Raw genomic sequence first — 44,473 nt, 5'->3', positions numbered from 1 at the left:
ATTTCCAGCCGCCGTTTTCTATCCAGCCGCGCTGAGGTCCGTTTCCTGGTTCGCCGGGGTGCGGGTCCGGTCTAGGGCACGGATCGCCTTGATGTCGCGCATCGGCGGCGCCCCGAACAATCGGCGGTATTCCCGGTTGAACTGGGTTGGGCTTTCGTACCCCACCCGCAAAGCCGCCGTCGCCGCATCCAGATTATTGCTCAGCATCAGGATCCGCGCCTCATTGAGCCGAAGATGCTTTTGATATTGCAGCGGGCTCATGGCGGTCATGGCGCGGAAATGGTGATGCAGGGTCGACACGCCCATGCTGGCAATATCGGCCAAATCCTCTACCCGCAGCGGCTGGGTGAAGTTCTGCTTCAGCCATTCCACGGCTTTCGCCACCCGATTGGACTGGGTACCCACCAGAGCAATCCGGCGTAGATGCATGCCCTGCTCGCCGGTCAGCAGACGATAGAGAATCTCGTTCTCGATCTGCGTGGCCAGGAAAGGGATATGCCGGGGGGTATCGGTCAGCGCGACAAGGCGCCGAAGCGCATCGAAAAGATCGACCGTCGCCGTCCCCAGCGCCATCCCCAGGTCAACCTGCGGCATCTCGGTCGGCTGAATATCGATATCGGCGATGATCTGCCGGACTCGCTTCAGGTCCAGCTTTATGACCATGCAGAAGTAAGGCTCTTCCTCGCTGGCGGCCTGGATCTGCGCAACCGTCGGCAGCCCGACGGAGGTGATCAGAAAACGGGAGGCATCATAAAGGATGGTCTGATCGCCGATATAGATCCGCTTGCTGCCCTGGATGATGAAGGACAGGCTGGGCTCATAGACACCGCACAAAGGGCCCGACGGCTGGGTCACCCGATAGACGGACAGGCCCGCAACACCGGTTTCCTTATGGGTTTCGCCCCCCATGAAGCCGGTTAACCGCTCCAGAATTTCGGCGCGGATCGCAGCCGTATCTTCCTGTGGCGCTGGTTCAGCGATATCCATATTTGCCAAAAATCATGCTCCCCATAACAACGGACATCCTATGTAGGCGACCGGGAGCGTGACTTCACGGGGCCATAGGGGCAGTCGACAGGATCAGGCAATAATTCGGAAGGATCCGGCTAACAGGATACCCCACCTTCCCCGTATGACCTATAGGAACGATCCGCGATAACGGCGCCCGAACGCCGCCCCGCACAAAACCTCCGGAGGGGTTGATGAACAGATATATGCAAGCCGTTGCAGCGGTGGTGCTTGGCGTGGCTACCTTTGCAGGATCCGCGCAGGCCGAGGGCGATGCCGCCCGCGGCAAATCGATTTTCACCCGTTGTAGTTCCTGCCATGCGGTGACCGCCCAGAACAAAGTCGGCCCGTCCTTGTTGGGTATTTTCGGGCGCACCGCCGGAACGCTTCCGGGCGCTAAATATTCCAAGGGCATGGTCGCGTCGGGCATCGTCTGGAGCGATGAGACGTTAGGAACGTTCCTCACGGCACCCGCCAAATCCGTGCCGGGCACGACCATGCCGCTCGGTGTCCCTAACGCTCAGGATCGCGACGATCTTATTGCCTACCTCAAAAGCGTGACGCCATGAGGCTGTTTAGCTGAGCCCCTCCTCCGTAAAAGCCTGAGCCACGGAAGGCCGGCCGCGTAGGCGCTCGAAGGCTCGGCGGAGGTTCTCCGGCAATTCGACACCGCTCTTTGGGGCAACCATCAACACCCAGAAGAGATAACAATCGGCAATCGTCATCTCTTCGCCGACCAGGAAGGGCTTATCCTCCATCTGGTCGGCAAGGATGGCAAAGGCCTTCGCGAGTTTCTCCCTGGCGCGCACCTTCTCCGGCTCCGGGTAATCCTTGAAGAAGGGCATATAGCCTCCGTGGATTTCGGAGGACATGAAGGCCAGCGCCTCGAAGACCCGCCAGCGGGCAAAACCTTCCTTGGGCAGCAGCTTACCGCTCGCTTCGGCAATGTAGCTCAGGATGACCTGATTTTCGGTCAGGACCGTGCCGTCCTCCAATTCGAGGGCCGGAATATAGCCCTTGGGATTGATCGACAGGAAATCGCGACCGTCTTCGGTCTTTTTCTCGCGCGTGATGCTCAGGATCTTATGGGGCAGCCCCGCCTCGATCAGCGCAATGTGATCGGCCAGGCTGCAGGCGCCGGGATAATAGATGAGGTTCATGGTGGTCTCCAGGAGATGGACCTCTCTGAACGAGAAGGTCTACAATGTTGACCACAGCCATTTATGTGACTGCCCCGAACCCGTCAAAAGCATATCTTTAGGAGTTGGTCAGATGGATATGACCGCCAAACCGGCCGCCGCCTGCCGGGGCGTCAGCGAAATCCTCAGTCGTGTGGGCGACAAATGGACCATCTTGGTTGTGGTCGCGATCCAGTCCGGCTCCCTGCGTTTCAACGGGATAAAGCGGCAGGTCCACGGCATCTCACAGCAGATGCTGACGCGGACCCTCAAGGCGTTGGAGCGGGACGGCATGGTGGAGCGCACGGTTCACCCCAGCACACCCCCGCAGGTCGAATATACGCTGACGCCCCTCGGACACTCGCTGTCGGACACCGTGCGCAAGCTTGCAGATTGGGCGGCAGGGCATCACGGCGTAATCGAGGATAACCGCCACCGCTATGATGCCCAGCAGGCGAGATGATCAGGCCATGGCGCGTCTGCCGCCCCGCTGGAACAGCAGCATATCGATCAGCACGATCACGATCAGGGATGCCCCCACCAGCGGATAGAGGATGCCGCCAACGGCCAGGATCGCCAGCACGCCCCACAGCAGGCGCTTCTCGCGCGGCATCGGCGGCACGCCAAGCGAGCCTGCGGGCCGCCGCTTCCACCACATGACGCCCGCCGACACCGACAGCAGCACCATCCCGAGGCAGGCGACAGCCAGGACGATCTGGTTTGTGAGGCCATATTCCTGGCCCATGTGGACGCTGATCCCCCACTCCATCGCCTTGGCACCAACACCATAATCGGCATAGCTCATGTCGATCAGCGGTTCGCCGGTATATTGATCGAGGTGGACGATGCGCTGTCCGGTGACATCGTCAGGATAGACGGTGGCGCTATAAACACCTTCCGAGCCTTTCGGCAGGGCAAGTGCATAGCCCGGTGCGATCTTCAGCGTCGCCAGCTGGGCAACGATGGTGTCGACCCCGACCTTGCCGCCATCACCGGTCGACAGCGGCATCCTGGCCTGCTCGGTCGACCAGGTGGAGGTGCCGGTGACATGCGCCGCATGTTCATCCGAGATCGGCACACCGACATAGACGCCCTCCGGGTAACCGAAGTTGGCGCTATTAGCCCATTCATTGACCCTATCGCCCCAAACGATGGACCAGGGCATGCCGGTGATCGCCAGGAACAGGATAAACACGCCGACGAAGGCACCCGTCACCGCATGGATGTCACGCCAGAAAGTGCGGCGAGCTGCCTTGGTGCGCACAGTGACCACGCCGCCCGACTGGCCACGTGGCCACCAGAGATAGATACCGGTCAACACCAGCAGGATAGACCAGCCGCCGGCGATCTCGATGGCGCCATTGGCAATCGGGCCGAAGAAATCCAGGCTATGCAGCCGCCGGATCGTCCACATGATGGTTCCCCGGTCCGGCAGGCTGCCTAATACCTTGGCATCGTAAGGATCGACATAGACGGCGATCTTTCCAGCATCCGTACCGACGGTCACTTCAGCCGAGGCCGTCGGTGTTGCAGGCATCGTGATCTTGAGTGCCGTACCAGCCTGCGCAGCCATGGCTGCTTCGATCAGTCGGCTGGCGGGCATCGGTGCCGACGCACGCTGCTCGACCTGTTTCAGGTCGCGGTAGACGGTGTTCTCAATCTCGTCCTTGAAGAGATAGAGCCCACCTGTAATGGCCAAAACCATTAGAAAAGGCAGGACCAGCAGTCCGGCGTAGAAATGCCAGCGCCAGACCGCGCGATAGAGGCTGCTCATGGTCGGCGATCCGGTCGCCGTAGCGGATACGGGTGTCATAGGTATGGTGTCCTTGGGCGAGCGGTCAGTGAGCGTGATGCGCCCCAGCGTCCATCGCGCCGGGTTTTTCGATATGAATGATCACGTCGACCGTGCCTGCCTTCTCGAACCGCAGAGTCATCGGGAATTTCTCCCCTACCTTCAGTGGCTGTTTCAGATCCATCAACATCAGGTGGAGGGGCGCCCGGGGGTTGAGCTCGACGGTCTGCCCGGCGGGGACATCGATGGCGTCGAGATGCTGCATCGTGATGACCTCGCCCTTCTTGACGTTGATATGGGCGTCGACGGATTTGGCAACCGGCGTCGAGGCCTCGACCAGCCGGTCGGCGGCGCCCTCATTCTTGAGGGTCATATAGACCGATGCCGTCTTCTGGGCGGATGTCACCGCCCGGGCAAAGGGATGATCCACCAGGATCGCGCCAGCCTTGTATTCGTGGGCGAAAACCGGGGTGGCAAGAAGCGTCGCGGCCAGCAGGCCGGTCAGGATGCGCATGGAAAAGCTCCAGAACCCCGATCAGGACGGGGCTATGTGGGGAAATATCAAATGAAAGTGAAACAGCCGGGCCAAAGGGCGCGCTGCCTCTGGACCGCAAAATGCGGCCGTCAGCCGATGGCTGGTGGATCTCTTGGTTTATGGGGGCGCGACGCGACCTCACCCATCGGGGCAGAAGTGTCACCGTCGGACCAGACCTGAGCTTCCTGCGTGACCACCGTGAAAGCGATCAGAACCGCTTCGGGTGTGGGGGCATCGACCCGCTGCACGGTGCAGAGTACGCAGTGATTGATGTGGGCAACAGCCTCTGGGTTGCCGTCATCGGTCGGCTCGCAAAGCGCGTTGCTGCCGAACATCGCGATGACGGCTGCGCGGTCGGCATCCATCGGTTTAGCGACAGCCACGGGGCCTGCGAAAGCCGATAAAACAACGGCGAGCAAAGCAAAAACTGCAGCGATCCGACGACCCAGGGTCGAACGGTTGCGCAGCGTCTTCCGCATCTGCCGATGGCGTGTCATGGGCTGAGAAATCGCTGAAAACAGCGATTGGGTCAAGAATAAGCCTGACCGTGTGCGATCTGCCGCAGGAGGGGCGAGCGAAACAAAAATGCCATATTTCGTCTGGTAAGTGGCCGCGACCCCGCTAATGTCACTCGGTGACAAACGACACCGCCCTTACGACGGGACGCCGGTTCGGCATCGTCACTGCCCTTGGGCTGGTGACGATCCTGACGTTCGGATCGTCCTATTACCTGTCGGCCATCGTGGCGAAGGATATTGCCGCCGAAATGGCCTGGCCCCTGGCCTGGGTGGTCGGCGGCATGGCGGTCGGATCCCTGACCGCCGGTCTCGTTTCGCCCCGCACGGGAAAACTGATCGCGGTTCATGGTGGCCGGAAAACCATGGCGGGCGGTTGTTTCGTCCTCGGACTCGGCCTTGCCCTTCTGGGGATGAGCGTCAATCTGCCCAGCTTCATCGCCGCCTGGATGGTCATCGGAGTGGGGATGAGCGGATCGCTCTATAACGCCGCCTTCTCCGCCCTGGGCCGGATCTTTGGCGACAAGGCGCGCCCCGCGATCTCGACCGTGACGCTTTATGGCGGTTTCGCCTCGACCGTCTGCTGGCCACTTTCGACCCTGCTGCTCGAAACCTATGGCTGGCGTTCGGTCTGTTTCACTTATGCCGCCATCCATGTCGCGATCTCAGTCCCCCTGATCCTGTTCGGCCTGCCAGCCGAAGCCTCTGCCCCGGTCCGGCCCCAGACGACCGGGGAAACAGTCGAACCCGAAGTCCGACCTGTTCACGCCTGGGCCTTCCCGATCCTGGCGATCATATCGGTCGGTTGCGAGATCCTCGCGGCGGCGATGGCCGTGCATCTGATCAGTCTGCTCACTGAACGGGGCTATAGCCTCGCCTTTGCCGTCTCCATGGGGATGCTCCTCGGCCCAGCCCAGGTGGGCGCCCGCCTGATCGAGATGGTGGTCGGCCGTAAATTCCATCCCATCTGGACGCTTCTTGCGTCGGTCGGCCTGACCGCCTCGGGACTGACGTTACTGCTGGTGGACCTCCCGATCCCAGGCGCCGCTCTGATCGTCTATGGCGCCGGGAACGGCATCTGGTCGATTGCTCGCGGGACATTGCCGCTGGCCCTGTTCGGGAAGGATCGGTATCCCATCGTCATGGGCAGACTGGCGAGGCCCGGCCTGCTCGCCCAGGCTGCCGCGCCGACGATCATCGCCGTCATTCTGGCCAATACAGGCGCGGTGCCCACATTGGCTTTGCTGACCGTGATCGGCGCCCTGAATGTCCTCCTGGCGGTAGGGCTCGCAAAGCTGACAAAAACCGCCACCTGACGGCATCGGCTTTACCGGAACCATTCGTCAGGCGGGGCTTTTGCTTCATATCGTCCCCTTCTGCGAGCCCGATATGTCGCCTGAACCAGAGAACGCCGCCCAGATCCTCGACAAGCTGACAGGCCTTGCCGACCAGGAGGAACAGATCACACTGAACGATGTGATCGAGGCTTTTGGCAATCGCAGCTACGGCCCGATGCTGCTGATCCCGGCGTGCATCGAGTTAACGCCCATCGGCTCTATCCCCGGCGTCCCAACCGTCATCGCCCTCTTGATCATTTTTACGGCCCTGCAGATGGCGCTGGGGCGCAAGCACCTTTGGCTGCCCGGTTTTCTGCTGGAGCGCTCGGTCACAGCAGAGACCCTGCGCAAGGCCGTCGACAAGATGAGGCGCCCGGCTAAATGGGCCGACCGCTGGTTCCATGGCCGCCTGAAGCAGCTGACCAAAGGCCGCTATCTACGCATCGCCGCCGTTGCTTGCATCCTGATGGCCTGCACGGTTCCGCCGCTCGAACTCTTGCCCCTGGCGACGACGATACCGATGGCGGCCATTGCCGTCTTCGCCCTGGGTGTCACCTTGCGCGATGGCGTGATCGTCCTGGCCGCGATCCTGCTGGCCATTGGTCTCACCATCCTGGGGGTATCGCTGGTCACGGGGTGATCAGCTTTTGATTTAGACAGGATATAAGTGAGCTTAAGTCACCTGATCTGGCCTCATCCATCGCCTTAAGAAGCTGATTTTGTTGATCTGAATTCACGACGATCCGCGTCGCCATAGTGAGTTTTTCTGACAATTCTTCCCAGGACATCAGCGGTTCGCCCTTAGGAGGCGTCGGATCGGATACATATTGTATCCCTCCGCATGTAAGCGTAACGCGGGCACGGATATCCTGCGGGTAAATCGCGTCGAGTTCCGCGTCGAGGGAAAGCTGGACCTTCTCCGCCAATTCCCTCACGCCGTCGAGCTTCAACGTATCAAGCGTGGCCGGTACCAGCACTTCCGGACCGTGGAGAGCTACCAGCGCCAGACAATAGGGAATGCTGTATTGAACATCGGTCAGGTTCTGCGGACTGGCTCTGTTCGAGATGCGCAGCCCTGCGGCATGAATATCGACCTTCATCCCGTCGATGGCCTTGCCGTCGATCCCATGCTTTTCCATCAGATCCAGCAAGGCAGCCAGCGGCGCATGGATATGGCGGCAGCAGGCATAAGGCTTGAAATAGGTTTTGCAGATATGAGGATCTGCCCCTAGAGCCAGATCCTCGGGGAATTCATAATGCCGCCTGCTGTCCAGAATGTTGCGCGGCCCGGTATGCCCGGCTTCGGCCAGATGCAGCGCGGTGAGGCCGGTCACGACCGACCAGGGAATCCCCTCCTTGACCGCTGCGCCTTCCGGGGCCGGGATGCGCGGTGACGGGGCGCTGGCGAAGGCTTGGTTCGGCGCGCTTTCCCCGGCAATCGCCAATGCATGCTCGACGATGGCACGCGGCGTCCGGCGCAGCGCCGCTGCCGCCGCAACCACGCCATAGGGCGTCCAGGTGCCGGAATTGCCATAGGTCGTGCGGGCCGCTCCCACGGCCACACCTACCTCATATCCAATCATGATGGCGGCCAAGATCTCATCGAGCGACGCGCCGACGTCCTGAGCCACGGCAAAGACTGCGGGAATGATCGCCGCCCCTGGATGTCCCCGCGCGAACCGGTTGCCGTCGTCAAGGTCCAGCGCGGCGGCGGCCGAACTATTGGCCCAGGCCGCGCCGATGAGGGATGCCGTCTCTCCGGTAAACCAGATCGGAGAATTTCCGCCGCCGAAAATTATCGGGACCGTCTTGCGGATAGCGACCGGCCCCAGATCATCGACACCGACCAGGATCGCACTCAAGAGGTCCAAGATGCATTTAAGCGCTGCCTCTCGCGCCGCTACAGGGGCAGGCCATCCTTGGGCAGCCTCGATATAAGCGGCCATCTGCGCCACATAGAGATAAGGAACGGGAGCAGTCATCACTTTCCTCGCCGGTTCATTCAGCAGCCATCTTTTCACGGAGGGGTGAAGCCACCCGCGACCGGCCGATTTTGAAATGCTCGATCTTGGTCGACAGCATGCCGACCCGTTTGCGCAGGCCATGGATTTCCGCGTTATTCTCCTCAACCATGCTGGCGTTGCGTTGAGTGATGAGTTCGACCTCCTGAACCGCGCGCGACACATCCTGGATGCCAGTCGATTGTTCGTCAGTGGCGTCAGAGATCTGCCCGACCAGGGTCCGTACATCACTGACATGGGTGAGGATCTGGGCCAAAGCACCGCCCGCCTGCTCGACGAACTGCACGCCATTGACGACCTGGGTGGAACTGGCCGAGATCAGCCCCCGGATCTGCTGGGCCGCCCCAGCACACCGCCGCGCCAGATCCCGCACCTCCTGCGCGACAACAGCAAAACCCTTGCCAGCCTCCCCTGCCCGCGCAGCTTCAATGCTGGCATTCAAGGCCAATAGATTCGTCTGAAAAACGATCTGATCGATCACGCCGATGATGGTCGATATTTCGTCCGACGACCGCCGGATCTCGCTCATAGCGCTGACGGCACGGGCTACGATCTCGCCCGAGCGCACGGCAAACTCCTCTGCCTCATTGACCGACGCGGAGGTCTGCTTGGCCCGTTCAGCTGTTGAACGGACAATCTCGCCCAGATGGCGTAGCGCATGGGAGCTTTCGCCCAGCGCGGCCACCTGTTGTTCAGTCCGCCGCGCAAGATCATCCGCCGATGCCGCCAGATTTCCTGTGCCGTCGTCGATCTCATCGGCCGTGGAGCGGACATCGGCGAGCGTGCCCCGCAAGGCTTCGACAGCCTGATTATAGGTATGAGCCATGCCGATGAAATTCTCGGCCAGATTGATGTCCATGCCACGCTCCAGATTGCCTTTGGCAAGGCCACCCAGCACGTCGGAAAGAGCGGTCAGGGCCTGTCCTTGTTCACTGGCAATCCGAGTGCGCTCGGTTGCGGCATCCTGTTCCAGGCGGATATTGGCCAGTGCCGCATCCCGGAACACGGTCACCGAGCGCACCATGTCGCCGATCTCATCGCCACGCTCCCGCCCTTCGATCTTCACAGTCAGGTCGCCAGCGGCAAGGCGCTTCATCACCTCGGTCACCCCCCGGAGCGGACCGCGCAGTACCTCGACCAGCATCAGGCCGCCGACAATGGCAAGCAGCGTTCCGACCACCATCGCCACCACCGAGGCTTGAGCCGAAAACTCACTATCCTTCTTGCCCGCTTCCTGCGCCTGGGTGACGAAATCCTTCAGGGCCGTTATCCCTGCCGTCAGCGTCTCCGTCGCGGCACTTCTAGCCGTGCGCCATTCCTGGGAAATTGTCACCCTCGCCTGGGAGGCCGCACTGAGCCCATCGAGCAGCGGGGCGAGTTTAGGGCCGAAGTCGCGCGTCGAAAGGCTGACCTCCGAAACCCGTTTGCTGGAGGCCCGCAAATTCTTGATTTCCGCTGCGATAGCATCCCGGCCCGCCTCAGTCGGCTGAATCAGGAAACGTTCGGTGCGCAGTCGCAAAGCATCGATGGATTGCAGCGCCGTTCCCACCTGCGCCAGGCCGCTGCGCAGGGTGGAGATTTCAACCTCCAGCTCGACGAACACCCCTGCGGCATCGCTGGCCTTGGTCATGGTGTCCGCTTGCAGGCTTTCCTGGAACGTCGCGAACCGATTGGAAATCGCCCGGATGGCTCGCGCTTTTTCCCCTGTATCGGCCGTTCCGGTATAGGTCGCGGCAAGCTCTTCGCTGAGCGCCTGGATCGGCTTCATCTTCTCCAGACTGTTTGCACTGGAAATCATGTTGGAGACTTTAGCGAACTCCTGCCTCAGAAGCCCCGCAAAGACCGTCGCCGCGTTAACCACCCCTTCGTCGTCATCGCCTGCCTCCTGGATCGCTTCGCGCAGGGTCTGCACCCGGCGGGCAATCGAGCGGAAGGCATAGGCGTCCAGCAGCGCACTCTTGGCGAACCGTTCCTTGCCCTCATAGGCTTTCTGCAGATTGTCGATCTGCTTGCTGGCGCCTGTCGCCTGACTGACGATCCCGTCGAGCGCCCCGGTTATCTCGCCCGCATTGGCCACCTGCGCCTGATAAATGCGCCAAAGGTCATCCGTCTTTACGGTCAGGTCGGCGGCCAAATTCTTGACCTGTCCGATCTGCCGCTTTTCCCCCTCGCCGCTCAGCAGGCTTTCCAGCGTCCCGACGCCGACCGATTGACGGGCGATGCTGGCGCGCAAAGCCTCCAGGGCGCCAGCATCCGGCTCGGCCGTGAAATCCCGCAGGACGGCATTCAGATCGTCGAAATCGCCGATATTCTCTATGGTTGCCCGGGTAACGGTCATATGACCGTTCAGAACCTTCGCCGTGTAGTAACCCGCAAAACCGACACCTGCCACCAGCAGCACCAGCGGCACGATGAAGAGAAAGACCTTGGTGACGATCCTGCGGTTCTGAAGCAATCCATCGATGGTGTACATGGGTCCCCCGACATTATCTTGAGAGGGAGCTGTGCAATGGCTCCGTTGGCTATGCACCCGTGATCGCCGAGGCCTTTAAGCGCTGGCGGAACCTATCGGATAGCCATCGGCCGCCAGGCGCTTCAGCACGGCGGTATCCGTGATACTCAGTTCAGGCAGCAGGTCGTTGTCGCTCGCGAAATCCCGGCCGTAGCAGGCATTCAGGATCAGAATCCCGCTTTCGTGCAGCGGCACGGCAACACCGGCGATCCGGGCGAGATACACCGTCGGCACCAGTCCAAACGGCGTGTCCTCCAGCACATAGCGGGTGTTGATATCCTTGGGGCCATTTGGATCTTTTCCCTGAGCCGCCAGGATCTGAGCCATCTCCGCCACGCTGCCCCCCGATACGCCAAAGGACATCTGCTGATGTTCGAAGACCGTGCGGACGCTCTTGCCCAGGGCAGTGGCAACCGCCAGCCTTTCCGTGTCCAAAGCCTCAAGCAGCCTGCCGACGGCCGGCGTGATGTGCGTGCGTTGCCCCCAGGTCTCGCCCCGCTCGATCCGGGTCAGATTGCAGAGCGCGATGCCGAGGTGGCTTTGCGGGTTGAGATTGCTAAGGGTGATGGTGAGCAGATCGTCTCTCAGGACAAAACGATCACCGAACAGGGCGGTACAGACTTCATGGGTACGCGGTGCGTCACTTGCCGGAAGGGTCGCCATATCGACCTTGCCTCTGAGCGCGCCAATCTTGATCTCGCTCTCGCTTTGAGCCTTGGAGGTCAGAACGGTGGTGTTCCAGACCGCAATCGGCAATTGGAGGCCGCGCTCCGCCAGCTTCTTGGCAAGGTATAGCGCCGCGAAAGACAGATGGCCGCTGATGATGATCGTATGATGCGCAGCGAGATGCGGTAGCAGCGCATCGAACACCGGGCGATGGCCGTTCGCAGGTAGCGCCAGCACGATCACTTCGTTCGCCGCCAGTTCCTTGGCATCGGCGCAGGCGGCGAAGCGGAAGTCCCCCTCGATGGCGCCCGTTATCTTGCGCGCCTCTCCCTGCCACCGTCCCGATGGAGACCAGAGGCTCACCTGATGGCTGTTGTTGGTCAGCAGTGCGGCATAGCCGAAGGCAATAGCCCCCGCGCCGGCAATCCCTACTTTCATGATTACCTTCCAAGATCGGCTGAATGGATGAATGGCCCGGCGGGGTTATTCCGTCAGGACGAGATGTCCTGGCGAAACCTCGCGATAGCTGCGCTGGGGCGGCACGAAGTTGGTCGGGCGGATGGGGCTTTTCAGCTCGTCCGCCTGCATGTTGCGCTTGATCGAACGGCGCGACGGATCTGGCACCGGCACCGCCGCCATCAGCTTCTTGGTGTAGGGATGCTGTGGGTTGTCGAACAGGGTCGCGCGCGGGCCGATCTCGACAATCTCACCCAGATACATCACCGCCACCCGATGGCTGACCCGCTCCACCACCGCCATGTCATGGCTGATGAACAGGAACGCGAGATTCAGGCTCTGCTGCAGATCGAGCAGCAGGTTACACACCTGCGCCTTGATGGATACGTCGAGGGCCGAGACCGCCTCGTCGGCAATGATGAGCTTTGGATCCAGCATCAGCGCACGCGCAATCGCGATACGCTGACGCTGACCGCCGGAAAACTCGTGCGGATAGCGCGTCATCATATCGGGTAGCAACCCGACCTTCTCCATCAGCGCCGCAGCCTTGTCGCGGGCCTGCTGGCGGCTACCGAAAGCGTGCTGAATGAATGGTTCAGTTAAAGCCGATCCGATGCTCAAACGCGGATTGAGCGAGGCATAGGGGTCCTGAAAAATCATCTGGACCGAACATCGCATCTTGCGAAGCGCGGCACTGCCCAGTGTCATCATGTCCTGACCATCGACCATCACCGTGCCGCTGTTCGGATCGATCAGGCGGATGATCGAACGGCCCGTGGTCGATTTCCCGCATCCCGATTCGCCGACCAGCGACAATGTTTCCCCCCGCCGCAGATCGAAGGAGACTTTTTCGACCGCATGCACCGCGCCGACCTTGCGTCCAAAGGGGCCGGAGCGGATGTCGAAGCGGGTCGTGAGGTCGCGTACCTCCAGGATCGGGGCTTTCTCCCTGGCGACCGTATCGACGGCGTCGGCCAGCGGCTTCTGATCGCCCGTCTCGATGTCGATCACCGGGAAGGGCAGCGGCAGCCTGCTGCTTGCCATGGATCCAAGCCGGGGAACGGCCGACAGCAGTGCGCGCGTATAGGGATGTTTGCCGCGATGGAAGATATCGTCGGTGTCTCCCATCTCCACGGCATCGCCGCGATACATGACGATGGTGCGATCGGCAACCTCGGCCACCACACCCATGTCATGGGTGATGAAGAGGACCGACATCCCCTCCTCTTCCTGCAAACTCTTGATAAGGTCGAGGATCTGGCCCTGGATCGTCACATCAAGCGCGGTGGTCGGCTCGTCCGCAATCAGCAGCTTGGGACGCGAGGCCAGCGCCATGGCGATCATCACGCGCTGACGCATCCCGCCGGAGAACTGATGGGGATATTCCTCGAACCGCTGTTTGCCGTTCGGAATCCGCACCTTTTCCAGCAGCCGCAGCACCTCGGCCTTCGCTTCGGCATTGGAGATGTCACGATGCACGGTCAGCGCTTCGGCGATCTGCCGACCGATGGGCAGGATCGGATTGAGCGAGGTCATCGGCTCCTGAAAGATCATCGAGATCTCGTTGCCGCGCACCTGACGCATCTGTTCCTCGGGCAAGGACAACAGATCCCGGCCTGACAGCATCACCTGGCCTTCAACCTTGCTGGAGCGGTCCGGCAGCAGCCGCATGATCGAGAGCGAGGTCACGCTCTTGCCAGAGCCCGACTCGCCGACGATGGCGACGGTTTCCTTGGGGGCGACATCGAAGGAAATATTGTTGACCACCGTCCGCCAATCACCGTTCGCCCTGAAAGAGGTCGTCAAGTTCCGAACGGACAGCACGGGGGTTGCGGCACTGGCGGCATGCGGCGCGTCGGCAGTCTGAAGCCGCATCGCATTGGCTTGTGTCAAAGTCATCCGCGGCTCCTGGTCTTGGGATCGATGGCATCGCGCAGCGCATCCCCGAGAATATTCAAAGCAAGCACCGTCAACAGGATGGCAAGGGACGGAAAGACCACCAGCCACCAGGCGCTCAGAATGTTTTCAAAGCCTTCGCGGATCATGCCGCCCCAGGTCGGGGTCGGCGGCTGGACACCCAGCCCGATGAAGGCCAGCGACGCTTCGGTGCGAATGGCCGACGCCATCCAGAGCGAGGCCACGACGACGATGTCGGACAGAATATTGGGGAGGATATGTACCCCCATGATCCGCAGGGGCGTAAAGCCCAGGGACCGGCCCGCCTCCACGAAATCGCGACGCTTTACGGCGATGGTCGGCGCTCTTGCCACACGGGCGAAGGGGGCTGCCTCGGTGATCGCGATGGCGATGATCAGATTCTCGAAGCTCGCCCCCAGCATCGCCGCCACCATCAAGCCCAGCAGCAAGGTCGGGAACGACAGCATGACATCGACGATGCCCATGACGATCTGGTCGAACAGACCGCCGATGTAACCCGCCAAGATCCCAATGGTCGATCCGACGATCATGGCGATGAGGACTGACAGAAAGCCAATCGCTAGCGAGATACGGGCGCCATAGAGCAGACGGGACAGCACGTCGCGGCCATAGCTGTCCGTGCCGAGCCAGAAGTCGGCCGAAGGCGCCGCCAGCCGGAAGAGGATATTCTGCTTCAGCGGGTCATAGGGCGCGATCAGCGGGGCGAAGATGGCCGCCAACACAATGCACAGCAGCAGACCGATGCCGATCCAGGAGAAGCGGTTGCGCCGCAGGGCGAGCAACACCGGGTTCGCTTGCCGCTCAGACGAGCCGTTGGTAACAGCGACATTGGTCATCATGAGTAGCTCACTCTGGGGTCAACGAAGGCATAGACCAGATCGGTCACCGTGTTGACGAAGATCACAAAGGCCGCGAAGACCACCATCAGGCCCTGGAGCATGGCGTAGTCGCGGGACTGCAAAGCGCCGAGGATCAGCTTGCCCAAGCCCGGCCGCGTGAAGACGATCTCGGTCAGCACCGAATTACCGATCAAGGTCCCGAAATAGAGGCCGACGACCGTCACGATGGGAATGAGCGCATTGCCCAGGGCATGGCGCAGAATAAGCGTCCGGGGCCGCACCCCCTTAGCACGGGCGGTGCGGATATAATCCTCGCCCAGCACTTCCAGCATGGAGGAGCGCGTCACGCGGGCGATATAGGCCGTCATGATCAAGCCGAGGTTCAACGCCGGCAGGATGAGATTGCGCAGATGATCGATAGGGTCCGCCGCCGCACGGCTCATGACCGGCAGCCACTGCAGCCAGACCGCAAAGGCGAGCAGCATCAGGATCGCCGACACAAAGCCGGGAAACGACAGGCCGACCAGCGACAGAATCCGGCTGACGTAGTCGGGCCACTCATTGCGGCGGCAGGCGGCGACTACGCCTAGAGGGACGCCGAACAAGGTTCCGACCACCATCGCGGCCAGGGCCAGTTCAAGCGTATAGGGCAGCACCTGAGCCACCTCTTCCAACACCGTCCGCCCGCTGCTGGAGGAGCGGCCAAAATCGCCCGTCAACATGTCGGAGACGAAACTTAAGTACTGAACCGCAATAGGCTGATCGAGCCCCAGTTCCGCCCGCAAGGTCGTCAGGGTCGCCTGATCGGCGCGATCCCCCAGCATGGCGACCGCCGCGTCCCCCGGTACCAGCCGGACCAGGATGAAGACCATGGTCAGCATGGCGAACAAGGTCGGGATCGCCAGCAAAAGCCTTCGGATGACATACCCAATCATGCTGCAACCTTTTCAATGGCGACCCGGCGCGGATCGAACGCGCTTAGGTCGTGATGTGTTTTTCCTTCGCAGACCAGATCGGCCAGCAGCCGTCCCACCGACGGCACCAGCTGAAACCCATGCCCCGAGAAGCCGAAAGCATGCACCAGACCTTCCACCACGTGTGAAAAGCCGATCACCGGAACATGATCGTCCGTCATGGCCTCCATCCCGGCCCAGGTCCGCACGATCCGAACGCCTCCCGTCGAGGGGAAAAGCCGTACCGCTGCCTTGACCGACGATGCCAGGGCCACGACATCGACCGACGCCGACTGCCTGTCCGCCGCCAGCTTCCCCTGCGAGCCGCCGCCGATCAGGAGCGTGCCTTGCGCGGTCTGCTTGAAGGATAGTTTCTGTCCGTGGGAACTGACCACCGGAGTAATCCGCGCCGCTGCCCGCTCCGTCACCACCATCATGGAGGTGCGGATCGCGTGGCGCAGCGGATCGCCCGCCATCAGGGCAACCTGATCGGACCAAGCGCCTGCCGCATTGACGATTGTCTTGGCTTCGATCGGCCCGCGCGAGGTGGTGGCCTGCCAGTTCCCCGACCGCCGTTCCAAGGCCGTCACCAGACATTCCTCGAGAATCTGAACCCCTGCCTTGAGCCCCGCATCCCGAAAGGCCCGGATCGCCCGGTGCGGATCGGCTGAACCATCCGTCGACACCCAGGCGCCCCCTAAGCAATGGGGCGCGATATCGGGCACCAGAGACCGGATCTCCTCCGGCCCGATCAGGCGCTCGTGGGTATAGCCTTTCGCGGTCAGGCGCTCGATCCGAGCGGCGATAACCGCCAGGGAGGCCTCGGTCTCCGCGACCTGGAGCTGACCGCAAGCCACAAAGCCACAGTCGTCGCCGACCAGGTCATCCAGCCTGTGCCAATCCTCGGCGGCTTCGAGGCTCAAGGATAGCTCGACCGGATCGCGCCCTAGCGTCCGCACTCCCGCCGCCGTGGCGCCCGACGCATGCCGTCCGGCGAAATGCCGCTCGGCCACGATCACGGAAACGCCGCGTCTCGCCATCTGGAGGGCGGCAGACAGCCCATGCAGACCGCCGCCGATAATCAGAACGTCTGCCTTCATGCCACCCCCTCTGCATCATTCAAGGATGCGATCTCTCCAAGCGTCACCGGCTTCAAGGGCGGGCGGATGTTGAAGAAACTGACGTCCCCGACGGGCAACCCATGAACCTCGGCCACAAGAGATTGCACCGAATAGCCGCATTGCCGCCCCTGGCAGGGTCCCATGCCACAGCGGGTCGCGGCCTTGATTGCATTGGGGTCGGGAGGACTGGAGCGGGCTGCTTTGCGAATTGCCCCCGCCGTCACCTCCTCGCACCGGCAGACGATCACATCGTCTTCCAGCTTTCTCTGAGGTGGCGGATAGGCGGCATCCAGGAAGGGGCGCAAAGCAAGCGCACGGGAGCGGCGCTCATCGAGACGAGCCTCGCGTCGCAGACCATCGCTATCCGTAGTTAACCCGAGGCGGGCGGCAATCCCCAGGGCCGCGATCTCTCCGGAAACAGTGGCAGCCGTCCAGCCGCCGATGGAACTGGCATCTCCCGCCACGAACAGCCCTTCGCGGCTGGTCTCGCCCCACCTGTCGAGCTTGGGCGCGAAATAGCGCTGTTCGTCGTTCCAGTCATGGGCACAGCCCAGGGCCAGGGTTTCATGGATCCGGGGGACGATGCCTTCATGGACCAGCAGCACATCGGCGTCGACCTGCTTGCGTGCTCCCCCGGCCTGCCAGCTGAGCGATTGCAGGCGACCATCGCCTTCGGCGCGCAGATCGCTGAAATCGCGCACCATCAGGCCGCTTTTGCGCAGATCGCGCAGCCAGCGCAGACCTTTGGCAAGCCCCCCGAAGTCCCGCCACGCACCCGGCAAGCGCGCCAGTGCCGACAGCTTGGGCCGGGTGGAGGTATCGAGATAACCAGCGATCTTCCCTCCAAGGTTCAGCAACTGGGTCGCATAGAGCAGCGGCAATGGGCCTGCCCCGGCGATCCAGACTTTGCCTTCGGGCAGCATGCCGCCCGACTTCAGCAGGATCTGCGCCGCGCCGACGGTCATGACACCCGGCAGCGTCCAGCCCGCGAACGGCACCGGTCGTTCCTGGGCACCATTGGCCAGCAGGATTGCACGGGCCGTCAACCGCCGTGCCTTGCCTTCGGAGGTCAGGAACAGGCTCCAGCCCTCCTCGATCTGCCAGACCTGATTGCCGGGCAGATAATCGACCCCGGAGGCACGGAATGCCGCCGCGAGCGCCTGTCCCTTATGATAGTCCGCCCCCAAAGCTTCGAAGACCGGCGTATTGACGTTCCGCTCGATCCCACGCCAGATCTGCCCGCCGGGCGAAGGCTGTTCGTCAACCACCGCCACCTTGGCGCCCAGGGCGCTCAAACGCACGGCGGCGCTCATTCCGGCGGGGCCTGCGCCAACGATCACGACATCGTAGGTCATTGCGAAATCTCCCGCGCGCCGCGCTGGCTCTCGATCCGCATCCCCGGTTTGACGGGCACGAGGCATCCTTGTGTCGAAGCGACCCCATCCACGATGGCCAGGCATTCGAAACAGACGCCCATCTGGCAGTAAGGCAGGCGCGCAGCCCCGCTGACCGGCGAGCTGCGACCGGCACCCGGCACCCGCAGCATCACGCTGGCAACCGTCTCGCCATTCCAGGCGGGCGTTTCGACGCCGTTGACCAGGACAATCATGTCCGACTGCCTCGCCCCCGTTTGCAACACGCTTCTAAGCATCAAATCTTCCATTCGAAAAAGCAGACAGGTCGGCCTTCAACCGGCCTTCGAGCATGGCGGGGGCGACGATTGCAGCATGAGCCGCCGCCAGCGTGATCCCGGAGTGGCAGGCGGCGGCAAACAGCCCGGGATGATCCGCCGACTCGGCATAGATCGGCGATCCATCCGGCGGCATGACGCGGAACCCGCTCCATTGGCGGACAAGCCGCGCAGATTTCAGCGCCGGGATAATCCGGGTTGCCCGGGTGGCCAGTCTGGTTGCCGATGCGACCGTCACGCCCCTGTCGGTCTCGTCTTCCTTGGTGGCCCCGATCATCACGGTGCCATCGGCGGTCTGACGCAAACCGCTGCCGGGAAACGGCAGGATCGGCTCGATCCGTTCCGTCACCAGCAACTGCCCCCGTTCGGAGTGCAGCGGAATGGTGAAGTTCAGAGGATCAGTCAGCGAGGGGGTCGCCAAACCTGCGGCAACGATAACTTGTTTGGCCTTGAATTCCTCAGACGCCCCTTCGACGGTGAAACCATCGGCAGCTGGCGTGATCGCTTTCACCGGATTACGGAACAGAATGGTCCCGCCATGCACGGCGATTCCGCGATGGAGCGCCGCCAGAAGCTGGAGCGGATTGACGTGTCCGTCGCTCTCGCAATAGCTCGCGCCCATCACTTCGGGACCAAGTTTCGCAGCAGGCAGCATGCGGTCGAGTTCCGCCCGCTCCACCATGCGTGTATCCGCATTGCCCATGCGCTGGTTCAGCGCCGTGCGGGCATCATATTCCGCCTGTCCCAGACAGAAGACCAGACCGCCCGGACGGGCGTAATCGACCCGCACCTCGGTTGCGTCGGTCAGTTCCCGGAGAAATTCTGGCCAGAGATCCGCGCTCTGGCGGGTCAGCTGATTATAGTCGGGCGCATTCGCCCCTTTGCCCTGTACCCAGACAAGGCCGAAATTCGCGCGGGCTGCACGAAGATCGCGATCTTCCCCATCCAGGACCATCACCCGACGTCCCTGCTTGGCGATGCCATAGGCTAGCGCTGCGCCGACAACACCGGCGCCGATTATTATGACCTCTGCGTCCACGTTATTGTCCCCTTCCTCTTGTCCAGCTTAGGAAGTGCAGGTAGAGAGTCAAAGTCGCTCTTTTGCCCGCCGTATTCACAGGGGTTATACGCATGAGAAATCCTAGCCTGCGTCAGCTCGAAGCCCTGATGGCCGTGATCGAAGCAGGCACGGTAAGCCGTGCCGCCGAGGCCTTGCGCATCTCCCAGCCCGCTGCCAGCAAGCTGATCCAGGACCTGGAAGCCGACACGGGTTTGCAGCTGTTCGAGCGGGACAGCGGGCGCCTGGTGCCCACCGGTCGGGGCATGCGGCTTTACGAGGAGGTGGAGCGTATCTTCGGCGGCGTGAACCAATTGGCCCGTGCCGTGGATGCCATCCGGCGCGAGGAGCACGGCCATCTGTTTGTGGGCGCCATGCCCGCGCTCTCAGGACCGTTCATGAGCCGCGTGGTCGCCAGCTTTCAGGCCCGTCACCCCAATGTCTTTCTGTCCGTGGAGACCCTGGCCTCGCAATATCTGACTGAGGCTGTGTTGCTGCGCCGCCTGGATGTCGCCCTGGTCATCAGCGGGTTGGAGCACCCTTCGATGGTCGTCGAGACGCTGCAGACTCCACCCGCCGTGGTCGTGCTTCCCCTGGGGCATCGGCTGTGCGCCAAGAGCGAACTGACGCCCGAGGACGTGGCGGGCGAGCCCTTTGTCGCCTTCGGCCCCTCCGGCATGACGCGCAGAAAGGTGGATGCGGTCTTCAAGGCGCACGAACAGCGCCTGAATGTCGTGATCGAGGCTACCAGCGCCCCGAATGTCGCTGAATTTGTCGCCGCCGGGATCGGCATTACTATCGCCGACCCGCTCTCCATGGAGTTTGTTGCCGGTCGGGTCGCCGTGCGCCCGTTCCTGCCGGCGCTATACATCGAGAATCAGATGATCAGGCCCGTTCGGGCGCGAAATAGCGGATTGGCCGCCGACTTCGTTGAGGAAGTCCGCGCCGCCGTTCAAAAGCCTATGATCCCCTCGGTCCAATAAAAAAACCCGGCCCACGGCATTTCCTTGAAACCAAGAAGATGCCGGGCCGGGAAGTCGGTTGGGGGAGTTATGGTTGGGGAGAGATATCAGCGTTTGAGGGTAGTCTGCTCGGTGATCGGCGGAGCCAGATTGAGCGAGCCCTTCATCTCGTAGCCGTAGTTCAGCGCCTTGTTATGGACCCAGACCTGCATCAGGCTGAACAAGGGGATGCCGCACACCTGCTCGTGGATTTTCTTCTGGGCAGCCGCCCAGATCTTCAGCCGTTCCTCGTCCGTTGCCGCCAAGCGCGCTGCTGAAATTTCGGCATCGGCTGCATCGCAATGGGCGAAATTCGTGACCGCCGTGGGTTTCCCCATCGCCGCATCCGAGTGATAGAACTGGCTAAGATAGCTGTCCGCCACCGGGTAGCGCGCGGCGCCATAGAAGATAAGGTCGCTGGCATCCTTGCGGATCTGTTCGTGATAGGTGGGATGGTCGACCACCTTCAGTTCCAGCGTCACGCCGACTTCGCCAAGCTGGGCCTGGAGGACTTCCATGATCGGCAATTGTGCCGAGTTGGACGAGGTCACCGCCGTCAGCTTCAGGCCCTTGGCTTGCCCCGCCTCCTGCAGAAGTTTCTTAGACAGGGCCGGATCATACTTATAGGCCCAGGTGCAATCCTCGCCGAGATACCCTGACGGCACGACCGAACAGCCCTTGAGACCGACGCTCTTGCCGACGAACTGGACAATCTGATCGACATTGACCGCATGGGCGATGGCTTGGCGAACCTTCAAATTGTCGAGCGGCGCATGCTTCAGGTTCAGGAACACGGTGCGATATTCGCCGGGCGCGAAAATATCGACGACAGCATTCTCCCAATTCTTGGCCTGATCAACCCAGCGCTGCTCCCGCTTACCATAAAAGAGATCCAGCTCGCCCGACCGGAACGCCAGATCGCGGCTGGAGTCAGAGGGAATGAGATCGATGCGGATACCATCCAACTTCGGCGCCCCCCGGAAGTAGCCGGGGAATGCCTTGAGATGCACCGCCTGCTGGGTTACCGAGCGCTCGAAACTGAACGGACCAGTCCCAATGGGATTGCTCTTGAAGTCGGCGCCCAACTTCTCGACAGCTTTTTTGCTGACGATATTGCCACCGTGGTAATTGGCGACTAGGCCCAGGAAGCCCGGAACAGGCTCGCTCAGCGTGATCTTGACGGTCGAAGGATCGACGGCCTCGATTGTCTTGAAGGCGGCATAATCGCTGGAATAGGAGGAAACTTTCGCATCCTTGGCCCGCATCAGCGAAAAGACCACGTCCTCGGCCGTCAGCAATCCGTAGTCGCCATGAAACTTGACGTCCTTGCGCAGATAGAAGGTCCAGACCAGGCCGTCAGGCGATGAAGTCCAGCGCTCGGCCACATCGGGCTCGATCTTTGAGGGGTCTGCGCTACCCGGCGCGAAGCGGACAAGGCCGCTGAACATCCAGGACACAATTGCCGTGTCTTGAGTCTGCGTTGCCCGCATCGGATCCAAGGTGGAGATATCGGCAGCCGCCACCCCAACCTTAAGAGTCTGTGCCGCCGCGACCTGCGGCATTGCTGCACCAAGCAATAACGAGAGCGTTAAAGTAGTAAAAACCCCGACGTGCGCCCTTTTAGACATTTATGGCCTCCGCTTTTTTGGTTCGGTCCAGTTAATTGGAGGGGACTATAAGTGTCAAAGTCGCTATTTTGCGAGGCGCATTCAGCCAGGTTATACTGAAGTCTTATCAGTCAGATCGGGGCGCCGTGGCTTTGACTGCCCTACCCTTTAAAGCACTTCATCGCGGCCACCGAGCCGGAAATCCGACCCGATAAACCGCGGTGAAGTTGGTTCGATTGACCAAGTTCGTCGATCAGCCGAACTGGTCACCGATGTGGGGCACCAGATGTTCGACCGTCGAGCCAACGTCGGTGTAACCAGTCCCATCGGTATCGCCGTCCGTCGTCGCATTCTGGATCGCCCTTGCTACTGCCGATTTGGGCGGCGCTCTAAGGGCCCGCGATGTTTTCGCTGTTATTGGACTTCTTCTTGGTGGCGATGCTCGCTTCCTTACGCCCACCAAAATACTTGGATAACAAAGAAATAATACTAATGTTAAAATCCGTCCCCATGCAACTCTCATGAAATAATAACCACTGTAAATTATATAGAATATATTTTTATTCAATGAGATTTGAAACTATAATATTTTATATTTATGATTTTAAATAAAAAAATAAAATAATATTTCATAAATCATCCCACAAAATACACATCAGCAAAAATCCTATTCTTTAGCTTAAGCCCGCTCCGAAAAGCCCCTCCCCTTCAAAGCAGCACGACTCAAACACGGCCAATTTTATCAATTCGTATCAACAAGTTAAGCGCTGAAAGCGGCGCACGCCAGAGGCATAACCATCATAAGCTTGCAGCGGGCAATTCGATCCGCTAGTGTCCGGCCAAGCCGATAAGGCTTGCTCTGGCGATGCACCCGTAGCTCAGCTGGATAGAGCGCTGCCCTCCGAAGGCAGAGGTCGTACGTTCGAATCGTATCGGGTGCGCCATTTCCATTAAAATCAGTCTGCTTGAGGACCGACGGCTTTTGGACATCGGCGAAAAATCGTCGATTGGGGCAAGGAAACGCAGGCTTGGCCTCGTCGCGGATCATTGAGACCCGGCCAATCGATCCAGAGGCGTGGGACGCCCCAGACGATACTCGCGAGCCAATTGACTTCGAACGGCCATCCAGTCGATCGAGGCGACGCATCCCTATTCCAATATAGGATATATCCATATCCGGTTAGGGCCGGTTCAACCGAGAGCAATTCGCAATTATCCCAATCCGCACCGCCCGGTCGTTGTGGCGAGCTTGCGTTCGTCAAACAACAATGATATTAATAACCATTATCATTTAATAGGATTTCATACGCGGCTCATGCTGGATCTTTTCACCGCACATCGCGGCAGGCTGGTGAATTATGCCTACCGGATCGTCGGGGATATGGCCCATGCCGAGGATGTCGTGCAGGAAGCCTATCTGCGCCTCGACGCCGCAGCAGCCGAACAGTCGCTAGGGGATCCTGCAGCCTATCTCTATCGGATCGTGCGCAACCTCTCGCTCGACATCCGACGCCGCATCAACCGCGAGCGCGACCGCATGGTCGACGACGGCGATGATGCGATTGGTCAGATCGAAGCGGACAGCCCGTCTCCCGAAACCGAGGCTGGAGATCGCGCGGATCTGCGGATCATAGCCGAGACTATCGCCGCCCTGCCCCTCCGGTCCCGCACCGCCCTGGAGATGCATCGTTTTGGCGGCTGCACCTTCCGCGAGATTGCCGATCACCTTGGCATTTCAGTCGGTCGCGCACACTCGCTGGTCATCGAAGCCCTTGAACATTGCCGCCAGCGGCTTTACGGCAAGTAATGCGCAGACCGTCTGAACATTCACAGGACCAGAGCGTCCTTAAGACAGAGACCGCACGGACAGGTCTGTCGGAAGGGGAGTTGCGTTCGGATATGAGGGACATCAGCGAACCGGGTACGGCCGCCGAATGGCTGGTCGCTCTGCTCGATGCACCGGACGATTCCGGCCTGCATGCCCGCGCCGTTCGCTGGCTTGAAACCGACCCGGCCAACCTCATCGCCTGGGAAGAGATCGCCCGCACCTATGAGCTGCTGGGCATGACGGTGCCGCTACATCGCGACAGCTGGGCAACCGCAGCCGCAAACAGCAAAGGCCCCCGCCCGCTCCCCGATATCGCCCACCGCTCCACCCTCCCCACAGCCCGTCACCCAGGACGGAGACGATTGGTCATCGGTTGGGCAGCCGCCATCGCGGCCTGCGTCACTGGCTTGCTGGTTTCCGGCCAGGTCGCACGCTGGACCGCCGATTATACAACCGGCACCGGCCAGACCCAGGCTGTCACGCTGGCGGATGGCAGCAAGATCCGCCTTGGTCCGCAGAGCGCTCTCTCTGTCACCTATTCATCCGGCGACCGTCGGGTGCACCTGCTGTCAGGCGAGGCTTTCTTCGATGTGACGCCGGATACGACCCGCCCCTTCCGGATCGAAACCGAAGCTGTCGAAACATCCGTACTGGGAACTTCCTTCGAAGTACGCCGGGAAGATGCGGCGACTCATGTTGCAGTTCGTAGCGGCACGGTCAGCGTCAGGAACGGCGCCTCAACCACTGTCCTTCAGGCGGGCGACTGGCTCCATGCTTCCTGGTCCGGACAACAGGATCAGGGGAAGATGCCGACGACGGATATCGCGGCCTGGCAGGATGGCTATCTCATTGCCAAGGACCGCCCGGTGCGTGCGGTGATCGAGGATTTGCGTCCCTATTTCGACGGCATGCTTCTGCTGCGGGGCGATAAGCTCGCTGAACAGCCACTGACCGGCGTCTACAAGCTGTCTGACCCCTTTGCCGCCCTTCAGGCTGTGGCCGCGACCCAGGGCGCCAAGATCACGCGCATCACCCCCTGGATCACCGTCATTTCCGAAATCGAAAAATAGTTAAGTTTTTTTTTGAACACCGCCCCCGGTGCCGTCGTCCTTAGATCATGCACCTTTATTGCGTCGCAATCGCAAAAGATCGCGACGATATTTCACGCTGGGGAGCGACAAGAAAGATGATCCGGGGAACGGTTGAGAAGATGGTGGGCCTGCGTCTGGCGGCCTTGGCGGTATCGACAGCGCTGGGAAGCACGATGATCCTGGCGGCGACCGCCACCACCGCCGTCGCGCAGCAGGCTGCACAGGTGCCCTTCAGCATCCCCGCGCAATCCCTGCCGGATGCTCTGGCCTTGTTCGGCCGTCAGGCTAATCTCCAGGTCAGCGCGCCTGGCGATCTGGTGCGCGGCGCATCCAGCACTGCTGTCTCGGGGACCATGGCACCGGATGCCGCCCTGCGTCAGTTGCTTGGCGGCACAGGTCTGACCTTCCGTATCGGCAGCAACGGGACGGCGATCATCGAGCGCGCCCAGCAGAGCAGCGCGACGACGCTGGCACCGCTGACCCTGGAGGGCCGCCGGGTCGAGGATAAACACGCAGGTGCAGCCGACCGTGAAAACTCCATCGTGGTGGATAGCGAAACGCTTGCCCGCCGCAACGCCCCGACCCTGAAGCAGGTCTTCGCAGGTCAGACCGGCGTGTCGGTCGGCGGCGCCCAGCAGATGAGCCAGAAGGTCTATGTCCAGGGCGTGGAAGAGACCAACCTCGCCGTCAGTATCGACGGCGCCCGCCAGAACAACAAGGTCTTCCACCATAGCGGCACCAACCTGATGGATCCGTCGCTGCTGAAGATGGCGCGCGTCGATCCGGGTGTCGCCCCAGCGGACGCCGGTCCCGGCGCGCTGGGTGGTGCGATTGTCTATGAAACGGTCGATGCAGCCGACCTGCTGGCACCCGGTCGTTCGCTGGGCGGCTTCCTGACCAGCAGCTATGAGACCAATGGCGATACCTTCACCAAGGGCGCGTCGGTCTATGGCCGTGCGGAAGGCTTCGAAGCCATCGGCTTTGCCAATTTCGCCGATGGCAACAGCTATCGCGATGGTTCGGGTCAAAAGGCCCTGGGCACCGCCGCCAACCTCGACAGCTACCTGCTGAAAGGCGCCTACGAGAGCGAAGGCGGCCATCGGCTCGAGCTGTCGGGCGAGAAGGTCGTCGACAAGGCTTTCCGCCGCTTCCGCGCTAATATCGGTAGCCTTCTGCCGCCGACGGCCCCGCTGCGCCTTTACGACATGGAACGGCAGAACTACGCCTTCAATTATAATCTGACCAAGCCGGTCGGCATCTGGGATCCGAAGATCACTCTCGGCTACGGCAAGACCGAGCTGGGCGTTCCCCAGCCATGGGGCAGCGTCGGCGATACCAGCAGCCTGTCCGGCAAGATCGAGAACAGCTTCCACTTCCGCACCGCCGATACCGTGACGGTGGGTGCCGATTTCTATGATGACGAGGCCCGTTACCGCGAACCCGGCACCGAGATCAGCGAAAAGGCCCGCAACTACGGTCTTTATGCCCAGGCGCGTCTTGTTCCGGTCGAAGATCTGCGCCTGTCGTTTGGTCTGCGGGGCGACACGCACAAGTTCGAAGGGGTCGATGGCTCCGAGATCACCCATTCAGGCCTGAGCGGGAACATCTCCGGCGCCTATGACATCTTCAAGATCGTCACCCTGAAGGCGGGATATTCCAATGTCTTCGGCGGTATCGCCCTGGCCGAAAACTTCATCATGAACCCCGGCTGGTCCTATGTCGCCGGGATCGATCCGGTCCGCTCGAACAACTACACCCTGGGTTTTGAGGTCAATCACCAAGGCTTCAGCTTCGGTGCAGGCGTCTTCCGCAGCGACTTCAAGAACGCCCGCAACGAAGCCTTCGGCGGTGGCCCCAGCATCACCAGCAACTTCAAGACCGAAGGCTATAGCCTGTCGGCAGGTTATAACTGGGGCAGCGGCCTTGCCCGCATCTCCTATACCGACACGGACTTCAAGGTCGGCAATACCAGCGGCGATTCGGACTTTGGCCAGTATTTAGCTACCCCGGTCGGCCAGTTGATCGCGCTTGAGGCCTTCCATCGCTTTGACAGCATCGGCCTGACCATTGGCGGCTCCGTCGACGCCGCGCTGCAGAACAATGATCCCAAGGATCAGGGCCTGCTGCCGCTCAAGGGCTATACCGCTGTCGGCCTCTATACTGAATATCAGCCGACCATGGCGCAGTATCTGACCGTCCGTCTCGAAGCCAACAATCTCTTCGACGAGACCTATGCCGACCGTGCTACCTATGGTCAGGAATTCTCCAACGTCCGGCCGCTTTATGAACCCGGCCGTTCGTTCCTGATCAAGGCCAAGCTGACCTACTAAGCATGCTGAAGAAGCTTCTTGTCCTCACGACGCTGGTGCTGTCCCCCGGGGCAGCGCCAGCAGACACCATCGAACTGACCGATCTTGCGGGCCGAAAGGTTCAGATCGAGCGGCCGGTTCAACGCATCATTCTGGGCGAGGGGCGCTATATCCCGCTGCTCGCCCTCCTGCGCCCGGACAATCCGGTCGAGGGTGTGGTCGGGATGATGTCAACGCTGGGCTATACTGACCCAGGTCTGGAAAAGCAGCTTTTCGAGAAATTCCCCGCTGCCCGTGCCATCCCCCTCTTTGGATCGGGTAGCGGCGACAGCGTATCGCCCGAGAAGATCATCGCCCTTGCCCCGCAGGTTGCGATCTTCGGCCTTGGCGACCATGGGCCGGGTGCCCGCAATGCCGAGCTGATGCAACTGCTGGAACGCGCCGGCATCAAGATCGTCTTCATCGATTTCCGCCAGGATCCGCTGCAGAACACCCTGCCCTCCATCGCCCTGCTCGGCGAGCTGTTGGGCGCGCAGGCGAAAGCGACCGATTACATCGATTTCTACTCCCAGCGCCTCGCCCTGATCCGCGAGCGCGCCGCCAAGGCCACCAACAGGCCGCGCACCTTCGTTCAAGCCCATCCGGGGCGTTTCGAGTGCTGCTGGGGTATGGCCGATGGCATGCTGGGGCCGATTGTCGGACTGGTGGGCGGCACGAATATCGCCGATGCCGCAGCCCTGGGGCCGACCGCCCAGCATTCGGCGGAGTTCCTGCTGACGGAAAATCCCGACGTCTGGATCGGCACAGCGTCCGGCACGCCGGGGGAATATCAGGCTGGAAAGACCCCGGTCGCCCTGGGCGACGGCATCACCCCCGCTATGGCCGCCGACAGTCTGGGCCGCTATCTCACCGCGCCGGAGATCAAGATCCTGGGCGCCGTGCAGAAGGGCCGCGCCCACAGCATCTGGCACAGCTTCTATAATTCGCCCTTCAATATCGTGGCGATCGAAGCCTTCGCAAAATGGATCCAGCCCGAGCTTTTCGCCGACCTGGATCCTCAGGCCACCCTGGAGCAGATCAACAGCCGCTATGCGCCGCTGAAGCTCCAAGGGACCTATTTTGCGACGCATCCAGCGGCGAACTAGCTCCACCACTCCGGGAAAGCTGCCCGCGCCGCTGAAGCCAGCGGCGCGATTTCGGCTTCCGGCACCGAGCTATAGGGCCAGAGCAGACGGGGGCTGATATTTCCCCAGCCGCCCGCCGCCGCAATCGCCTTGTCCAGTCCGGCATCGCTGACGTTATAGCGGGCCCGGAACGGCAGCACGCGGTCGGTGATGAAAGCTTGGATGCGAGCCTGCAGGGCAAGCGCGCCCTCTGGATCGCGCCGGATCTGCTCCCACCAGGACAGCGCGCCCTTGGGGCTCAGGCAAGCGACGTTGGAATAGCTGCCGTGGGCACCCTGGGCGTAACCACTGGCCAAGGTGTGGCCCGGCACAAAAACCGAAAAGCCGGGCAGCAGGCGTCGCATCTCCGCATACCAATCGGCATCCCCGGCAGGCAGCTTGGCGCCTATCAGCGTCGGCACTGCCGTCCGCAAGGCTGCAATCTGCTCAAGCGTCAGGCGTCGCTTGGAATGGGGCGGATTATAGAGGATGAGCGGCATCTGCGGGGCAGCTTCCGCCAGCCCTTCGACAAACCGCGTCACCTCATCCTCGCTGGGCGCCCACCAGTCGGGCGGCGTGAATTGTGCGCCTGCCGCCCCGATGCCCGAGATCCGGCGCAGCCTGTCGCGCGCGACACGGGGATTGGACTGGCTGATACCGATCTGGAACGGCACCTTCGCCTTGCCTGCGACCGAAGCAACCAACTCACTCAGGCGGTCGAACTCCGCCTCGGTCTGGCAATGGAATTCGCAAGCGGTCCCATTGGAATAGACCCCGGCGACGCCCGCATCGCAAAGCTTGGCAATAGTCGCTTCTGTTGCCCCCCAATCGATCTCACCCTTGCCATCGATGGCGAGCATGACCGCGCCCCAGACACCCCTGGGGGCGCCGGGAGGCAGGCTTGCAAGCGGATCGCTCATCGCAACACCACGGAGACAGAGGGCAGATCGCCCAGCTTTATCTCGATCCGCCCCCGACCTTGGGGAATGAGGAGAGGTGACAGCGAGCCGGTCGTGACCAGCATCCCCCGGCGCAAGCCGCCGAAACGATCGTCGGCAGCCAGGGCATAGGCCAGAATAGGCTTTACCGGATCGCCGAAGGGGTGTTTGGCCACCTCGCTCTGAACAACCGATCCGTCACACAGCATCGTGACCGGCAGCCCATCGACAATAGGCATATGGCGTAAGGCATCGGCGCGCCGCACATAGCCGCCGCTGACCATATTATCGGCCAGCGGACCGAAGGGGCCTGCCGCCGTGCGGTCATCAATGCGCGAGCCGATCAGTTCGATACCCAGGGTGAAATATTCGATAGCGCCCAGCACCGCCTCGGGACCAGCCTTGGCGAGGTCGGGGGTGATATCGGCCTGCAGGCGGGCGGCCACTTCAATCTCCAGCCCGACAAAATCCCGCTCCCCCAGAACGATCTCGGCGCCGCTGTCGCGGACTAGGGCGGAGAAGATCGGGGCGGCGAGCCCGACGCCATCTTTTCCGAGCGCGACTTTGGCAACGGGGACGGTTTCATTCAGCAGAGTCTGCACGCCCCCCTGGATCGCCATGGCATCGGCCCGCTCGAGGCCTGTCAGGCGGGCTGCGGAGATTCGTTTGGTCGGATCGCGATAGGCGGCGGCGATATCGCGTGCAATGGCATCCCGGTTATCGGACATGGGCAATCGTCTCTTCTTTATGGGAGAGGTTGGAGGCATAGGCGGCTTCGATGATGGCGATGATATTCCGGCCATAGGCGCCGGTGACCTGGACCCGGGCGGTGCCGCGCAAGGCATCGCGGAACCCTTCCCATTCACGCCGAACCGCGTGATGCATCCAGTTCGCTTCGACCGTATCGGGAAGTTCGGTCCATTTCGTATCGCGACCCAGCATCGTGCCGCGATCCATATCGATACGAAGGGTGCCACCCTCGCAGACCAGATCCATGGCAAAGCTGCCTGCGCCGGTGCGGTAGCCGACGCTCTGGACCTGTCCCATGCCGCCGCGCTTAAAGCGCAATCCCAGCAAGGCCGTATCGTCGGCTTCCTGATCGTGAGACTTCGCCCCCAGCATGCCGCTGACCGAGGCCACCTCGTCATTCATCAACCAGACCAGCCGGTCGAGCGCATGGATACCGGCGGTCATCAGCATGCCACCACCGGTGCCATATTTCAGATGCCAGGGGCGGCGGTTATGCTCCATCCAGAGTTTGATCATCCAGCTCGACCCCATGAGCGGGCGGCCGATGGTGCCTTCCTCGATCACCTTGCGCGCGGCCATGACGGGTTTGGCGAAATGGATCATATGGCCGACCTGCAGCGTCACCCCGTTCCTGGCCACCGCTGCATTGATCGCATCGCAGGCCGCCGCCGTAGGCGCCATCGGTTTTTCCAGCAGGATATGTTTCCCGGCTTCCGCCGCGCCGATGGCCATCTCCTCGTGCAGGGCATGGGGAGCGGCGATCACCACGGCATCGACGCTCTTGTCCGCCAGCAAATCCCGCCAGTCAGCATAGCCCTTGCCGCCATACTCAGCCGTGAAGGCATCCAGCGCCGATACGTCGCCCCGGCAAGCAGCGACAAGACGTACGCCGTCCACTTCCCGCATGGCCTTTGCGTGGGTCGCGCCGAAGTCGCCCGCCCCTAGAATACCGATACCGATCCCAGATCCACTCATCGTCCTGCCTTCCCGTAAGCATCATCAATCAGCGACATGGCCGCGACATAGTCATTCAGCGAGATTGTCGGCGCCTCACCGCGCGCCAGCTTGTCCAAGGTATCGCGCATGCAGAGGCGATAGCGCGTCGCCGTCGGTTCGGGCGCCAATGCGACCGATACCCCGTCGTCCAGAGTGGCGCAGAGGGCGCTGTCTCCCCGGTCGATCAAGGTTGCATTGGACGTCACAACACGCCACTCGAAATCACCGCCGGGTTTCAGCGAGGCATAGGTATAGCCAGCCTCCACGGTGAATAGCGCTCCGGCTTCATCCTCCAGCACCAGCAGCGCATGATCCTCGACGGGGCTGGTGTGGATGCGATTTCCGATGCTGGACGAGATCAAACGCAGCTTCCCCTGTGCCATCGACAGGGCCGCATCCACCCCATGGATCCCGAGGTTGCGCAGCGCACCGCCGCCGCCGACATCCGGATCGACAACCCAGGCGACGCCATCGGCTGCATATCGCTCGGGCGGGCCATTCACTAGGCGGAAATGCGCATGGGCTAAGGGACCGGCACGGTCGGCAGACTTCAGATCGCTCAAGGCCGTGAAAACCGGGCCGAAACGATTGGGCAGCGGAACGCTGATGAACAGATTTTGTCGCCGCGCGAGATCTGCGAGTTCGGCTAGACGCGCCGTCTGACTGGTGGCGGGTTTTTCCAGCATCAGCGGCATATCCGCCTCGATCAGTTGCCGCGCCCGTGCCGGAACCGCCGACGGATGTCCCATCAGCACGACCAGATCCGCGCCGCCCTTCAGCACGCCGTCAAAGGTGGAAATTGCCTTCAGTCCATGGGCCGATGCGAAAGCCTGCGCCTTGTCCGGGGATTCATCCCAGACCCCGATAATCTCCGCATCACAGCTCCGTGCGGCATCGAGATGCATCCCGGCATGCCAATGACTGGAACCCGCCAGAATGATCTTCACCGGAACGCCCCCATCCCCTGACCTCATTTTTTAACTTGTAGGATATCCCAAAAGTCGGCATAGGATATCCTACAAGTTCATATTCGACAAGTCGCCAACCGCCCCCTGCTGTGGTATCTGCCTGCGCAACACCCAGCCTGGAGCCAGAGAACGAGATGCCGGTACTGAAGTCGATCGCCCCCTTGAGCCGCGCCCCCCTGCTGCACGTGACCGTGCAGGAGAGCCTGCGGAATTATATCGAGGATAATAAGCTGAAAGCCGGTGATGCCCTCCCGCCGGAGAGCTTCCTGGCCCAGCGCCTGGGGGTCGGCCGGAACTCGGTGCGTGAGGCGATCAAGGCGCTTGAGTCCCTGGGAATTTTGGAAACCCGCCGGGGCATCGGCGTCTTCGTGAAGGAATTCTCCTTCAAACCGCTGCTCGATAACCTCGCCTACGGGCTGCAGGACTCCCTGCGCGATGTCGAGGAACTGCGCGAGATCCGCCGGGTGCTGGAAACCGGCCTCATCTCCAAGACCATCGAGATGATCAGCGCCGAAGACCTGGAGGAGCTGCGTCAGGTCACCGACAACATGCGCCAGCGGGCCGAGCGCAACGAGAGCTTTGCAGCCGAAGATCAGCAGTTCCACCAGCTGCTGTTCCGCTGCCAGAACAATCACATGCTGAGCGCCCTGATCGACATCTTCTGGGTCGCTTTCACCAAAGCCTCAGATTTCACCAATCTCGACAATGAAAGCCCGCTCGACACATGGCGGGACCACCACGAGATCGTCGAAGCCATCGCCGCAAAAGACGTGGAACGCGCCCGGCACCGGCTTGACGAGCACTACAGGGGTATCCAGCGAGTCATCGCAAAAAATCGAACGCCCTAATTTCCTTAAGGGAGGAAACAAAGATGCGCAAAAAATCAATCGCCATCGCCGCCGCGCTGATGCTCGGCACTGCACTGCCGACCATGGCCCAGGCCCAGGCCGCAAAGACGATCACCGGCGGTTTCGACGTCGGTCCGGGCGGCCTGCCCAAGAATTTCAATCCGATGGTCGCGACGGCCGGTTTCACCTGGCTCAATACCTATTTCGAGCCGCTGATCCTATGGAACGCCGGGCTGACCGAACTTGAAGGCGGCCTTGCCAAAAGCTTCAAGGTCAGCCCCGACCAGACGACCTTCACCTTCGAGCTGGTCAAGGAAACCTGGCACGACGGCAAGCCTTTCACCTCCAAGGACGTGAAGTTCACCCTCGATCTGGCCCGCAACAAGGCCTCGGGTAGCCTCTTCGTTGCCCGCCTTTCGGAAATCGCCTCGGTCGAAACTCCGACCGACAGCAGCGTCGTGATCAAGCTGTCGAAGTCCAACGGCTCGTTCCTGGCGATCCTCTCGCAGTTGATGATCCTGCCCGAACACGCCTTGAGCGCCATTCCGGCCGAGCAGATCGCGACCAACACCTGGTGGTCCACCGCCCCCATCGGCACCGGCCCTTATAAGTTCAAGCGCTATGTCACCGACCAATATGTCGAGATGGCAGCGGACGAAGACTATCGCGGCGGCAAGCCCAAGGTCGCCACGCTGATCAACCGCTACTTCGAAAATCCGGCCGCCGCCGTCGCGGCCCTGCGCTCGGGCGAAATCCAGTTCACCTATGTCGAGCCGGACGATGCCGCCGCCTTCAAGGGCAACAACAACTTCAAGGTGATCGAGGGCGGTTCCTTCGTCGTCAATTACCTGGGCTTCAATCAGAAGCTGCCGCTGTTCAAGGACGTGAAGGTCCGTCAGGCGATCATGTATGCGATCGACCGCAACGCCATCATCGACAGCCTCTATGGCGGTGCCGCCAAGCCCGCGAACTGCGGCTATACGGCTGCCAATCTGGTCCCCGATGGGCTGGAGCCTTATGCCTATAACCCGGACAAGGCCAAGAAGCTGCTGGCCGAAGCGGGCTGGGACAAGATCAACGGCAACAAGCCGATCACCCTGCTGACCTATTACGGCTCGCCCCAGGCTGCCAACGTCATGGCCGCCGTCCAGTCGATGCTGGCCCAGGTCGGCGTGAATGTGGTGCCGCGCGTGGTCGATACCCCGACCTATAACGGCACGGTCTATAAGGAAGGCACCCCGGACTGGAATGCCTTCCCGATGATCTTCGCCGGTCTGCAGAACGGCCCGAACCCGGCCAGCATCAATCCCGGCCTCAATAAGAGCCAGCTGCCGCCCGCAGGCTTCAACACCATGCGGATCGAGTTCGATGAACTCAGCGCCGCCTTCGACACCGCCCTGGCCGAAACCGACCAGTCCAAGGTCGAAGGCGCCTGGAAGAATGTCTGCAAGGTCATGAACAAGGACCTGCCCTGGGGCACCCTGTGGGTTGCGAACCGCTACGGCGTCGCCTCCAACAAGCTCAAAGACTTCACCTGGGTCCCGGCCCCCGCTGGCGGTCCTTTCGCTCAGCACCCCGAGCGCTGGGACATCCAATAGCAGTCTGACGTAGCGGCGGATCTCCTCCCGATCCCCCGCAACTGGCAGGCCGGTTCTTCCCCAAGGATCGGTCTGCCACCTTCCTCTGGTTACGGGATAAGTGATGCTTGGCTTCCTTGCCCGCCGCACGGCGACAGGACTGCTGATGCTGGTCGCCTTGAGCGTCCTGATCTTCGGTCTGCTGCGCCTGACCCCCGGCGATCCGATCGACGCCTATATCAACCCCTCGGTCCCGATGTCGACATCGGATCTGGCGGTGCTGCGCGACCGGTTGGGCCTCGATCAGCCGTTGCCTGTGCAGTATTTCGCCTGGGCGCGCGCCGCCATCTCGGGTGATTTCGGCTATTCGATCCAGCGCAGCGGCATCCCCGTTCTGCCGCTGGTCATGGATCGCGTCGGGCCGACGGCCCTGTTGATGGGCGCCGGGCTTGTCATCGCCATCGTCGTCGGCGTTGCCGCCGGTATCGTCAGCGCCGTGCGCCGCAATGCCTGGCCCGATATCTCTATGTCCGTGCTGTCTTTCGTCGGCATCTCAAGCCCGCCGTTCCTAAGCGCGCTGCTGGGCCTTTATTTCTTCTCTGTCCTGCTGGGTTGGGCACCCTCGGGCGGCATGCAGACGCCGGGTGCGCCCTACTCCCTGCTGGATGTGCTGGGGCATCTGATCCTGCCCGCCGTGCTGCTGTCCATCGGCCATGCCGCGCTGATCATGCGCTATATGCGCGCCTCGCTCCTGGAAGTGCTTAACCAGGACTATGTGCGCACTGCCCGCGCCAAGGGCGTCAAGGAATTCTGGGTCATCGTCAAACATGCGACCCGCAATGCACTGCTGCCGGTCATCACCCTGATCGGATCGACCATCGGTATCGCGGTCGGCGGCGCCATCTTCCTGGAAAGCGTCTTCAACTGGCCCGGCATGGGGCTGCTGCTCGTCAATGCCGTCAGCACCCGCGACTATCCGGTGATCATGGGCGCGACGCTGGTGATCGGTGCCTGCGTGATCTTCGTCAATCTTCTGACCGACGTGGCCTATGCCTTCGTCGATCCCCGCATTCAGGTGTCGTGATGACGGCCGCACCCATCGCCCCGCCCCGCACCAAAGGTCCGCTGCGCCGCGCGCTCGACCGCTTCTTCAGCAACCGCGCCGCCTGGGCAGGGCTGCTGATCCTGGTGCCGATCCTGATCGCCGTCGCCACCTACACCTGGTGGTGGTCCTATGGCCCAAACGCCATCGATTTGCGCTCGATCAACAAAGGCCCATCCGCCACCCATTGGCTGGGCAGCGATGGTGTCGGCCGCGATGTCTTCGCACGCCTTCTCCAAGGAGGCCGGACTTCCCTGTTGGTCGCCGTCTCCTCCGTCGCCGTTTCCACCGTCATCGGCTTCATGGTCGGGGCTTTCGCAGCCTTCGGCGGACGGCTGGTCGACGGCACCTCCATGCGCCTTGTCGATCTGGCTATGACACTGCCGCCGGTGATCTTCCTGCTGGTGCTGGCCTCCATCGCCGGGACCGGCATCGGGCCGACGATCCTGGTCATCGCCCTGCTGTCCTGGCCGGTGCTGGCCCGCATGGTCCGTGCCCGGCTGCTGGAGTTGCGCGAGCGGGATTTCGTGGCCGCGGCCCGGGGGATGGGCGCCAGCATGCCCCATCTGCTGTTCCGCCACGGGCTGCCCAACTGCATCGATATCCTGGTGGTCTATGCCACCTTGCAGATCGCCAATGCGATCCTGCTGGAGGCCGGGCTTTCGTTCCTCGGCCTCGGCATCGCGCCGCCGGAAGCGAGCTGGGGGAACATGCTGAACCTCGCCCGCTCCACCGTCGTGCTCGAACAATACCCCTGGCAATGGATGTTCCCCGGCGCCGCCCTCGTCATCACCGTTCTCGCCATCAATTTCATCGGCGACGGCTTGCGTGACGCTTTCGACCCCCGTTCAGACCTCAACTGAAGGTATCGCAGAATGCCCCTTTTCACAGGCGTCGTGCCCCCCGTCGTCACCCCGCTGAACAAAGACTTCAGCGTCGATTACCCCTCCTTCACCCGCACGCTCGAAAACCTGATCGACGGCGGCGTCCATGGGCTGTTCGTGCTGGGATCAACCAGCGAGGTCATCTTCCACGAAGACGCCGCCCGCCGCGCGATCATCGACCATGCGGTAAAGGTCAATAACGGTCGCCTGCCGATCTTCGTCGGCACCATCGACCCGACGACCGAACGGGTGATCAACCACACCAAGACCGCCAAGGCCGCCGGTGCCGATGCCGTCGTCGTGACCGCGCCCTTCTATACCCGCACCAGCCAGCCCGAGATCGTGGATCACTTCCGCTACATCAAGGATGCGGTCGATATTCCCATCATCGCCTATGACATCCCGGTCTGCGTCCATGTGAAGCTGGAGCGCAAGACCACCGTCACCCTGGCCAAGGAAGGCGCCATCGCGGGCGTCAAGGACTCAAGCGGCGACGATGGCAACCTGCGCTATGTGCTGCAGGATATGGCGGGCGATCCCAATTTCTTCGGCATGACCGGGTCGGAGATCATGGTCGATACCGCCCTGGCCATGGGCTCGCATGGGGTGGTCCCCGGCCTCGCCAACGTCGATCCGCACGGCTATGTGAAGCTGTGGAACTGCGTTCAGAAGGGCGATTTCGCTGGGGCGAAAGCTGAACAGGAACGCCTGTTGCGCCTGTTCGAGATGGTGTGGATTTCCCTGGGCCGCACGAGTGCCGGGTCTGCCGGTGTCGGTGCCTTCAAGACCGCGATGCGCAGCCTTGGCATCATCAAGACCAACACCATGGCCCTACCCCAGCGCAGCCTGAACGACGAGGAAGCAGCCAAGATCGACGCCATCCTGCGCAGCGTCGGGCTGCTTGGCTGATCCGGTGGAGACGCCCATCCTCTCCATAGCGGGCCTGCAGGCAGGCTTTCGCATTGCAGGCCGCAATATCGCGGCCGTGCAGGAGATCGATCTTGCCGTCGGTTCGGGCGAGACGGTGGCGCTTGTCGGTGAAAGCGGATCTGGCAAATCCGTCACCAGCCTGTCGATCATCGGGCTGTTGCCCAAGAAGATCGGCCATATCGCCGAAGGCTCGATCAAGCTGCGGCGGCGGGATGGGGTCGTCACCGACCTCGTGGGCCTGAATGCGGAGGAGATGCGCCGCATCCGGGGCAACGACATCGGCATGGTCTTTCAGGAGCCGATGACCAGCCTCAACCCGGTCTATACCATCGGGGAGCAGATCGCAGAGCCGATCCGCATCCATCGCGGCAAATCCCGGAAAGAGGCGGCAGAGGATGCGGTGAAGCTGCTGACCCAGGTCGGCATCCCCGATCCGGGTCGCCGGGCCAAACAGTTCCCGCACGAGCTGTCGGGCGGGATGCGTCAGCGCGCTACCATCGCCATGGCACTGTCCTGCGATCCGCAGCTGCTGATCGCCGACGAGCCGACAACCGCCCTGGATGTCACCATCCAGGCGCAGATCCTGGAACTGCTGGCCGATCTGCAGGCCAAGCGCGGGATGGGGATTATCTTCATCACCCATAATCTGGGTGTCGTGGCCGAGATCGCGGATCGGGTCGTCGTCATGTATGCGGGGCGGATCGTCGAAAGCGGCCCGGTGGCAGAGGTCTTCGCCCATCCGCGCCATCCCTATACCGCCGGTCTGATGCGCTCGGTCCCGCGCCTTGGCGAGGCGACGGCGCTGAAAGCGTCGGGGCAGCCGCTACCGACCATTGCCGGGAATGTGCCGTCTCTGGTGCGGCTACCGCAAGGTTGCGCCTTTGCCCCACGCTGCCCGATGGCGATGGATGCCTGCCGGGCCGAGGTGCCACCGCTCTTTTCCGCCACGCCGACCCAATCGAGCCGCTGTCTTCGCTGGCAGGAGATGTGATCCCGTGACGCAGCCTTTCCTGTCCGTCCGCAATATGTCCAAACACTTCGGCGGCAGCGCGTTTTCGCCCGGCCCGACGGTGAAGGCATTGCAGGACATCAGTTTCGATATCCCGCGCGGTCAGGTCGTCGGGCTTGTCGGCGAGAGCGGGTCCGGCAAGACCACTATCGGCCGCTCGGTCTTGCGGCTTGTTGAACCAACCTCGGGCGAGGTTCTGATCGACGGCACCGACATCACCAAACTTGGCGCCTCGGACCTGCGGCGTCAGCGGCGGCGGATGCAGTATATCTTCCAGGATCCGTTCGCCAGCCTGTCCCCCCGCATGACCATCGGCCAGATCCTGACCGAGGGACTCGATATCCAGGGCATCGGCACCAAGGCCGAACGGCGGGCACGGGCCGAAAAAGCCCTGACCCAGGTGGAACTGCCCGCCGATGCCTTCGAGCGTTATCCCCATGAGTTTTCCGGCGGGCAGCGCCAACGCATCGGCATCGCCCGCGCCCTGACGCTGGAGCCGGAGTTCATCGTGGCGGACGAGCCGGTATCGGCGCTCGACGTCTCGATCCAGGCCCAGGTGATCAATCTGCTGCGCGATCTGCAGATCCGCTTAGGGCTGACGATGCTGTTCATCTCCCATGATCTCGCGGTCGTGGAATATATCTGCGATACGGTGATCGTGCTGTATCTGGGCCGGATCATGGAGATTGCCCCTGCGGCCGAGCTCTACGCCAATCCGCAACATCCCTATACGCGGGCGCTTCTGTCCGCGATCCCCTCGCTCGATCCGCTGGTCAAGCAGCAGCGCCAGGTGCTGCAGGGGGATATCCCCAGCCCGGCCAACCCGCCCTCAGGCTGTGTGTTCCGGACCCGCTGCCCGGTCGCGCTGCCTGCCTGTGCCGAAGCTCCGCCGCCCTTGCGCGAAACCCTGCCGGGTCGCAAGACCGCCTGTATCCGGGACGATCTGCCAGCATGAAGACCTTTGTTTATGCCTATCTCGACGACCGGGCCCGCACCCTGATCCTCGACCGCCTACCCGATGCAATCATCGTCGATAAACATTCCATTGGCCCTGAAGACCGTGCCCGCTTTGCGGACTGCGAGGTCTGTTTCGGCAATGTTCCCGCCGACTGGATTCCCGGCAGCGCCCTGCGTTGGCTACAGCTGGAATCCATCGGATTCGAATATTACCGCGCCATCGCAGACAGGATGAGCCATATCGCCGTCTCCAACCTCAAGGGCATGTTCGCCGAACCGGCGGCGGAGACGGCACTGGCCGGTCTGCTGTCGCTTTATCGCGGGCTGGACATCCTGACGCTGGCCCAGAAGGAACAGCGCTGGATGTCGCTGGAAATGCGCGAGCGCATGGGGCTGATCGCCGGGCAGAAGGTCGTCATCTTCGGGCTCGGCTCCATCGGCGGGCGCATCCGGGATCTGCTGCAGGCGTTTGGGTGTGAAGTCACCAGCTTTGCCCGCACGGCACCCGAGGCGGATTTTCGCGACATTGAAGCGCTGGACGCCGTTCTTGGGCAATTCGATATCGTGGTGAGCGCCCTGCCGAATACCGCTGCCACGACGGGGATCTTTGATCGCGCACGCCTTGATCGCTTTAAGCAAGGCGCGATTTTCGTGAATGTCGGACGCGGCAGCGCGGTGGATGAGGCAGCCCTCCTCGACGGTCTCACCAGTGGTCATCTGGGCGGCGCCGTGCTGGATGTGCATCTCCAGGAACCGCTGCCGCCCGGCCATCCGCTCTGGAGCGCGCCGCGCACGATCCTGACCCAGCATACCGGCGGCGGTTATGCCGACGAGCTGATCGATAAGACCCTGTTCTTCTTAGGCAATTTCGAGAAATTCGAAACTGGTCAGCCCCTCCATAATCTCGTGGATCTCGCCCAAGGATATTAGGTTATGCCCAAGATCGTCTCGGTCCGCCCGGTGCTGCTCAGCGCCCCCTATGCCGATCTGAAAGGCAACATGGAGGTGCTGCTGCATCTGCCGAGCGGGTTGCGGACGACCGGACTGGTAGAGATCACCTTCGATAACGGCATCGTCGGGCTCGGCGAAGGATATCTGGCCGTCTTCGCACCCGAAGTCTTCAGAAGCATCGTCACCCTGCTCGCGCCAATCGTGGCCGGTCGCGACCTAAGCGACCTTGCCGCCATCGTGCGCGATATCGAGATCGCCACCGGCTATTGGAGCTTCCAGGGCGCGGCCAGGCATGTGGTCAGCGCCTTCGAGATCGCCTTGCAGGACGCCCGCGCGCAAGGCCTCGGCCTGCCGCTCTGGCGCGCGCTTGGCGGCGAGACTGCACGTCCGCTCCCGGCCTATGCCAGCGGCGGCGATTCGATCTCCCCCGCCTTCATGGAGCAGGAAATCGCCGATGTCGAACGCTTAGGTATCGGTACCCTCAAGATCCGCGCCCGCCGCCATCAGGCGGATAAAGCGGTCTGGTGCGCCCGGGCATCGAGCAAAGTCGCCATTGCCGTCGATATGACCCAGAACCTCGCCATCCCGTCGCAGAGTGCCGAGGACGTGCTGGCTTTCCTGGCCGCCCATGATGCGGCGGGGGTCAAACGGCCTGCATTCCTGGAAGAGGTCCAGGGACCGCTCGCGACATCCGCCCTGCCGGAGTTACGCAAGACGGCGGGCGTCCCCATCGCGGGCGGTGAGATCGTGACGACCCCGGAGGAGCTTTCCGCCCGCGTTCAGGCCGGGTGCTACGATATCGTCCAGCCCGATGCGACCGTCATCGGCGGGGTCGGGCCGGTGATGGAGGTCTTCGAGGCAGCAAAGGCCACCGGCACCGACGTCTATGTCCATTGCTGGGGAGCGGGCGTCGGGATGCTGGCCAATTATCACGCCGCCCTCGCCGGGGGTGGCCAGATGATCGAATGGCCGATGCCTGCCTATGGGTTGCGCGAGGCGCTGTTCGCAACCCAGCTGCGGCCTGAAAGCGGCATGGTTACCTTGCCGGAAACGCCGGGTCTGGGCGCGCGCCTGACACCGGAGATCGAGCGGGCCTTTGCTTTCCGGGAAGAAGCCGTCTATCGCTGCCTCGTCGATCCATCGAGTGTGCCTAGCGCTGACTGGCACTCTTAAAGGTCGAGAGAGCGGCCCGCGCTCCGGCCTCCAGGAACCGCGCGTCCGACGCGATGGTGACCAGCGAGAAACCCTCGCCCGCCATCCGGGCGGCATAAGCCGGATCGCCGCAGTGAAGTCCACACGGCAAGCCCTTTTTCGCGCAGGCCTCGCGGATACGGGCGATCAGGGCCAGCATATCCGGTTCGGTGCGGTCGAAATGCGGCTTGTAGCCATAGGCAAAGGCCAGATCGGCCGGGCCGATATAGACACCGCCCAAGCCCGGCGTCTCCAGGATCTCGTCTAGATTGGCTACCGCCGCCTTGGTCTCGATCATCGCGAACGGTACGACCTCGGCATTCGCCCTTGCGCCATAGTCATCCCCCCAGGCCAATCGCGCGCGGATCGGCCCGAAGCTGCGCCCCCCGTCCGGTGGATAGAGACAGGCAGCCACCAGTCGCCTCGCATCCGCCGCCGTTTCGATCATCGGCGCGATAATGCCGAGCGCGCCGACATCCAGCGCCCGCATGATCGAGGCCTCATCCAGCCACGGCACCCGCACCATCGGCACCGCGCCACTCTTTTCGATGATCGGCAGCAGATAGAGCAGGTCGGAGTAATCCGCCGTGCCATGCTGCATATCGATGGTGATGCTGTCCCATTTCGCCGCCGCCAAAGCTTCGGCTGATAACACGCTGGGGATTGCGATCCAGCCGTTAGTGCTGGTGCGTCCTTCGGACCAGATCTGCCGCAGAATGTTCAAAGCCAGGCTCCATCATGAGGGACCAGAGCAGCCTGCGTCGGGTGCCGCCTTTATGGAATCCTTATTTTGAGGCGTTAAGAACGCCGGCGAAGCCTTACGGGCTTTTATCCGACCCTGATCCCCTCGCAATTCTTGAGGATGGATCATGCTTGATCTTCTCTGCATCGGCCTCGGCATTCTGGGCTTCACAGCCTGCACCGGGCTGGTTCTTCTGGTCGAACGGGGGTAAGCGCCATGAGCGTGGATCTCGTTCTGGGGGGCGTCGTCGCCCTGTTCCTGCTGGCCTATCTGCTGGCAGCGCTCTGGCGTCCGGAGCGTTTCTGACATGGGTGCAGCCGACTATGGGCAGCTTGCCCTCTTCCTTGGCCTGCTGATCGCGGCCACCCCCTTCATCGGGGCTTTCCTCCATAAGACCTTCACCGCCCCCGTCGGGCAGGTCCCCGCCCGCCTTTATGGCTGGATGGGTATCGATCCGGCGCGGGAGCAGGGATGGGCCGCCTATGCCCTGTCCGTGCTGGCCTTCAATCTGACCGGGCTTTTCTTCACCTATGCGGTCCTGCGCCTGCAGCATCTGCTGCCGCTTAATCCGCAAGGTTTCGGCGCGGTTCCGGCCGATCTGGCCTTCAATACCGCCATCAGCTTCGTCACCAACACCAACTGGCAGGCCTATGGCGGCGAAGCGACCATGAGTCACTTCAGCCAGATGGTCGTGCTGACGGTTCAGAATTTCGTCTCGGCTGCCACCGGTCTTGCCGTCGCTGTCGCCGTCATCCGGGGCTTTGCGCGCAAGAACGCCCGGCAGATCGGCAATTTCTGGGTCGATCTCACGCGGTCGAGCTTTGCCGTGCTGCTGCCGGTTTGCCTTGTCGCAACGCTCTTCTTCGTCGCCCAGGGCGTCCCGCAGACCCTGCTGGCATCGGTGGAGACGGTGACGGGACAGAAGATCGCCCTGGGTCCAGTCGCCTCGCAACTGTCGATCAAGATGTTCGGCACCAACGGCGGCGGCTTCTTCAATGCCAATTCCGCCCATCCGTTCGAGAACCCGACGGCGCTGAGCAACCTTGTCCAGATGCTGCTGATCTTTGGCCTGGGCTTTGGCATCACCAACCTGTTTGGCCGCATGGTCGGCAATCAACGCCAGGGCTGGGCGATCCTCAGCGCGATGGTGATCCTGTTTGTCGGCGGCGTGCTGGTGACGGGTTATTCCGAGGGCGCGGGCAACCCGCTGCTCGCCGGGCTCGACCCCATGCTGGGCAATATGGAAGGCAAGGAAGTACGCTTCGGCGGCTTCACCTCCGCGCTCTTTGCTGTTGTCACCACCGCTGCGTCCTGCGGCGCCGTGATCGCCATGCATTCCAGCCTGACGCCGCTGGGCGGCGGGGTCGCGCTGCTGAATATCCTGCTGGGTGAAGTCATCATCGGCGGGGTCGGCGCGGGCTTCTATGGCATCATCGTCTTCATCGTGGTGACCTTGTTTGTCGCGGGCCTGATGGTCGGGCGCAGTCCCGATTACGTGGGCAAGAAGCTGGAAGCGCGCGAGACCAAGATGGCGGCTATCGCCCTGCTGGCCTCGCCCCTGCTGATCCTGATCGGCGCGGCCATCGCGCTTTCCGTTGAACCCGGACGGGCAGGTATGTTCAGCCAAGGTCCCCATGGCCTGTCGGAAGTGCTCTATGCCTTCGCCTCGGCCGCCGGGAACAATGGTTCGGCCTTCGCCGGGCTGTCGGCCAATAGCTGGTTCTATAACTTGATGCTGGGGGCTGCGATGTTCTTCGGCCGCTTTGTACCCATCATCGCCGTGCTAGCCCTGGCTGGCAGTCTGGCCGCCAAAACCAGTGCTCCGCCCTCCGCCGGAACCTTCCCGACCGACGGGCCGATGTTTGTCGCCCTGCTGGCGGGGACGATCCTGCTGGTGGGTGGCCTGACCTTCCTGCCCGTCCTGGCCCTGGGCCCCATCGCCGAACATCTGGCGATGCTGACCGGCCTGACTTTCTAAGGAAAAACCCATGTCTTCCAAGACGCTTTCCCGTC

41 protein-coding genes and 1 tRNA gene are annotated in these 44,473 nt (G+C 62.1%); 21 read left to right on the top strand and 21 right to left on the bottom strand.

Annotation, left to right across the window (positions count from 1 at the left end; all coding sequences use genetic code 11):
* Positions 1 to 18 precede the first annotated feature (18 nt).
* Positions 19 to 987: an AraC family transcriptional regulator gene (locus tag ACFSM5_RS08360; RefSeq protein WP_379875867.1), complete on the bottom strand. Its 969-nt coding sequence runs from the start codon at positions 985 to 987 to the stop codon at positions 19 to 21.
* A gap of 215 nt (positions 988 to 1,202) precedes the next feature.
* Here ACFSM5_RS08360 and ACFSM5_RS08355 point away from each other — a divergent pair, with 215 nt between their 5' ends.
* Entirely contained in the window at positions 1,203 to 1,577 is a 375-nt protein-coding gene (locus tag ACFSM5_RS08355) for a c-type cytochrome (protein ID WP_379875866.1), read from the top strand.
* 6 nt (positions 1,578 to 1,583) lie between these two features.
* Here ACFSM5_RS08355 and ACFSM5_RS08350 read toward each other — a convergent pair whose 3' ends face one another.
* On the bottom strand, positions 1,584 to 2,168 hold the full coding sequence (locus ACFSM5_RS08350; protein WP_379875865.1) for a glutathione binding-like protein: 585 nt from the start codon (positions 2,166 to 2,168) through the stop codon (positions 1,584 to 1,586).
* 118 nt (positions 2,169 to 2,286) lie between these two features.
* On the opposite strand from ACFSM5_RS08350, the gene ACFSM5_RS08345 reads away from it, so the two are divergent.
* Positions 2,287 to 2,649 carry a winged helix-turn-helix transcriptional regulator gene (locus ACFSM5_RS08345; protein WP_379875864.1) on the top strand — a complete coding sequence of 121 codons (363 nt, stop codon included), beginning with the start codon at positions 2,287 to 2,289 and terminating at the stop codon, positions 2,647 to 2,649.
* On the opposite strand, the gene ACFSM5_RS08340 is transcribed toward ACFSM5_RS08345, so the two are convergent.
* From ACFSM5_RS08340 to ACFSM5_RS08330, 3 genes are all read right to left on the bottom strand, one after another.
* Positions 2,650 to 3,999, bottom strand: coding sequence for a PepSY-associated TM helix domain-containing protein (locus tag ACFSM5_RS08340; RefSeq protein ID WP_379875863.1), 1,350 nt, complete (start codon positions 3,997 to 3,999; stop codon positions 2,650 to 2,652).
* 25 nt (positions 4,000 to 4,024) lie between these two features.
* Positions 4,025 to 4,492: a copper chaperone PCu(A)C gene (locus tag ACFSM5_RS08335; RefSeq protein WP_379875862.1), complete on the bottom strand. Its 468-nt coding sequence runs from the start codon at positions 4,490 to 4,492 to the stop codon at positions 4,025 to 4,027.
* A 110-nt stretch (positions 4,493 to 4,602) separates the two neighbouring features.
* Complete coding sequence (locus ACFSM5_RS08330; RefSeq protein WP_379875861.1) at positions 4,603 to 5,010, bottom strand: hypothetical protein; 408 nt, start codon at positions 5,008 to 5,010, stop codon at positions 4,603 to 4,605.
* A gap of 137 nt (positions 5,011 to 5,147) precedes the next feature.
* Between ACFSM5_RS08330 and ACFSM5_RS08325 the strand changes: the two genes are divergently transcribed.
* Both ACFSM5_RS08325 and ACFSM5_RS08320 read left to right on the top strand, forming a co-directional pair.
* The gene (locus ACFSM5_RS08325; RefSeq protein WP_379875860.1) at positions 5,148 to 6,344 is read left to right on the top strand and encodes an MFS transporter; all 1,197 of its coding nucleotides are present in this window, start codon (positions 5,148 to 5,150) and stop codon (positions 6,342 to 6,344) included.
* A 73-nt stretch (positions 6,345 to 6,417) separates the two neighbouring features.
* The gene (locus ACFSM5_RS08320; RefSeq protein ID WP_379875859.1) at positions 6,418 to 7,005 is read left to right on the top strand and encodes an exopolysaccharide biosynthesis protein; all 588 of its coding nucleotides are present in this window, start codon (positions 6,418 to 6,420) and stop codon (positions 7,003 to 7,005) included.
* On the opposite strand, the gene ACFSM5_RS08315 is transcribed toward ACFSM5_RS08320, so the two are convergent.
* The 10 genes from ACFSM5_RS08315 to ACFSM5_RS08270 form a co-directional block, all read right to left on the bottom strand.
* Positions 6,995 to 8,347, bottom strand: a complete 1,353-nt coding sequence (locus ACFSM5_RS08315; RefSeq protein ID WP_379875858.1) for an MmgE/PrpD family protein — start codon at positions 8,345 to 8,347, stop codon at positions 6,995 to 6,997. The two genes, ACFSM5_RS08320 and ACFSM5_RS08315, sit on opposite strands and share 11 nt — an antisense overlap.
* Before the next feature lie 16 nt (positions 8,348 to 8,363).
* Positions 8,364 to 10,859, bottom strand: coding sequence for a methyl-accepting chemotaxis protein (locus ACFSM5_RS08310; RefSeq protein ID WP_379875857.1), 2,496 nt, complete (start codon positions 10,857 to 10,859; stop codon positions 8,364 to 8,366).
* Between the two features lie 75 nt (positions 10,860 to 10,934).
* Positions 10,935 to 12,002: an NAD/NADP octopine/nopaline dehydrogenase family protein gene (locus ACFSM5_RS08305; protein ID WP_379875856.1), complete on the bottom strand. Its 1,068-nt coding sequence runs from the start codon at positions 12,000 to 12,002 to the stop codon at positions 10,935 to 10,937.
* A gap of 45 nt (positions 12,003 to 12,047) precedes the next feature.
* Entirely contained in the window at positions 12,048 to 13,919 is a 1,872-nt protein-coding gene (locus ACFSM5_RS08300) for an ABC transporter ATP-binding protein (protein WP_379875855.1), read from the bottom strand.
* Positions 13,916 to 14,797 carry an ABC transporter permease gene (locus tag ACFSM5_RS08295; RefSeq protein WP_379875854.1) on the bottom strand — a complete coding sequence of 294 codons (882 nt, stop codon included), beginning with the start codon at positions 14,795 to 14,797 and terminating at the stop codon, positions 13,916 to 13,918. Before ACFSM5_RS08295 ends, ACFSM5_RS08300 begins: the two co-directional genes overlap by 4 nt.
* Entirely contained in the window at positions 14,794 to 15,732 is a 939-nt protein-coding gene (locus ACFSM5_RS08290; RefSeq protein ID WP_379875853.1) for an ABC transporter permease, read from the bottom strand. Before ACFSM5_RS08290 ends, ACFSM5_RS08295 begins: the two co-directional genes overlap by 4 nt.
* Entirely contained in the window at positions 15,729 to 16,850 is a 1,122-nt protein-coding gene (locus tag ACFSM5_RS08285) for an NAD(P)/FAD-dependent oxidoreductase (RefSeq protein ID WP_379875852.1), read from the bottom strand. The genes ACFSM5_RS08290 and ACFSM5_RS08285 overlap by 4 nt, the downstream gene beginning before the upstream one ends.
* On the bottom strand, positions 16,847 to 18,226 hold the full coding sequence (locus ACFSM5_RS08280; RefSeq protein WP_379875851.1) for an FAD-dependent oxidoreductase: 1,380 nt from the start codon (positions 18,224 to 18,226) through the stop codon (positions 16,847 to 16,849). Before ACFSM5_RS08280 ends, ACFSM5_RS08285 begins: the two co-directional genes overlap by 4 nt.
* Positions 18,223 to 18,480, bottom strand: coding sequence for a (2Fe-2S)-binding protein (locus ACFSM5_RS08275; protein WP_379875850.1), 258 nt, complete (start codon positions 18,478 to 18,480; stop codon positions 18,223 to 18,225). The genes ACFSM5_RS08280 and ACFSM5_RS08275 overlap by 4 nt, the downstream gene beginning before the upstream one ends.
* Before the next feature lie 34 nt (positions 18,481 to 18,514).
* Positions 18,515 to 19,600 (bottom strand): NAD(P)/FAD-dependent oxidoreductase, encoded by a 1,086-nt coding sequence (locus tag ACFSM5_RS08270; protein WP_379875849.1) that lies wholly within the window; start codon positions 19,598 to 19,600, stop codon positions 18,515 to 18,517.
* 92 nt (positions 19,601 to 19,692) lie between these two features.
* Between ACFSM5_RS08270 and ACFSM5_RS08265 the strand changes: the two genes are divergently transcribed.
* Positions 19,693 to 20,601, top strand: coding sequence for a LysR substrate-binding domain-containing protein (locus ACFSM5_RS08265; RefSeq protein WP_379875848.1), 909 nt, complete (start codon positions 19,693 to 19,695; stop codon positions 20,599 to 20,601).
* Positions 20,602 to 20,687: 86 nt separating this feature from the next.
* Here ACFSM5_RS08265 and ACFSM5_RS08260 read toward each other — a convergent pair whose 3' ends face one another.
* Positions 20,688 to 22,181: an ABC transporter substrate-binding protein gene (locus ACFSM5_RS08260; RefSeq protein WP_379875847.1), complete on the bottom strand. Its 1,494-nt coding sequence runs from the start codon at positions 22,179 to 22,181 to the stop codon at positions 20,688 to 20,690.
* 912 nt (positions 22,182 to 23,093) lie between these two features.
* Between ACFSM5_RS08260 and ACFSM5_RS08255 the strand changes: the two genes are divergently transcribed.
* From ACFSM5_RS08255 to ACFSM5_RS08235, 5 genes are all read left to right on the top strand, one after another.
* Positions 23,094 to 23,170, top strand: a tRNA-Arg gene (locus tag ACFSM5_RS08255).
* A gap of 371 nt (positions 23,171 to 23,541) precedes the next feature.
* Positions 23,542 to 24,033 carry a sigma-70 family RNA polymerase sigma factor gene (locus ACFSM5_RS08250; protein WP_379875846.1) on the top strand — a complete coding sequence of 164 codons (492 nt, stop codon included), beginning with the start codon at positions 23,542 to 23,544 and terminating at the stop codon, positions 24,031 to 24,033.
* Positions 24,034 to 24,125: 92 nt separating this feature from the next.
* Positions 24,126 to 25,124, top strand: a complete 999-nt coding sequence (locus ACFSM5_RS08245) for a FecR family protein (protein WP_379875845.1) — start codon at positions 24,126 to 24,128, stop codon at positions 25,122 to 25,124.
* A 116-nt stretch (positions 25,125 to 25,240) separates the two neighbouring features.
* Positions 25,241 to 27,475, top strand: a complete 2,235-nt coding sequence (locus tag ACFSM5_RS08240; protein ID WP_379875844.1) for a TonB-dependent receptor — start codon at positions 25,241 to 25,243, stop codon at positions 27,473 to 27,475.
* A gap of 2 nt (positions 27,476 to 27,477) precedes the next feature.
* On the top strand, positions 27,478 to 28,599 hold the full coding sequence (locus ACFSM5_RS08235) for an ABC transporter substrate-binding protein (protein ID WP_379875843.1): 1,122 nt from the start codon (positions 27,478 to 27,480) through the stop codon (positions 28,597 to 28,599).
* On the opposite strand, the gene ACFSM5_RS08230 is transcribed toward ACFSM5_RS08235, so the two are convergent.
* Genes ACFSM5_RS08230 through ACFSM5_RS08215 form a run of 4 tightly spaced genes read right to left on the bottom strand, consistent with a single transcriptional unit; the run spans position 28,596 to position 32,275 of the window.
* Entirely contained in the window at positions 28,596 to 29,537 is a 942-nt protein-coding gene (locus tag ACFSM5_RS08230; protein WP_379875842.1) for a dihydrodipicolinate synthase family protein, read from the bottom strand. The genes ACFSM5_RS08235 and ACFSM5_RS08230 overlap by 4 nt on opposite strands.
* Positions 29,534 to 30,283, bottom strand: a complete 750-nt coding sequence (locus tag ACFSM5_RS08225; RefSeq protein WP_379875841.1) for a hypothetical protein — start codon at positions 30,281 to 30,283, stop codon at positions 29,534 to 29,536. The genes ACFSM5_RS08230 and ACFSM5_RS08225 overlap by 4 nt, the downstream gene beginning before the upstream one ends.
* Positions 30,273 to 31,280, bottom strand: coding sequence for a Gfo/Idh/MocA family protein (locus ACFSM5_RS08220; RefSeq protein WP_379875840.1), 1,008 nt, complete (start codon positions 31,278 to 31,280; stop codon positions 30,273 to 30,275). The genes ACFSM5_RS08225 and ACFSM5_RS08220 overlap by 11 nt, the downstream gene beginning before the upstream one ends.
* Positions 31,277 to 32,275: a Gfo/Idh/MocA family protein gene (locus ACFSM5_RS08215; RefSeq protein ID WP_379875839.1), complete on the bottom strand. Its 999-nt coding sequence runs from the start codon at positions 32,273 to 32,275 to the stop codon at positions 31,277 to 31,279. Before ACFSM5_RS08215 ends, ACFSM5_RS08220 begins: the two co-directional genes overlap by 4 nt.
* 128 nt (positions 32,276 to 32,403) lie before the next feature.
* On the opposite strand from ACFSM5_RS08215, the gene ACFSM5_RS08210 reads away from it, so the two are divergent.
* The 9 genes from ACFSM5_RS08210 to ACFSM5_RS08170 all read left to right on the top strand — a co-directional run bounded on the left by ACFSM5_RS08210 (position 32,404) and on the right by ACFSM5_RS08170 (position 41,700).
* Positions 32,404 to 33,117 (top strand): FadR/GntR family transcriptional regulator, encoded by a 714-nt coding sequence (locus ACFSM5_RS08210; protein WP_379875838.1) that lies wholly within the window; start codon positions 32,404 to 32,406, stop codon positions 33,115 to 33,117.
* Positions 33,118 to 33,140: 23 nt separating this feature from the next.
* Positions 33,141 to 34,715 (top strand): ABC transporter substrate-binding protein, encoded by a 1,575-nt coding sequence (locus ACFSM5_RS08205; protein ID WP_379875837.1) that lies wholly within the window; start codon positions 33,141 to 33,143, stop codon positions 34,713 to 34,715.
* A gap of 103 nt (positions 34,716 to 34,818) precedes the next feature.
* Positions 34,819 to 35,778: an ABC transporter permease gene (locus tag ACFSM5_RS08200; protein WP_379875836.1), complete on the top strand. Its 960-nt coding sequence runs from the start codon at positions 34,819 to 34,821 to the stop codon at positions 35,776 to 35,778.
* Positions 35,778 to 36,659 carry an ABC transporter permease gene (locus tag ACFSM5_RS08195; protein WP_379875835.1) on the top strand — a complete coding sequence of 294 codons (882 nt, stop codon included), beginning with the start codon at positions 35,778 to 35,780 and terminating at the stop codon, positions 36,657 to 36,659. The genes ACFSM5_RS08200 and ACFSM5_RS08195 overlap by 1 nt, the downstream gene beginning before the upstream one ends.
* A 12-nt stretch (positions 36,660 to 36,671) precedes the next feature.
* On the top strand, positions 36,672 to 37,589 hold the full coding sequence (locus ACFSM5_RS08190; RefSeq protein ID WP_379875834.1) for a dihydrodipicolinate synthase family protein: 918 nt from the start codon (positions 36,672 to 36,674) through the stop codon (positions 37,587 to 37,589).
* Positions 37,590 to 37,593: 4 nt separating this feature from the next.
* Positions 37,594 to 38,601, top strand: coding sequence for an ABC transporter ATP-binding protein (locus tag ACFSM5_RS08185; RefSeq protein ID WP_379875833.1), 1,008 nt, complete (start codon positions 37,594 to 37,596; stop codon positions 38,599 to 38,601).
* A gap of 4 nt (positions 38,602 to 38,605) precedes the next feature.
* Positions 38,606 to 39,574 (top strand): ABC transporter ATP-binding protein, encoded by a 969-nt coding sequence (locus ACFSM5_RS08180; protein ID WP_379875832.1) that lies wholly within the window; start codon positions 38,606 to 38,608, stop codon positions 39,572 to 39,574.
* The gene (locus ACFSM5_RS08175) at positions 39,571 to 40,506 is read left to right on the top strand and encodes a D-2-hydroxyacid dehydrogenase (protein ID WP_379875831.1); all 936 of its coding nucleotides are present in this window, start codon (positions 39,571 to 39,573) and stop codon (positions 40,504 to 40,506) included. Before ACFSM5_RS08180 ends, ACFSM5_RS08175 begins: the two co-directional genes overlap by 4 nt.
* Positions 40,507 to 40,509: 3 nt before the next feature.
* Positions 40,510 to 41,700, top strand: coding sequence for a mandelate racemase/muconate lactonizing enzyme family protein (locus ACFSM5_RS08170; RefSeq protein ID WP_379875830.1), 1,191 nt, complete (start codon positions 40,510 to 40,512; stop codon positions 41,698 to 41,700).
* Here ACFSM5_RS08170 and ACFSM5_RS08165 read toward each other — a convergent pair.
* A complete protein-coding gene (locus ACFSM5_RS08165) occupies positions 41,678 to 42,442 on the bottom strand; it encodes an HpcH/HpaI aldolase family protein (protein ID WP_379875829.1) in 765 nt (254 codons plus the stop codon). The two genes, ACFSM5_RS08170 and ACFSM5_RS08165, sit on opposite strands and share 23 nt — an antisense overlap.
* 234 nt (positions 42,443 to 42,676) lie before the next feature.
* Here ACFSM5_RS08165 and kdpF point away from each other — a divergent pair, with 234 nt between their 5' ends.
* Positions 42,677 to 42,766 (top strand): K(+)-transporting ATPase subunit F, encoded by a 90-nt coding sequence (gene kdpF / locus ACFSM5_RS08160; RefSeq protein ID WP_379875828.1) that lies wholly within the window; start codon positions 42,677 to 42,679, stop codon positions 42,764 to 42,766.
* A gap of 1 nt (position 42,767) precedes the next feature.
* On the top strand, positions 42,768 to 44,438 hold the full coding sequence (gene kdpA, locus ACFSM5_RS08155; protein WP_379875827.1) for a potassium-transporting ATPase subunit KdpA: 1,671 nt from the start codon (positions 42,768 to 42,770) through the stop codon (positions 44,436 to 44,438).
* The last annotated feature ends 35 nt before the right edge of the window (positions 44,439 to 44,473 follow it).

The organism is Lacibacterium aquatile, from assembly GCF_042683105.1.
In the GTDB taxonomy this organism is placed as follows: Bacteria; Pseudomonadota; Alphaproteobacteria; order Elsterales; family Elsteraceae; genus Lacibacterium; species Lacibacterium aquatile.
This window is presented reverse-complemented; position numbering and strand designations above follow the sequence as displayed.

Bases quoted from the DNA above. Each gene is read 5' to 3' on its own strand.
- ACFSM5_RS08250 (WP_379875846.1), top strand. From the start codon at position 23,542: ATGCTGGATCTTTTCACCGCACATCGCGGCAGGCTGGTGAATTATGCC.
- ACFSM5_RS08200 (WP_379875836.1), top strand. From the start codon at position 34,819: ATGCTTGGCTTCCTTGCCCGCCGCACGGCGACAGGACTGCTGATGCTG.
- ACFSM5_RS08300 (WP_379875855.1), bottom strand. From the start codon at position 13,919: ATGACTTTGACACAAGCCAATGCGATGCGGCTTCAGACTGCCGACGCG.
- ACFSM5_RS08230 (WP_379875842.1), bottom strand. From the start codon at position 29,537: ATGAGCGATCCGCTTGCAAGCCTGCCTCCCGGCGCCCCCAGGGGTGTC.
- ACFSM5_RS08220 (WP_379875840.1), bottom strand. From the start codon at position 31,280: ATGAGTGGATCTGGGATCGGTATCGGTATTCTAGGGGCGGGCGACTTC.
- ACFSM5_RS08265 (WP_379875848.1), top strand. From the start codon at position 19,693: ATGAGAAATCCTAGCCTGCGTCAGCTCGAAGCCCTGATGGCCGTGATC.
- ACFSM5_RS08280 (WP_379875851.1), bottom strand. From the start codon at position 18,226: ATGACCTACGATGTCGTGATCGTTGGCGCAGGCCCCGCCGGAATGAGC.
- kdpA (WP_379875827.1), top strand. From the start codon at position 42,768: ATGGGTGCAGCCGACTATGGGCAGCTTGCCCTCTTCCTTGGCCTGCTG.
- ACFSM5_RS08215 (WP_379875839.1), bottom strand. From the start codon at position 32,275: ATGAGGTCAGGGGATGGGGGCGTTCCGGTGAAGATCATTCTGGCGGGT.
- ACFSM5_RS08360 (WP_379875867.1), bottom strand. From the start codon at position 987: ATGGATATCGCTGAACCAGCGCCACAGGAAGATACGGCTGCGATCCGC.
- ACFSM5_RS08245 (WP_379875845.1), top strand. From the start codon at position 24,126: ATGAGGGACATCAGCGAACCGGGTACGGCCGCCGAATGGCTGGTCGCT.
- ACFSM5_RS08170 (WP_379875830.1), top strand. From the start codon at position 40,510: ATGCCCAAGATCGTCTCGGTCCGCCCGGTGCTGCTCAGCGCCCCCTAT.
- ACFSM5_RS08350 (WP_379875865.1), bottom strand. From the start codon at position 2,168: ATGAACCTCATCTATTATCCCGGCGCCTGCAGCCTGGCCGATCACATT.
- ACFSM5_RS08210 (WP_379875838.1), top strand. From the start codon at position 32,404: ATGCCGGTACTGAAGTCGATCGCCCCCTTGAGCCGCGCCCCCCTGCTG.
- ACFSM5_RS08275 (WP_379875850.1), bottom strand. From the start codon at position 18,480: ATGATTGTCCTGGTCAACGGCGTCGAAACGCCCGCCTGGAATGGCGAG.
- ACFSM5_RS08330 (WP_379875861.1), bottom strand. From the start codon at position 5,010: ATGACACGCCATCGGCAGATGCGGAAGACGCTGCGCAACCGTTCGACC.
- ACFSM5_RS08260 (WP_379875847.1), bottom strand. From the start codon at position 22,181: ATGCCGCAGGTCGCGGCGGCACAGACTCTTAAGGTTGGGGTGGCGGCT.
- ACFSM5_RS08315 (WP_379875858.1), bottom strand. From the start codon at position 8,347: ATGACTGCTCCCGTTCCTTATCTCTATGTGGCGCAGATGGCCGCTTAT.
- ACFSM5_RS08240 (WP_379875844.1), top strand. From the start codon at position 25,241: ATGATCCGGGGAACGGTTGAGAAGATGGTGGGCCTGCGTCTGGCGGCC.
- ACFSM5_RS08310 (WP_379875857.1), bottom strand. From the start codon at position 10,859: ATGTACACCATCGATGGATTGCTTCAGAACCGCAGGATCGTCACCAAG.
- kdpF (WP_379875828.1), top strand. From the start codon at position 42,677: ATGAGCGTGGATCTCGTTCTGGGGGGCGTCGTCGCCCTGTTCCTGCTG.
- ACFSM5_RS08175 (WP_379875831.1), top strand. From the start codon at position 39,571: ATGAAGACCTTTGTTTATGCCTATCTCGACGACCGGGCCCGCACCCTG.
- ACFSM5_RS08345 (WP_379875864.1), top strand. From the start codon at position 2,287: ATGACCGCCAAACCGGCCGCCGCCTGCCGGGGCGTCAGCGAAATCCTC.
- ACFSM5_RS08355 (WP_379875866.1), top strand. From the start codon at position 1,203: ATGAACAGATATATGCAAGCCGTTGCAGCGGTGGTGCTTGGCGTGGCT.
- ACFSM5_RS08195 (WP_379875835.1), top strand. From the start codon at position 35,778: ATGACGGCCGCACCCATCGCCCCGCCCCGCACCAAAGGTCCGCTGCGC.
- ACFSM5_RS08225 (WP_379875841.1), bottom strand. From the start codon at position 30,283: ATGTCCGATAACCGGGATGCCATTGCACGCGATATCGCCGCCGCCTAT.
- ACFSM5_RS08340 (WP_379875863.1), bottom strand. From the start codon at position 3,999: ATGACACCCGTATCCGCTACGGCGACCGGATCGCCGACCATGAGCAGC.
- ACFSM5_RS08290 (WP_379875853.1), bottom strand. From the start codon at position 15,732: ATGATTGGGTATGTCATCCGAAGGCTTTTGCTGGCGATCCCGACCTTG.
- ACFSM5_RS08320 (WP_379875859.1), top strand. From the start codon at position 6,418: ATGTCGCCTGAACCAGAGAACGCCGCCCAGATCCTCGACAAGCTGACA.
- ACFSM5_RS08335 (WP_379875862.1), bottom strand. From the start codon at position 4,492: ATGCGCATCCTGACCGGCCTGCTGGCCGCGACGCTTCTTGCCACCCCG.
- ACFSM5_RS08190 (WP_379875834.1), top strand. From the start codon at position 36,672: ATGCCCCTTTTCACAGGCGTCGTGCCCCCCGTCGTCACCCCGCTGAAC.
- ACFSM5_RS08305 (WP_379875856.1), bottom strand. From the start codon at position 12,002: ATGAAAGTAGGGATTGCCGGCGCGGGGGCTATTGCCTTCGGCTATGCC.
- ACFSM5_RS08205 (WP_379875837.1), top strand. From the start codon at position 33,141: ATGCGCAAAAAATCAATCGCCATCGCCGCCGCGCTGATGCTCGGCACT.
- ACFSM5_RS08295 (WP_379875854.1), bottom strand. From the start codon at position 14,797: ATGATGACCAATGTCGCTGTTACCAACGGCTCGTCTGAGCGGCAAGCG.
- ACFSM5_RS08285 (WP_379875852.1), bottom strand. From the start codon at position 16,850: ATGAAGGCAGACGTTCTGATTATCGGCGGCGGTCTGCATGGGCTGTCT.
- ACFSM5_RS08235 (WP_379875843.1), top strand. From the start codon at position 27,478: ATGCTGAAGAAGCTTCTTGTCCTCACGACGCTGGTGCTGTCCCCCGGG.